The sequence below is a fragment of the Streptomyces sp. NPDC102441 genome (assembly GCF_044765585.1).
Classification (GTDB): Bacteria; Actinomycetota; Actinomycetes; order Streptomycetales; family Streptomycetaceae; genus Streptomyces.
In genome coordinates this window covers 225,048-281,791 of the sequence record NZ_JBIWKH010000003.1, presented here as the reverse complement: position 1 = coordinate 281,791, position 56,744 = coordinate 225,048, and the positions used below count along the sequence as shown (strand labels likewise).

48 protein-coding genes and 2 pseudogenes (1 of these 50 only partly in view) are annotated in these 56,744 nt (G+C 70.7%); 33 read left to right on the top strand and 17 right to left on the bottom strand.

What is annotated here, in order from left to right; genetic code table 11:
* Positions 1-517 precede the first annotated feature (517 nt).
* Positions 518-812: pseudogene (locus ACIREO_RS07520) on the top strand (FAD-binding oxidoreductase); the annotation flags it as partial.
* 105 nt (positions 813-917) lie between these two features.
* On the top strand, positions 918-2,735 hold the full coding sequence (locus tag ACIREO_RS07515) for a thiamine pyrophosphate-requiring protein (RefSeq protein WP_404106765.1): 1,818 nt from the start codon (positions 918-920) through the stop codon (positions 2,733-2,735).
* 123 nt (positions 2,736-2,858) lie between these two features.
* Here ACIREO_RS07515 and ACIREO_RS07510 read toward each other — a convergent pair whose 3' ends face one another.
* Entirely contained in the window at positions 2,859-4,052 is a 1,194-nt protein-coding gene (locus ACIREO_RS07510; RefSeq protein ID WP_404106343.1) for an aromatic acid exporter family protein, read from the bottom strand.
* Between the two features lie 770 nt (positions 4,053-4,822).
* On the opposite strand from ACIREO_RS07510, the pseudogene ACIREO_RS07505 reads away from it, so the two are divergent.
* Positions 4,823-5,023: pseudogene (locus tag ACIREO_RS07505) on the top strand (transposase family protein); the annotation flags it as partial.
* Between the two features lie 31 nt (positions 5,024-5,054).
* Here ACIREO_RS07505 and gndA read toward each other — a convergent pair.
* From gndA to ACIREO_RS07490, 3 genes are all read right to left on the bottom strand, one after another.
* A complete protein-coding gene (gndA, locus tag ACIREO_RS07500) occupies positions 5,055-6,512 on the bottom strand; it encodes an NADP-dependent phosphogluconate dehydrogenase (protein ID WP_404106341.1) in 1,458 nt (485 codons plus the stop codon).
* 209 nt (positions 6,513-6,721) lie between these two features.
* Complete coding sequence (locus tag ACIREO_RS07495) at positions 6,722-6,985, bottom strand: hypothetical protein (protein WP_404106340.1); 264 nt, start codon at positions 6,983-6,985, stop codon at positions 6,722-6,724.
* 15 nt (positions 6,986-7,000) lie between these two features.
* Positions 7,001-8,836, bottom strand: coding sequence for an ABC transporter ATP-binding protein (locus ACIREO_RS07490; RefSeq protein ID WP_404106338.1), 1,836 nt, complete (start codon positions 8,834-8,836; stop codon positions 7,001-7,003).
* A gap of 241 nt (positions 8,837-9,077) precedes the next feature.
* Between ACIREO_RS07490 and ACIREO_RS07485 the strand changes: the two genes are divergently transcribed.
* The 3 genes from ACIREO_RS07485 (at position 9,078) to ACIREO_RS07475 (ending at position 11,582) form a co-directional block, all read left to right on the top strand.
* Entirely contained in the window at positions 9,078-9,524 is a 447-nt protein-coding gene (locus tag ACIREO_RS07485; RefSeq protein ID WP_404106336.1) for a MarR family winged helix-turn-helix transcriptional regulator, read from the top strand.
* Complete coding sequence (locus ACIREO_RS07480) at positions 9,517-10,935, top strand: MFS transporter (protein ID WP_404106335.1); 1,419 nt, start codon at positions 9,517-9,519, stop codon at positions 10,933-10,935. The genes ACIREO_RS07485 and ACIREO_RS07480 overlap by 8 nt, the downstream gene beginning before the upstream one ends.
* 89 nt (positions 10,936-11,024) lie before the next feature.
* Positions 11,025-11,582 carry a cysteine hydrolase family protein gene (locus ACIREO_RS07475; protein ID WP_404106333.1) on the top strand — a complete coding sequence of 186 codons (558 nt, stop codon included), beginning with the start codon at positions 11,025-11,027 and terminating at the stop codon, positions 11,580-11,582.
* Between the two features lie 52 nt (positions 11,583-11,634).
* On the opposite strand, the gene ACIREO_RS07470 is transcribed toward ACIREO_RS07475, so the two are convergent.
* A complete protein-coding gene (locus ACIREO_RS07470) occupies positions 11,635-12,111 on the bottom strand; it encodes a DUF5709 domain-containing protein (RefSeq protein WP_404106331.1) in 477 nt (158 codons plus the stop codon).
* Positions 12,112-12,324: 213 nt separating this feature from the next.
* On the opposite strand from ACIREO_RS07470, the gene ACIREO_RS07465 reads away from it, so the two are divergent.
* From ACIREO_RS07465 to ACIREO_RS07415, 11 genes are all read left to right on the top strand, one after another.
* Positions 12,325-13,581, top strand: a complete 1,257-nt coding sequence (locus ACIREO_RS07465) for an ATP-grasp domain-containing protein (protein WP_404106330.1) — start codon at positions 12,325-12,327, stop codon at positions 13,579-13,581.
* Entirely contained in the window at positions 13,578-14,417 is an 840-nt protein-coding gene (locus ACIREO_RS07460) for a hypothetical protein (protein WP_404106329.1), read from the top strand. The genes ACIREO_RS07465 and ACIREO_RS07460 overlap by 4 nt, the downstream gene beginning before the upstream one ends.
* Positions 14,414-15,499, top strand: coding sequence for a PLP-dependent cysteine synthase family protein (locus ACIREO_RS07455; RefSeq protein WP_404106328.1), 1,086 nt, complete (start codon positions 14,414-14,416; stop codon positions 15,497-15,499). Before ACIREO_RS07460 ends, ACIREO_RS07455 begins: the two co-directional genes overlap by 4 nt.
* Complete coding sequence (locus tag ACIREO_RS07450; RefSeq protein ID WP_404106326.1) at positions 15,496-16,563, top strand: enolase C-terminal domain-like protein; 1,068 nt, start codon at positions 15,496-15,498, stop codon at positions 16,561-16,563. Before ACIREO_RS07455 ends, ACIREO_RS07450 begins: the two co-directional genes overlap by 4 nt.
* Positions 16,560-17,834, top strand: coding sequence for an MFS transporter (locus tag ACIREO_RS07445; RefSeq protein ID WP_404106325.1), 1,275 nt, complete (start codon positions 16,560-16,562; stop codon positions 17,832-17,834). Before ACIREO_RS07450 ends, ACIREO_RS07445 begins: the two co-directional genes overlap by 4 nt.
* Complete coding sequence (locus tag ACIREO_RS07440) at positions 17,831-18,670, top strand: class I SAM-dependent DNA methyltransferase (protein WP_404106323.1); 840 nt, start codon at positions 17,831-17,833, stop codon at positions 18,668-18,670. The genes ACIREO_RS07445 and ACIREO_RS07440 overlap by 4 nt, the downstream gene beginning before the upstream one ends.
* The gene (locus ACIREO_RS07435; protein WP_404106321.1) at positions 18,667-20,262 is read left to right on the top strand and encodes an ABC transporter substrate-binding protein; all 1,596 of its coding nucleotides are present in this window, start codon (positions 18,667-18,669) and stop codon (positions 20,260-20,262) included. Before ACIREO_RS07440 ends, ACIREO_RS07435 begins: the two co-directional genes overlap by 4 nt.
* A complete protein-coding gene (locus ACIREO_RS07430) occupies positions 20,259-21,212 on the top strand; it encodes an ABC transporter permease (protein ID WP_404106319.1) in 954 nt (317 codons plus the stop codon). The genes ACIREO_RS07435 and ACIREO_RS07430 overlap by 4 nt, the downstream gene beginning before the upstream one ends.
* Entirely contained in the window at positions 21,209-22,018 is an 810-nt protein-coding gene (locus ACIREO_RS07425; RefSeq protein WP_404106317.1) for an ABC transporter permease, read from the top strand. The genes ACIREO_RS07430 and ACIREO_RS07425 overlap by 4 nt, the downstream gene beginning before the upstream one ends.
* Positions 22,015-23,574, top strand: a complete 1,560-nt coding sequence (locus ACIREO_RS07420; protein WP_404106315.1) for an ABC transporter ATP-binding protein — start codon at positions 22,015-22,017, stop codon at positions 23,572-23,574. The genes ACIREO_RS07425 and ACIREO_RS07420 overlap by 4 nt, the downstream gene beginning before the upstream one ends.
* A 312-nt stretch (positions 23,575-23,886) precedes the next feature.
* Complete coding sequence (locus ACIREO_RS07415; RefSeq protein ID WP_404106314.1) at positions 23,887-25,389, top strand: UDP-N-acetylmuramoyl-L-alanyl-D-glutamate--2,6-diaminopimelate ligase; 1,503 nt, start codon at positions 23,887-23,889, stop codon at positions 25,387-25,389.
* Positions 25,390-25,443: 54 nt separating this feature from the next.
* Here the strand turns inward: ACIREO_RS07415 and ACIREO_RS07410 are convergent, their stop codons facing one another.
* Positions 25,444-26,091, bottom strand: coding sequence for an HD domain-containing protein (locus tag ACIREO_RS07410; protein ID WP_404106764.1), 648 nt, complete (start codon positions 26,089-26,091; stop codon positions 25,444-25,446).
* 265 nt (positions 26,092-26,356) lie between these two features.
* Here ACIREO_RS07410 and ACIREO_RS07405 point away from each other — a divergent pair, with 265 nt between their 5' ends.
* The 4 genes from ACIREO_RS07405 to ACIREO_RS07390 all read left to right on the top strand — a co-directional run bounded on the left by ACIREO_RS07405 (position 26,357) and on the right by ACIREO_RS07390 (position 31,598).
* Complete coding sequence (locus tag ACIREO_RS07405) at positions 26,357-27,490, top strand: S1 family peptidase (RefSeq protein ID WP_404106762.1); 1,134 nt, start codon at positions 26,357-26,359, stop codon at positions 27,488-27,490.
* A 211-nt stretch (positions 27,491-27,701) separates the two neighbouring features.
* On the top strand, positions 27,702-28,163 hold the full coding sequence (locus ACIREO_RS07400; RefSeq protein WP_404106312.1) for a hypothetical protein: 462 nt from the start codon (positions 27,702-27,704) through the stop codon (positions 28,161-28,163).
* 447 nt (positions 28,164-28,610) lie between these two features.
* Positions 28,611-29,747 (top strand): DUF1996 domain-containing protein, encoded by a 1,137-nt coding sequence (locus tag ACIREO_RS07395; RefSeq protein ID WP_404106311.1) that lies wholly within the window; start codon positions 28,611-28,613, stop codon positions 29,745-29,747.
* Positions 29,748-29,831: 84 nt separating this feature from the next.
* A complete protein-coding gene (locus tag ACIREO_RS07390) occupies positions 29,832-31,598 on the top strand; it encodes a discoidin domain-containing protein (protein WP_404106309.1) in 1,767 nt (588 codons plus the stop codon).
* 114 nt (positions 31,599-31,712) lie between these two features.
* On the opposite strand, the gene ACIREO_RS07385 is transcribed toward ACIREO_RS07390, so the two are convergent.
* Together ACIREO_RS07385 and ACIREO_RS07380 are read right to left on the bottom strand one after the other, a co-directional pair.
* On the bottom strand, positions 31,713-32,096 hold the full coding sequence (locus ACIREO_RS07385; RefSeq protein ID WP_404106308.1) for a hypothetical protein: 384 nt from the start codon (positions 32,094-32,096) through the stop codon (positions 31,713-31,715).
* A gap of 207 nt (positions 32,097-32,303) precedes the next feature.
* Positions 32,304-33,374, bottom strand: a complete 1,071-nt coding sequence (locus ACIREO_RS07380; RefSeq protein ID WP_404106307.1) for a LacI family DNA-binding transcriptional regulator — start codon at positions 33,372-33,374, stop codon at positions 32,304-32,306.
* A gap of 210 nt (positions 33,375-33,584) precedes the next feature.
* Here ACIREO_RS07380 and ACIREO_RS07375 point away from each other — a divergent pair, with 210 nt between their 5' ends.
* Entirely contained in the window at positions 33,585-34,865 is a 1,281-nt protein-coding gene (locus ACIREO_RS07375) for a transglycosylase family protein (protein WP_404106306.1), read from the top strand.
* On the opposite strand, the gene ACIREO_RS07370 is transcribed toward ACIREO_RS07375, so the two are convergent.
* From ACIREO_RS07370 to ACIREO_RS07345, 6 genes are all read right to left on the bottom strand, one after another.
* Positions 34,835-35,962 (bottom strand): DMT family transporter, encoded by a 1,128-nt coding sequence (locus ACIREO_RS07370; RefSeq protein WP_404106304.1) that lies wholly within the window; start codon positions 35,960-35,962, stop codon positions 34,835-34,837. The genes ACIREO_RS07375 and ACIREO_RS07370 overlap by 31 nt on opposite strands.
* A 200-nt stretch (positions 35,963-36,162) precedes the next feature.
* Positions 36,163-36,618, bottom strand: a complete 456-nt coding sequence (locus ACIREO_RS07365; RefSeq protein WP_404106303.1) for an ATP-binding protein — start codon at positions 36,616-36,618, stop codon at positions 36,163-36,165.
* Positions 36,619-36,717: 99 nt separating this feature from the next.
* On the bottom strand, positions 36,718-37,161 hold the full coding sequence (locus ACIREO_RS07360; RefSeq protein ID WP_404106301.1) for a response regulator: 444 nt from the start codon (positions 37,159-37,161) through the stop codon (positions 36,718-36,720).
* Complete coding sequence (locus tag ACIREO_RS07355) at positions 37,158-38,783, bottom strand: ATP-binding protein (RefSeq protein ID WP_404106299.1); 1,626 nt, start codon at positions 38,781-38,783, stop codon at positions 37,158-37,160. Before ACIREO_RS07355 ends, ACIREO_RS07360 begins: the two co-directional genes overlap by 4 nt.
* A complete protein-coding gene (locus ACIREO_RS07350; RefSeq protein ID WP_404106298.1) occupies positions 38,780-40,039 on the bottom strand; it encodes a PP2C family protein-serine/threonine phosphatase in 1,260 nt (419 codons plus the stop codon). The genes ACIREO_RS07355 and ACIREO_RS07350 overlap by 4 nt, the downstream gene beginning before the upstream one ends.
* A 117-nt stretch (positions 40,040-40,156) precedes the next feature.
* Positions 40,157-41,059, bottom strand: coding sequence for an RNA polymerase sigma factor SigF (locus ACIREO_RS07345; RefSeq protein WP_404106297.1), 903 nt, complete (start codon positions 41,057-41,059; stop codon positions 40,157-40,159).
* Between the two features lie 229 nt (positions 41,060-41,288).
* On the opposite strand from ACIREO_RS07345, the gene ACIREO_RS07340 reads away from it, so the two are divergent.
* From ACIREO_RS07340 to ACIREO_RS07330, 3 genes are all read left to right on the top strand, one after another.
* Entirely contained in the window at positions 41,289-42,764 is a 1,476-nt protein-coding gene (locus ACIREO_RS07340) for an MFS transporter (protein ID WP_404106295.1), read from the top strand.
* A 132-nt stretch (positions 42,765-42,896) separates the two neighbouring features.
* Positions 42,897-44,390, top strand: a complete 1,494-nt coding sequence (locus tag ACIREO_RS07335; protein ID WP_404106294.1) for an SDR family NAD(P)-dependent oxidoreductase — start codon at positions 42,897-42,899, stop codon at positions 44,388-44,390.
* 370 nt (positions 44,391-44,760) lie between these two features.
* Entirely contained in the window at positions 44,761-44,934 is a 174-nt protein-coding gene (locus ACIREO_RS07330; protein ID WP_404106787.1) for a hypothetical protein, read from the top strand.
* 81 nt (positions 44,935-45,015) lie between these two features.
* On the opposite strand, the gene ACIREO_RS07325 is transcribed toward ACIREO_RS07330, so the two are convergent.
* Genes ACIREO_RS07325 through ACIREO_RS07315 form a run of 3 tightly spaced genes read right to left on the bottom strand, consistent with a single transcriptional unit; the run spans position 45,016 to position 47,845 of the window.
* Positions 45,016-46,473 (bottom strand): lipase maturation factor family protein, encoded by a 1,458-nt coding sequence (locus ACIREO_RS07325; protein WP_404106293.1) that lies wholly within the window; start codon positions 46,471-46,473, stop codon positions 45,016-45,018.
* Between the two features lie 29 nt (positions 46,474-46,502).
* Complete coding sequence (locus ACIREO_RS07320) at positions 46,503-47,012, bottom strand: DUF1990 family protein (protein WP_404106291.1); 510 nt, start codon at positions 47,010-47,012, stop codon at positions 46,503-46,505.
* A complete protein-coding gene (locus ACIREO_RS07315) occupies positions 47,009-47,845 on the bottom strand; it encodes a YndJ family protein (RefSeq protein ID WP_404106290.1) in 837 nt (278 codons plus the stop codon). Before ACIREO_RS07315 ends, ACIREO_RS07320 begins: the two co-directional genes overlap by 4 nt.
* Positions 47,846-47,989: 144 nt before the next feature.
* On the opposite strand from ACIREO_RS07315, the gene ACIREO_RS07310 reads away from it, so the two are divergent.
* The 8 genes from ACIREO_RS07310 to ACIREO_RS07275 form a co-directional block, all read left to right on the top strand.
* The gene (locus ACIREO_RS07310) at positions 47,990-50,056 is read left to right on the top strand and encodes a SpoIIE family protein phosphatase (RefSeq protein ID WP_404106288.1); all 2,067 of its coding nucleotides are present in this window, start codon (positions 47,990-47,992) and stop codon (positions 50,054-50,056) included.
* Positions 50,057-50,176: 120 nt separating this feature from the next.
* Positions 50,177-51,535, top strand: coding sequence for a wax ester/triacylglycerol synthase family O-acyltransferase (locus tag ACIREO_RS07305; protein ID WP_404106286.1), 1,359 nt, complete (start codon positions 50,177-50,179; stop codon positions 51,533-51,535).
* A gap of 94 nt (positions 51,536-51,629) precedes the next feature.
* Positions 51,630-52,598 carry an aldo/keto reductase gene (locus tag ACIREO_RS07300; protein WP_404106284.1) on the top strand — a complete coding sequence of 323 codons (969 nt, stop codon included), beginning with the start codon at positions 51,630-51,632 and terminating at the stop codon, positions 52,596-52,598.
* Position 52,599: 1 nt separating this feature from the next.
* Entirely contained in the window at positions 52,600-53,466 is an 867-nt protein-coding gene (locus ACIREO_RS07295; RefSeq protein WP_404106282.1) for an amidohydrolase family protein, read from the top strand.
* Between the two features lie 53 nt (positions 53,467-53,519).
* A complete protein-coding gene (locus ACIREO_RS07290; protein ID WP_404106280.1) occupies positions 53,520-54,380 on the top strand; it encodes an Fpg/Nei family DNA glycosylase in 861 nt (286 codons plus the stop codon).
* Between the two features lie 38 nt (positions 54,381-54,418).
* A complete protein-coding gene (locus ACIREO_RS07285) occupies positions 54,419-55,171 on the top strand; it encodes a LytR/AlgR family response regulator transcription factor (protein ID WP_404106279.1) in 753 nt (250 codons plus the stop codon).
* Between the two features lie 62 nt (positions 55,172-55,233).
* Entirely contained in the window at positions 55,234-55,596 is a 363-nt protein-coding gene (locus tag ACIREO_RS07280) for a hypothetical protein (protein ID WP_099175792.1), read from the top strand.
* On the top strand, positions 55,593-56,744 hold the 5' portion of the coding sequence (locus tag ACIREO_RS07275) for a cation acetate symporter (RefSeq protein WP_404106278.1). Its footprint extends 339 nt past the window's final position; only the first 1,152 of its 1,491 coding nucleotides appear in the window; it begins with the start codon at positions 55,593-55,595; the stop codon falls past the right edge of the window. The genes ACIREO_RS07280 and ACIREO_RS07275 overlap by 4 nt, the downstream gene beginning before the upstream one ends.

The window sequence follows — 56,744 nt, the reverse complement described above, 5'->3', positions numbered from 1 at the left end:
GCCCGCCGAACGGCGCGATCCGGGTTTCACTCCTTCACCACGCGGCTATCTCTCTTCCACGCAGGGGAAACCCGTACGTGAAACTGGGAATGTGCTGTGGGGGACCGGACTCACGAGTGGCTGCGTTGCCCGGCGCAGATGGTCGCCGGTCCCTGGTGCACGGTGCGTTCCGGCGCGGGCGACTTTGGCGCCTTATTGCCTGCTGCTTGCGTTTCCCCACGGGCTCGGTGGACAGGCGGAGCCCACGTGCCTGTCGAAGAACGATGAGTTTGGGCGGATCAGGCAGCCGGCAGGGTCCTGCCAAGGGCCACGCCGGAGCAGTCCGGCCGTATGTCTTCGCGGCTCCGCAGGCCAGGCCTGGCCAGGCCAGGCAAGTGCTCGGCGCGAGGAGAGGAGGAATCCATGAGCTCGGGACCAGTACCGTACGCCCCCCGCGAGCATGTTGAGACCGCACCTGCGGCGTTCGCGGAAGCTGCCGCTCTTGAGACGGCGCTGCGTGCCCGGGTGCGCGGAGAAGTGGCGTCCGCCCCGGCTCGCCCGGACGGCGACTGTGCAGACCCATTGCCATCAGCACGCGGTGATGAAGTACGACGCCGACCAGGAACTGATGCGCCGCGCGGGCATCGAGGCCGATGTCCTCGACGAGGGCTGCTGCGGACTCGCCGGCAACTTCGGTCTCGAAAGCGGCACTACGACGTGTCCATGACTTCGGCGAGAAGGGTGCCCTGCCCGCCGTACGGGACACGGCACCCAGTGCCATGGTCCTCGCCGACGGATTCAGCTGCCGCACGCAGATCGAGCAGGGAGGCACCGTGACGCATGGCTGGCGGCCACCGCTGCCGTGAGCGGTCACGGTGAAATCGCGGCAGCACGGCAACGCATCACTCACGGTTGAGATGAGAGGAAATCACGTGTCGATGAAGGTGTCCGACTACATCCTGCAGCGCCTGCGCGAGTGGGAGGTCGACCATGTTTTCTCCTACGCGGGCGACGGCATCAACGGGCTGCTCGCGGCGTGGGGGCGCGCGGACAACAAGCCGAAGTTCGTCCAGGCACGGCACGAGGAGATGGCGGCGTTCGAAGCCGTGGGCTACGCCAAGTTCTCCGGCAAGGTCGGGGTCTGCGCCGCGACCTCAGGCCCCGGGGCGATTCACCTGCTCAACGGCCTGTACGACGCGAAGCTGGACCACGTCCCCGTAGTGGCGATCGTGGGGCAGACCAACCGCAGCGCGATGGGCGGCTCCTACCAGCAGGAGGTCGACCTGCTGAGCCTGTACAAGGACGTCGCCTCCGACTTCTGCGAGATGGTCACCGTCCCCGAACAGCTGCCCAACGCCATCGACCGGGCCATTCGCACGGCTTACGGCAGGCGGACGGTGACGGCCGTCATCATCCCCGCCGACGTCCAAGAACTCGACTACTCGCCGCCCACCCATGCCTTCAAGATGGTCCCCTCCAGCCTCGGCATGGCCACCTCCGCCCCCGTACCGGCCGACGCGGACCTCATCAGGGCGGCGGAAGTCCTCAACGCCGGCGAGAAGGTCGCCGTCCTCGTCGGCCAGGGCGCGCGCGGCGCCCGAGCCGAGGTCCAGGAACTCGCCGACCTCCTCGGGGCAGGAGTCGCCAAGGCCCTCCTCGGCAAGGACGCCCTGCCCGACGACCTGCCGTACGTCACCGGAGCGATCGGCCTGCTGGGCACCCGGCCTTCCTACGAGCTGATGATGGACTGCGACACGTTCCTCATGGTGGGCTCCAGCTTCCCCTACACCCAGTTCCTGCCGAAGTTCGACCAGGCGCGCGCCGTTCAGATCGACATCGATCCGCACAACATCGGGATGCGCTACCCGTTCGAGGTCAACCTCGTCGGAGATGCGAAGGCGACCCTCGAGGCACTGCTGCCGCGGCTGAAGCGGAAGAAGCACGGCGCCTGGCGAAAGAAGATCGAGAAGGACACCGCCCGCTGGTGGGACGTCATGGAACGCCGTGCCGCCGTCGAGGCCGACCCGGTCAATCCCGAGTACGTCGTACACAGCCTTGACGCGCTGTTGCCCGACGATGTGATCCTGGCCGCCGACTCCGGCTCGGCCGCCAACTGGTACGCCCGTCACCTGCGCATGCGCGGGACGATGCGCGGCTCCCTGTCCGGCACGCTCGCCACGATGGGACCCGGAGTGCCGTATGTCATCGGCGCCAAGTTCGCCCACCCCGGGCGTCCGGCCATCGCGATCGTCGGGGACGGCGCCATGCAGATGAACGGCATGGCCGAACTCATCACCGCCGCCAAGTACTGGGAGGAGTGGCAGGACCCCCGGCTGATCGTCGCCGTACTGAACAACCAGGACCTCAATCAGGTCACCTGGGAGATGCGCGCCATGTCCGGCGCCCCGCAGTTCCTGCCCTCCCAGGCCATCCCGGACGTCCCCTACGCCGACTTCGCCCGGTCCATCGGTCTCGCCGGCGTCCGGGTGGAGAAGCCCGACCAGGTGGAAGCGGCCTGGCGGCAGGCCCTCGGCTCCGACCGGCCCTTCGTGATCGACTTCCGCACCGACCCGGCCGTCCCGCCCATCCCGCCGCACGCCACCCGGGAACAGGCCGAAGCCGTCGTCTCGGCCGTCATCAAGGGGGACAGCGACAGCGGCGGCATGATCCGGCAGGGCATCAAGGCGAAGGTGCAGGAGTTCCTCCCCGGCCATCACCACGGCGACGACGCCCGGGGCAGGCGGGGGGAGAAGTGACTCCACCCGCCGCCCCGGGGGCGCACCCCGTGGTCGACGGGGTCGAAGCCACCGCCACCGTATCCACGGACGCGACCGGGGGCGACGGGGTTGATCGGGGGAGCGTCGCCTGAGGTGCGCCTCTCAGTCTGCGTCCTTCGCGGCTTGGAGGAGGACGTTGCTGGTGTACCGGAACTCCTCCATGAGCCGCGTCGCCTCGATGACGAGGACGCCGTACGGGGCGGAGGGATCGGTGAGGGATACGGACAGCCGGTGGGTTTCCTCGACCACCTCGTCGCGGCGTGCTTCGGCCTCGTCGGCAAGGCGCTGCAACCGTTTCGCCTGCGGAAGCAGGGTGGTCTCGTCCAGTGTCGTCAGCACCTCGGCGACTGCTCCGACGGACTTCAGGAACGCCGCGTAACGCTGGAGGAACGGCTGGCGGGCCTCGTCCTCCTCGCGGGTCCGGTCGAGACCGCGGGTGAGAGAGGCCATCTGGTAGAGCGTGCGTTCCAGGGCGCCGAGCACGGCCTCATAGCCCTGGAAACCCGGGTGTTCACGGTAGGGGCGCAGCAGGCGGCGCGGGTTGAGGAGGGCGCTCTCCTTGGCTGTCCGGAGCCGCGACCGGGCCCGTCCGATTACGTCTTCGGTACGTTCCGCGCGGGTTCGCCATTCTCCGGTGGTGTCCAAATCGGGCACCTCTTCGGCGAGGACGGGGTGCATGTCGGCGAGGAGGTCGTGGAGGGTGTGGGCGAGGTTGCGGATGCCGTACTCGGCACTGCGGTAGCGCAGCGGCGGGGCCACCAGAACGTTGACGACGGTGCCGATCGCGCAGCCGATGAGAACGAGGAGGACGATTTCTCCCAGCCGGTAGAGGCGCTGGGCGTCTCCGGACGAAGAGGTGTAGGTCGAGAAGGCGAAGAAGGCGGCGGTGGCGACCTGCGGTCCCTGAACGCCCAGGACGTGCCAGCGACCGATGGTGAGCGCGATGAGGGCGACGATCACGAATGTCAGCAGGTCTGGGCCGGCGAGGAAGCCGAGGGCTGCCTGCACGAGGACACCCACGACCACCGCGCCCACGTAGCGCAGTGACTGCAGAACCGAGCGGTAGACGGTCACCTGCATGATCAGCACCGCAGAGAACGGGGCGAACGCCGGCGAGTGGGAGTCGAGGACGTCGTACGCAATTACCCAGGCAAGGGTGGCGGCAAGAGCACTCTTGCCGATCACCAGTAGCGTGTCGCGTTCGTCTCCGGAGTAGGCGAGAGCGCGCCGCCACCACTGGGCCAGCTCAGCGATCCTGCCCGTATCGGTCCGCGAGGTTGTCGTGCCAGGAGTCATGAACCCTCGTGTCCTTCGGCTTTCATAGTTCCGCAGCCCGCTTTCAGCCTGATTCACGTGACGGGTTCGGGTCTTTTCCACGGCGCCGGCCAGGTGGGCGAGCATGCGGCGGTGACGCAGCTGAACCAAGCGCCCACTGCCGTGTTGTGCAGGCCCCACCCAGGTCCACGCAGTGAATGTCCGCTGATGATCACGTAATGCTGGAACCGATGTGTATTCCTTCGCGACCCCTTGGACGAGAGTCGGATGCCCCGACCACCCAGTCGCGGGTGCCCAGCCTTCCGGGCCTTACTCGTCCCTGTCGTCGGCAGGTTACGAACGCAAGTCCCGCTGCTCTCCGTCCTGGCGTCAGGCACCGCCGGCCCCAGCCCCCGGCCTCTCGTTTGGATCATGCTGGGCTCGCGTGCCCTGGCGCCGCACCTCGCGGCGTTGTCGTCAATCTTCCCCGAGCTCTCGGCTTCTCCCCCACTCTCGGCTTCGCTCGAGCGGGGGGACCCCCATGAGCAGGGGAGACCCCAATCGCTCCGCGTTGCCTCAATCCTCCGCCTCGCGATGCTCCCCCACAGCCTGAACGGCGTGGGAGGTGCCCCCATCACCAGACCCCGCTCCCTGATCCAGCCTGATCCAAACGAAAGACCCTAGCCGCCGGCCTACGCCCTGCCCTTCGGTAGTCGCGATGTGCTCGGCCTCACCCGTCCGGACACGTTCCAACTGCTTGGCGACGCCGACCAGGTCGCGGTCGGACCTGCCCACCCGCGCGACGCCAGGTCCGCAAGGGTGCGGACGCGGTCCGCAAGGGCCGGCCGTGGAGCCTTCCGCTGGCGGACCGGGTGCTGCTGGTCGCGGTGTACTGGCGGACCAACCTGACGGCGCGCCAGCTCGCCCCGCTGTTCGGGGTGTCCAAGTCGGCGGCAGACCGCGTCATCGACCACCTCGGGCCTATGCTCGCGCTCCAGCCCCGCAAGCGGTTCCGCTCCGGCGGCGGCCTGCGCGGGTGACCGGTCAGCTTTCCACTTCGGTCTTGTCGCCGCCCCAGAGGGTGTGGAAGGTGCCCTCGCGGTCGGTGCGGTGGTAGGTGTGTGCGCCGAAGTAGTCGCGCTGGCCTTGTGTGAGGGCGGCCGGGAGGCGTTCGGCGCGCAGGGAGTCGTAGTAGGCGAGGGTGGCGGCGAAGGCGGGGGTGGGGACGCCCTGGGTGACGGCGGTGGTGATCACGGTGCGCCAGTCGTTCTGCGCGGCGGCGATCTCCTCGGCGAAGCTCTTGTCGGAGAGGAGGCTCGGCATCTGGGGCTGGGCTTCGTAGGCGCTGGTGATCCTGTCGAGGAACGCGGCCCGGATGATGCATCCGCCGCGCCAGATGGAGGCGACCTTGCCGAGGTCGATGTTCCAGTCGTACTGCTCGCTGCCGGCCGCGATCTCGTGGAAGCCCTGGGTGTAGGCGACGATCTTGGAGGCATACAGCGCCTGCTCGACCTGGTCGGCGAATGCCGCCGCTTCCTTCTTGCCGAGCGTGCGGGCGGTCGGTCCGGCGAGGTGGTGTGAGGCGTCACGGAGGGCTGCGTGGCCGGAGACGGAGCGGGCGAAGACGGCCTCGGCGATGCCGGAGACGGGAACACCCAGATCAAGGGCGATCTGGACGGTCCAGCGGCCGGTGCCCTTCTGCTCCGCCTGGTCGAGCACGACGTCCACGAAGGGCTTTCCGGTCGCCGCGTCGACGTGCGAGAGCACTTCCGCGGTGATCTCGATGAGGTAGGAGTCCAGGCGCCCGGTGTTCCAGGTGCGGAAGATGTCCGCGATCTCCGCGGGGGAGTATCCGGCCACGTCACGGAGGAGCTGGTACGCCTCGCCGATGAGCTGCATGTCCGCGTACTCGATGCCGTTGTGCGTCATCTTGACGAAGTGTCCGGCGCCGTCAGGACCGATATGTGTGACGCACGGGGCGCCGTCCTTGGCTTTCGCGGAGATCTTTTCCAGCATCGGGCCGAGTGAGTCGTAGGACTCCTTGCTGCCGCCCGGCATGATGCTCGGTCCGTCGAGCGCGCCCTCTTCGCCGCCGGAGATGCCGGTGCCGACGAAGTGGATGCCCTGGTCGCGCAGTTCGTGCTCCCGACGGCGGGTGTCGGCGAAGTGCGCGTTGCCTCCGTCGATGATCACGTCACCGGGCTCCAGGAGGGGTGTGAACTCGGCGATCACCGCGTCCGTGGCCTCTCCGGCCTTTACCATGACGACCAGACGCCGTGGCCTCTCCAGGGCTGCCACGAAGTCCTCGGCGCTCTCGGTCGCGACGAAATCACCCTCGTCGCCGAACTGGTCGACGAGTTCGTGGGTGCGAGCCGCCGTGCGGTTGTGCAGAGCGACGGTGTATCCGTTGCGTGCGAAGTTCCGGGCCAGGTTGCGTCCCATGACGGCGAGTCCGGTGACGCCGATCTGTGCGGTGGCTCCGGACGAGGGGGTGGTGGTCATGCGGTGGTCCACTCCTGTTGCGATCGACGAGTTCTTGCGCCGGGTGGGCCCGTGCCGTGGACGGACGGGCGCCGCCCGGGCCGGGTATCCGTACGCAGCCCGGTCATGTTCGCATGCCCGGCCCGGGCGCGGCCGATGCGCGTGGGAGCGGGCCGGGGCGTGTCACGCCGCCTCGGCCGGGCGGAGTGGCACGCCCCGGGCAGCCGTGGTCAGTGGCCGGCCGCCCCGCGGCGACGCTTGGACGCGTCGGTCAGGGACGGGGGCTGGTAGCCCTCGTCGGCCGCACTGATCGTGACCCCGGGCGTCACGATCGCGTCGATCCTGTCCAGCACGTCCCGTGACAGGCGTACGTCCGCTGCGCCGAGCTGGCTCGCCAGGTGCTCCTGGGTGCGCGGCCCGGTGATCACGGCGCCCTCGACGCGGGCGCCGCCGCCCGCCGCGGGCGGCGTGAGGTCCCCCGATGCGGCACGCAACGGGGGACCTGACCGTCACCGTGCCTGTTCGGCCGTGGCGGCGGGTGCGTCGGCGGCGGTGTCCTCGACGAGGAAGCCGCCGGACTGGTGGTGCCAGAGCTTGGCGTATGCGCCGCCGGTGAGCAGGAGTTCGTGATGCGTGCCCTGCTCGACGATGCGGCCGTGGTCGAGCACGATGAGGTGGTCCATCGCCGCGACCGTACTCAGGCGGTGTGCGACGACCAGCGCGGTCCTGCCCTCCATCAGCTGCCACAGCGCCTGCTGGACCAGCGTCTCGCTCTCGGAGTCCAGCGCGCTGGTCGCCTCGTCCAGCAGCAGGATCGGCGCGTCGCGCAGGATCGCCCGGGCGAGGGCGACCCGTTGGCGCTGCCCGCCGGAGAGCTTGACGCCCCGTTCTCCGACCATCGTGTCGAAGCCCGCCGGGAGCTGGTCGGCGAACTCGGTGACATGTGCCGCGTCGGCCGCGGCGCGGATCTCGGCGTCGGTGGCGTCAGGACGGGCGAACTGGATGTTCTCGCGCAGGGTGCGGTGGAACATGGCCGGTTCCTGCGGGACGTACGCGATCAGGCTCCGCAGGTCGGACTGGCGCAGTCGGCTGATGTCCTGACCTCCGATCAGGATGCGGCCGGACCGTACGTCGGCCATCCTCAGCAGCAGCCGGGTGAGCGTGGTCTTGCCGCCGCCCGACCGTCCGACGAGGCCGATTCTCGCCCCGCTCGGTACGTTCAGTTCGAGTCCGTCGAAGATCGGATCGCCCCCGTCGTGGGCGAAGGCCACGTCTTCGAAGCGGACGTCCGCGCCCCGCGGACGCAGCGGCTCGGGTGTCTCGGGATCGAGCACCGTGGGTGGGACGAGAAGCAGTTCGGTGAACTGGGCGGCCTCGGTCATCGAGCTCTCGAGACGGCGGTAGATCTGGTTGAACTCGAACATGATGCGGGTCGAACCGGTGTAGTACGTGAAGGCCACGACGATCGCCTCCACTCTGCCGCCACCGGCGCCGATCCCGACGGCGAGGAGCAGACCCAGACTGTTGGTGAGCACGGACAGGGGTGCGACGAGGGTGTCGATACGGAGATTGCCGTAGTCCCAGGAGCGCAGCGTCAGCCGCCGGGACTCCGCCACCCGTGACCGGTGCTCGGCGGCCTCGCGCTCCTCGGCCGCGAACGCGCGCACGGTGTCCATGTTCATCAGCGCGTCGGACACATGGCCCGAGACCCGGGCGATGGCCTCCTCACGCCGGTTGACCAGCTTCTGACGGCGTCGGATGAGCGGCGCGGCGCACACGGCGGTCAGCGTGATCATCGTCAGCAGGCCGGCCACCAGCAGGGGGTCGTAGTTCCACAGGATCACGGTGCCGAACAGCAGCGGGGCCAGGCTTCCGACGACGTTGAACGTGAGGGTGTCGACGAACTCCTCGAAGCGCACGGCGAAGCTCAGTACCCTCTTGGTCAGTGATCCCGCGAAGTTGTCCTGGTAGAACGAGGCGTCCTTGGCGAACAGTTCGTCCATGCCGGTGACGTACAGGTGCTCGATGCCGCGCGCGGCGACGCGGTTGAGGCAGTGGAGTCCCGCCCGCCACATGGCTTCCGCCAGGAGCAGTACCCCGGCGAACACACCGACGTACGGGAGCGCCTCGCGGATGCCTATGGCGCCGTCCTCGGCGATCCGGCCGACGAGTTTGGCGACCACCAGGGGCGCGACGTAGGTGATGCCGATGTTGCCGAGTGCCGGGAGGGCGAGCGCGGGAACGGAGAGTCCGCGCTGGCGGGTGAGCTCTCGAAGGTAGTGGCGGAGTGCGAGCCGGACCGGGCCCCTGGCCGGTCCGGTGCCGTGAGACTGCTGCGATCCCATGCCGACCTCATGTCGTTTCGCGGGCAGTTGCTCCGGGCTCGCCACGCGTCCATGACCAGAGGCCCGGGGGACAGGAGTCTCCCGTGGCCGGGCGGCCGGCGTCCAAGCGTTTTCGGTGGCACAGGCAGCGCGGCGGTGTGTTTCGGCCGCTCCAGGGGTGCTCGGAGGGCAGGGAATAGCACAGGTTTAGTTGTACAGGTGAAACTGTACAACTAAACCTGTGGAGATTAACGTGGAGAGCATGACTGAGAACCTGAGCCTGCCGCCTTCGGCGATCCAGGCGTCGCGCGAGGTCCGTGCGGTCATCAGCCGCCTGCGGCGCCGCATCCTGAAGGCTTCCGAGGTCGAGGACATCACCCTGGGCCAGGCGTCCGTCATGGCCCGCCTGGCCGGCAAGGAGGGCGTCACGGCGAGTGAGCTGGCCTCCGACGAGGGCGTGCGGCACCAGTCGATGACGGCGACCGTCGCGTCGCTCGCCGCGATGGGGATGGTGGAGCGGAGCCCCGACCCGGACGACGGGCGGCGCCTGCTGATCGTGCTGACCGTGGAGGGGCGCCGACGCGTGGAGGAGGGCCGGCAGGCCCGTACGGAATGGCTCGCCGGCCGGCTGCGGGACACGTGCACGGAGGAAGAGCGGCAGACGGTGCTCGCCGCCATGGCCGTACTGGAGCGGCTGACCTATGACTGATCCGAGGACCGAGGCCGTGAGGCAGGCGGACAAGCCGGGTTTCGACCGGAGGCTGCTGCCGCCGATGATGCTGGGCTCGGTCCTGAACCCAATCAACTCGACGATCATCGCCGTCGCGCTCGTACCCATCGGAAGGGCCCTGGGCGCGCCGGCCTCGCAGACGGCGTGGCTGGTCTCCGCCCTCTACCTGGCCACCGCGATCGGGCAGCCGGTCGTGGGGCGGCTCATCGACATCTTCGGGCCGCGCAGGCTCTTCCTCCTCAGCACCGGTCTCGTCGGTGTCGCCGGTGTCGTGGGCACCCTGGCACCGAACCTGGCGGTGCTGATCGTCGCGCGCATCCTGCTCGGGTTCGGTACCTGCGCCGGCTACCCCGCCGCGATGGCCCTGGTGCGCAGCGAGGCGGAGCGCACCGGACGGGACAGCCCCGGTGGGGTGCTGACCGCCCTGGCGGTCGCCAACCAGACCATCGCCGTCGTCGGCCCGTTGCTGGGCGGCCTGTTGATCGGGCTCGGCGGCTGGCGCGCCACCTTCGCGCTGAACGTGCCGCTGGCCGTCGCGGCCGTGCTGCTGGGCATGCTGAGACTGCCCAGGTCGGCCCGGACGGGCGGGCCCCCGCAGCATGGGCACCCAAGTGCCCAGCTCGATCTGCCCGGCATGGGGCTGTTCGCCGCGATGCTCATATCGCTGTTGCTGTTCTTGATGAACCTGCACCTGCGTGACTGGTATCTGCTGACGATCGCAGCCGCCATGGGAGCCGCCTTCGCGGCGCGGGAGCTGCGAGCCGCCACCCCGTTCATCGATCTGCGGGTACTGGGCGGCAACACACCACTGCTGGTCACCTACGGGCGCGCGCTGGTCGCCTACGTCGTCACGTACTCCTTCCTCTACGGGTTCACCCAGTGGACGGAGGAGGGTTTCGGGCTCTCGCCCTTCCATGCCGGGCTGGTGCAGATCCCCATGTTCCTGGTGGCCATCGGCGTCTCGGTCGTCTCCGGAAGGCGTAAGGGTATGCGCGGCAAGCTGATCGTCGGTGCGCTGGGGCAGGTCGCAGCCTGTCTGGTGATGCTGACGCTCACCGGGGGCAGCCCCGTGTGGATGCTGGTCCTCGTAGCCCTGATCTTCGGAGTCCCGCAGGGGCTGAACAACCTGGCCCTGCAGAACTCCGTCTACTTCCAGGCCGATCCAGAGCGCACCGCCTCCTCGGCCGGCCTGCTGCGCACCTTCGCCTACATCGGCTCGATGGTCGCCTCGTCCACGGCCGCGGCCTCCTTCGGGCAGCGCGCGGACACTGGCGGCATGCACCAGCTCGCCTGGGTCATGCTCGGCGCCGGTGTGCTCTACCTCCTGCTGACGGTCTTCGACCGCACGGTCGGCCGCGGGGCCGCCACGGCCGCCCGAGCGGCGAAGTAGCCCCCCTGGGCAGCCCGGCCGGGCCTCTCATCGCTCGCCGACAGCCGCGAGATCTCCCGAACAGCGCTTCACGCACGAAAGGCACGACCATGTCCCGTACCGCCCTGCTGCTCATGGACCTCCAGAACAACCATCTCGCCCACGCCCCCGACGACTACCTGCCCAACGCCGTACGCGCTCTCGAAACGGCCCGTACCGCAGGCATTCCGGTCATCCACATCGCCATACAGCTGCGTCACGGTCACATCGACGCCCACCCCCGCAACAGGATCTTCGGCGCTCTTCCGGTTCACCTCTTCACGGCCGAGGACCCAGGCGCCGCCATCCACCCCGCGGTCGCCCCCGCCGACGGTGAGATCGTCGTGCACAAGAACCGGGTCAGCGCCTTCGCCGGCAACAACCTCCAGCAGATCCTGGCCGCTCAGGACATCGACCACCTCGTCCTGGCCGGCATCTCCACCGCCGGCGTAGTCCTGTCCACCGCCCTGCAGGCCGCGGACCTGGACCACAGGGTCACCGTCCTGTCCGATGCCTGCGTCGACCCCGACCCAGCCCTTCACGACACCCTCATCAACGAAGTCCTCGCCCGGCGCGTCGACGTCACCACCGTCGACGCCTGGGCGCACAGCATCGACGCCGCAGCCTGAGCCCTGCCCCCGGGCCGGCCTCTGGCCGACGGGAGGGGAGGAGCCGGCGCCCTCAGGGCGCCGGCTCCTCCCCGAAGAAGTCCCTCTCCTCTGGGATCAGGTGCATCGCCGCTTCCTCGGCGGACGCCGCCGCGCCGTCGATGCCGACGTCCTGCGCGGTGAGGGTGGACGGCACATGCCCGTCTCCCTCCTGCGTGAGCCTGCCCGCGCTCGCCGTGCCCACCTCGGTGTCGTAGAGCTCCCCGTCGCCGTCCGCCAGATCGCCCGGACCGTCCTGGGCAGGGGCGGTGTTCTCGGGAACCTCCCTGGTCAGGCGTCTGGCGAGGGATTCGCCCGTGTGCTGTTCCGAGGCGGTGGTGCCCTCGTCGTCGACCGCCCAGGGCCGGTCCGGCGGGGAGTAGCCCTCATCCAGGACGTCGGAGAGCCCGGACGTGTCCAGGGTGTCCTCGATGTCCAGCAGGTCATCGGGGTCGGAGGCCTCCGGCTCCTGCGGCTGGTAGACGTCGTCCCCCCGGTCGCTGCCGGTCATGGCGTACCCCTTCCTCCGGGCCCCCTGTACGCAATTCCACTCCGGTCCAGCGGCTGACGCAACGGAAACCGTTCCCCGGCAGCAGTGACGCTGTTTTAGATGACAATGAAAACGATTGTCGATAACGTGTGTGCGGTCGGGCCGGAAGCCTCCGCACGGGGGGTGACCTCTGCCTGCCCGTCATCCCAACGGCATTGTGAGAAGGGGGAGCTCGTGGCTCATCTGTTGGTGGTCGAGAGCTGGGTCGGGTCGATGAGCAGACTGCTGCCGAGGGCCATGGGGGAGGGGGGCCACCACTTCACCTTCCTCACCCGCGATCTGCACCACTACCTCCGATCGGCACCGGAGGGGACGGGGCACCCGCTGCTCACCGCCCGTAATGTCATCACGGCGCCCACCAACGACCTCGGCACGCTGCTTCCGCAGGTCGAGGAAGTGCACGGCGCGCTGCGCTTCGACGGGGTGGTCACCTCCTGTGACTACTACCTGCCGACCGCCGCCCGGATCGCCGCCCTGCTGGGCCTGCCGGGTCCCTCCGCCGAAGCCATGGAGAACGCCTGTCGCAAGGACGCGACCCGCCGCGTCCTTGCCGCCGCCGGGGTCCCCGGCCCCCGCTTCGCGGTGTGCGCGGACGGGGCGGCGGCCGTCGAGGCCGCCCGCGACATCGGCTATCCGCTGGTGGTCAAGCCGGTGGACCTCTGTGCGGGCATGTTCGTACGCAGGGTCGACGACGCGGAACAGCTGGCCGCGGCCTGCCGGGCACTGGCGGGCTTCCCGCACAACGCGAGGGGCCAGCGGCGCGCCCCTCACATCCTGCTCGAGGAGTTCCTCCAGGGCCCCGAGGTGAGCGTCGAGACCGTGACCTTCCACGGCGTCGCGCACGTCGTCGGTGTGACGGACAAGAGCGTCGGAGGTGCCCCCGCCTTCGTCGAGACCGGCCACATGTTCCCGGCCGCCCTGACCCCGGACGACCTCGCCGCCGCGACCGGCACCGCGGTGAGCGCAGGGGCGGCGCTGGGGCTCGACGACGTCGTCGCGCACACCGAGATCAAGCTGACCGCCGACGGCCCCCGGGTCGTCGAGGTCAACCCCCGTCCGGCGGGCAACCGGATCACCGAACTGGTCCGCCATGTCACCGGGATCGACCTCGCCGCCGCCTGCATCGATGTGGCGCTGGGCCGGGAACCCGGCCTCCGCCGCCGCGACACCGGACTGCGCAGCGCGGCCATCGGATTCCTCGTCCCCGGCAGCGCGGGCACCCTCGCGTCCGTGGAAGGCGCCGACGGAGTGCGGGACGCCGACGGCGTGCTGGAGGTCCAGGTCGCCGAGGCCGGCCGCACGGTCGAGGCGGCGGACAGCAACAACGCGTATCTCGGTCACATCATGGCCGGCGACGCCGGCGGGCTCGGCGCACGGGCCCGCGTCGAGGAGCTGCTGGCGGACGTGCGTCCCCTGCTGGTGCGCTCGTGACGACGCCCTCGCCCGCCCCCGCCCCGTGCTTCGGAACCCTCCTCGACCAGGCACTCCACGGTGAACTCGGCCCGGACCCGGGGACCCGCCGCATCTCCGTGGCCTTCACGACGTCCCAGGCCGCACGGCACGACGGCCGGAGCGGTGGCTACCGCAACGAGGTCCTCAGCCTCCGAACCGGCCGCGCCGTCGGCTCGTGCGCCGTCGAACCCGGAGCGCTACCCGCGGGAACCGTCGAGGACTGCGCCGGTGCGGACGTGTCCGCACTCCTCGCCCACCCGCTGCTGCCCGTACGCGTCGCCGCGCTGGACGCCTACCTCATGGACGTCATGCCGCACACCCCGGCCCACGGCGCGCGGCCGGTGACCGTCCCCGCCGGAAACTCGCTGGAACGTTCGCGGGCGCGCGCCACCGCCGTGGCCGATCTGCTGGACATGGAGCCAGGTGGCACCGTCCTCGTCGTCGGAGTCGTCAACTCCCTGCTCGCCGCGCTGGGTTCACGCGGACTCACCGCAATCCCCTGCGACCTGAAGGGCGGCACCACCGAGTGGGGAGAGCCCATCTCCACGGACGCCCTCGGGGAGACCGGCCGCTGCGACGCGGTGCTGGCCTCCGGCATGACGCTCGGCAACGGCACCTTCGACCCGCTGCGCCGGAGCGCCCAGGAGCACGGGAAGCCGCTGGTCATGTTCGCCCAGACCGGAAGCGCGGTCCTGCCCCGCTTCCTGGGCGCCGGAGTGGCCGCCGTGTGCGCGGAACCATATCCCTTCTTCTGGCTCGACGGCGGGCCCGGCACCATCCATCGCTACCGCGCGGACGACGGAGGAACCTCATGACCACGGCATCCCTGCCCGCCCTCGCCCCCAACCGCGAGCTCCTGGCCCTGCTCGGCCACACCCCACTGGCCAGGATCACCACCGCACTGCCCCTGCCTCATCCCGGATTCTGGGCCAAACTCGAAGGACACGCCGTCGGCGGAATGAAGGCACGGGCCGCCGTCTCCATGCTGCTGGGCGCCGAGGAACGCGGCCGGCTGCTCCCCGGCGCACCCGTCGTGGAATCGACCTCCGGCACCCTCGGCATAGGACTCGCCTTCGCCGGGCAGGCCCTCGGGCACCCCGTCGTACTTGTCGGGGACAGCGAACTCGAACCCTCCATGCGGCAGTTGCTCCGCTCCCACGGAGCCCGTCTCGAAATCGTGGACCGCCCCGCCGCACACGGCGGCTGGCAGGGCGCCCGCCTGGAGAGACTGCACGACCTGCTCGCCCGGCTGCCCGGCGCCTACTGGCCCGACCAGTACAACAACCCCGACAACACGGCGGGTTACGCCTCACTCGCGGCCGAACTGGCCACCCAGCTGGACCACCTCGACATTCTCGTCTGCAGCGTCGGCACCGGGGGACACAGCGCGGGCATCGCCGGACCGCTGCGCCGGCACTGGCCCGGCCTTCGCGTAATCGCCGTCGACTCCACCGGGTCCACCATCTTCGGGCAGGCCGCCGCGCCCCGGCTGATGCGCGGTCTCGGCAGCAGCATCCACCCGGGAAACGTCGCCTACGACGCCTTCGACGAGGTCCACTGGATCGGCCCGGCCGAGGCCGCCGACGCCTGCCGGCGCCTCGCCCGGGGCAACTTCGTCAGCGGCGGCTGGAGCACCGGAGCCGTCGCACGCGTCGCCGCCTGGGCAGCCCGCACCCACCCCGGGGCCACCGTCGCCACCGTCTTCCCCGACGGGCCCCACCGCTATCTCGGCTCCGTCTACGACGACGACTTCATGGCCGCCCACCGGCTCGACCTCGACCTCGCGGCGGGATCCCCCGTCGACGTCCCGCACCCGCGCGCCCCACAGACCGGGGGCTGGGCAAGGTGCACCACCGTCACCGATCCGCTGGCGGAACGCCTGGAGCGGCAGCCGTGAAACTCACCCAGCACACCGTGCGGCTCGTCCTCGCCGAGCCGCTGCGCATCTCCCGATCGACCATGACCGCCCGCGACGCGGTATGCCTCACCATCGAACACGAAGGGCTCAGCGGCCACGGAGAGGCCGTCACCAGCGTCTTCTACGGACTCGACGCACCTGCCCTGCAACGCCTCGCCGCCCGGACCGGCGAGCGGCTCGCCCGCTTCGCCGGACCGGAGACCGCGCTGCACGCCCTTCGCACCGGCGAACTGACCCCGCCCGGCACCCCGGCCGCCGTGACCGCCGCCACCGAGGCGGCGCTCCTCGACCTGGTCGGCAAACGCACCGCCACCGCCGTCCACCGCTTCCTCGGGTCTCCCGTCGCGCCGAGGACCGCCACCGCCCGGACGATCTCCCTCGTCTCCCCGGGGCGGGCAGCCGCCCAGGCCCGCGGGCTCGCCGAAGCGGGATTCTCCGTCATCAAGATCAAGGCGGGCGACCCGGACGAGGAGACCGACCTGGACCGGGTGAGGGCCGTCCGCGCCGCCGCTCCGGCCGCCAGGCTCCTCCTCGACCCCAACGGGGCCTGGTCGGCGGGACAGGCGCGCACGCTCCTGCCCCGGTTCGCCGCCCTCGGTATCGAAGCGGTGGAACAGCCCCTCGCCCCCGGTGACCCGGAAGCCCTCGCGCGGCTCGCCGCCCGCTCGCCCGTGCCCGTCATCGCGGACGAGGACGCGGTCACCTACGAGGACGCGCGGCGGCTCGCCGGACGCGTCCACGGCATCAACGTCAAACTCGCCAAATGCGGCGGTGTCCACGCCGCTCTGCGGATCGCCGCCCTGATCGAGGGCAGTGGCACAGACCTGATGCTGGGCTGCCTGACCGCCAGCACCCTCGGCATAGCCCCCGCCGTCCACATCGCCGACCGCGCCCGCTGGACCGACCTCGACGGGCACCTCCTGCTCGCACACGACCCCTGGACCGGCATCGGTGGCGAGGACGGATCCGTCGCGGCCAACGGGCTGCCGGGGCTGGGCGTAAGCCCCCGCACCGAGACCGGGATCCGGAGCGCCGCCTCATGAGGACCTGGCACGAGATCCGCGGATTCCCCCTCGCCGTACGCCTGCTGCTGGTCAACCAGCTCGGCGTCAACACAGGCTTCTATCTCCTCATCCCCTATCTCGCCACCCACCTCGGCGACAACCTGGGCATGTCGGCGGCCGTCGTCGGCATCGTCCTCGGCGTACGCAACCTGAGCCAGCAAGGCCTCTTCCTCGTCGGGGGCTCCGCCGCCGACCGGCTCGGCGCGCGAGGCGTCATCATCGCCGGCTGCGCCGTACGCACCGTCGGCTTCGCCCTCTTCGCGCTCGGTGACGGACTGCCCGTACTGCTCGCCGCCTCCGTACTCAGCGGACTGGCCGGCGCCCTGTTCAATCCCGCCGTGCGCACGTATCTCGCCCAGGAGGCGGGGGAGCGCAAAGCCGAGGCGTTCGCCCTCTTCAACGTCTTCGCGACGACCGGCGCCCTGATCGGCCCGCTCCTCGGCAGCGCCCTGCTGCTCGTCGACTTCCGGGTGTCCGCGCTCACCGCCGCCGGCATCTTCGCCCTGCTCACCGTCGCCCAGGCCATGGTGCTGCCCGCCCGCGACGTGCCACCGGCGAAGGGCAGCGTCACCTCCGACTGGCGCGAGGCCGTCGGCAACCGCGCCTTCCTCGCCTTCGCACTCGTCATGGTCGGAATGTTCACCCTGGAGAACCAGCTCTATCTGCTGCTGCCCGCCGGCGCCCGGCAGGCCACCGGCTGGGACGGAGCCGCCGGACTCGTCTTCCTCGTGGGGACCGCCGCCGGCATCGCCTTCCAACTGCGGATCACCCGCGCACTCAAGGGGCGGGGGACCCGAGGACGCTGGATCGCCACCGGAATGGTGCTGATGGGCCTCGCCTTCGTACCGCCCATGCTCGTCGCGGGCACGGACACACCCCCGCACGGCGCCCTGGAGGCCACCCTGCGCTCCCTGCCGGTGCTGGGCGGAGCCCTCCTGCTCCATCTGGGCGTCATGACCGCGCAGCCCTTCGTCATGGAGCTGATCCCGGGCTTCGGGAGGCAGGCGCTGACCGGAACGTACTTCGGGATCTTCTACGCGGTCTCCGGCATAGCGGCGGCCGTCGGCAACGCGGCTGTCGGCTGGGCCATGGACGCAGCCCAGCGAGGCGACGACAACAGCGCGACCGCGCTTCTCCCCTGGGCCTGCTGCCTGGCGGCCGGGCTCGCCTCCGCGGCCGGCGTGGCCTGGCTGCACCGCAACGGCACCCTGCCCCGGGCACAGCCCGCCCCCGTGGCGGTGGCCGCATGAGAGCACGGACGGGCAACCTGCTCACCGACCGGCCGGAGCTCTACGAGGCCAGATTCCCCGACCCCGAACGCCTCGCCGGACGCTGGGCGGAGGACCTCCTGCGACGGCACGGCGCCGGGCCCGCCGTCCTGGACCTGGGCTGCGGGACAGGACGTGACGCAGCCTGCCTCCAGGGCGCCGGACGAACGGTCACAGCCGCCGACCTCTCCGCCACGATGCTCGCCCACGCCCGCGCCCACCACCCGGGCCCGGTGTACGCAGAGGCCGATCTCAGCCGGTTCGATTTCGGTCAGGACGTCTTCGACGCCGTGGTGTGCCTGGACAGTTCACTGCTGTACTGCCACACGAACGAGCAGCTCGACGGATTCCTGGCCTCGTGCCGCCGCACCCTGGCACCAGGCGGCCTGCTGGTCGCGGAGATGCGCAACGGCGCGTACTTCCTCGGCCGGAACGCACCTCCCACCACGCCCGCCGTCTCCCGCTTCACCTGGCGGGGCACCACGTACCGCTCGACCACCGCACTGCGCATCGACCGAGGCGCCCAGCTCCTGCGGCGCACCCGCGGCTGGACCGCCGACGACGGCAGCCCGCCCGTCGAGGAGCACTCCGCGTGGCGGCTGCTCCTGCCCCAGGAACTGCGCCACTTCCTCACCTTGCACGGTTTCGACGTCCTCGCCCTGTACGACGGCCCCGGACCACGCACCGAACCGGCCTGGCAGCCGGGAGCGGAACCCGGCACCGCGGCCGACGGCGACCGGCTCCATCTCGTCGCGAGGAAACCGGCCGGCCCACCCACCGGCAGTCCAGCACATCCAGCAACAGGAGAGCAGCCATGACCGCATCAGCCGACAGACACGAACGCTTCCCCGGCCTGCGCAGGCGCGGCTTCCTCGCCGCCGCCGGGGGAGTGGCCGGCCTGGGAGCGCTCACGCTCGCCGGATGCTCCGGACCCGGCGCCACCGGGGCCACCTCCGGCAAGGGGGGCGGCACCCCCCGGCGCGGCGGACGGCTGCGCGCGGCCTTCGCCGGCGGCGGCGCGAGTGAAACCCTCGACCCGCACCTGGGGAACCTCTTCGCCGACGCCGCCCGCGGCAAGGCGCTCTTCGACAAGCTCGCCGACTACGGCGCCGACCTGTCCGCCGTGCCACGACTGGCCGAGAAATGGGAACCGAACGCCGGCCTCGACCGCTGGACCATCACGCTGAGGCAGGCGGAGTTCCACGACGGGAAGCCGGTGACGGCCGCCGACGTCCTGTACAGCTACCGCCGCATAGCCGACCCCGACAAGGCGTACCGCGCCCGCGCGTCCCTGGAGCCCATCGATCTGAAGGCGAGCCGTGCCACCGGGGAGCGGAGCGTCGAATTCGTACTCAAGCGGCCGACGGCCGAATTCCCCAACGTGATGGCCGCGTTCGGCACCTACATCGTCCAGGACGGAGCCACCGGATTCGACCGAGAGCCGATCGGCACAGGCCCCTTCCGGTTCGTCTCCTTCACCCCCGGGCGCTCCACCGTCCTGCGGCGCAACGACACCTACTGGGAGGGCGCCCCGCACCTGGACGAACTCGAATTCGTCGTCGCCAACGAGGAGTCCGCCCGGATCAACGCCCTCCTCGGGGGCCAGATCGAATACGCGCACGAGCTCAACCCCGCCACCGGGCGCGCCCACGAGAAGGCGGGCAGCATCGAGATCGTCCGGCTGCGGAACAGCGCGATGCAGGCCTTCGCGATGAAGACCGACCGCCCGCCCTTCGACGACCCCCGGGTCCGCGAGGCCTTCTTCCTCATCGCCGACCGCGAGGAACTGGTGAAGGGCGCCCTGTCCGGCGCGGGCGAGAAGGGCAACGACCTCTTCGGTAAGGGATACGAGTACTACGCCGACGAACTCCCGCAGCGCGAACAGGACATCGCCCGCGCCCGCAGCCTCCTCAAGCAGGCAGGAGCGCACGACCTGAAGGTCACGCTCGACACCTCCGAAGTCGCCGCCGGCTTCACCGAGGCCGCCGGGATCTTCCGGGACCAGGCAGCCCGCGCCGGGGTCACCGTCGACGTACGGATGGGCAGCAAGGACTCCTACTGGAAGGACATCCTCGACTCCGGAACCCTGTGCTGCTACCGGTCAGGGGCCATGCCCATCGAGTCCCACATCTCCCAGCGGCTGCTCACCGACTCCACCACCAACGCCACCGGATGGCAGGACAAGAACTTCGACGCGCTCTACCGGCAGGCCCAGTCCACCAGGGACAGGACCGCCCGGGCCGCCCTCTACGGACGGATGCAGCGACAGCTGCACGCCGAAGGAGGCTTCCTCGTCTGGGGTTTCGGCGACTGGATCCTCGGCGTCGCACGCTCCCTGCGCGGTGTCGCACGCGAAGCACCCGCCAACACCCTGGACTGGGCGCGCTTCGACAAGGTCTGGCTGGCGTGAACGGACTGCGCTCCTGGATCGCCGGGCGGCTGCTCCTCGGCGTCGTGCAGACCGCGGCCGTCGTGCTGCTGGTCTTCGCGCTCACCGAGGCACTGCCGGGCGACGCCGCGGTGGCCTTCGCCGGAGACCAGCCCGACCCGCAGCGCATCGCGGCCGTCCGTGAGGCCATGGGGCTCGACCGGCCCGCCCACGAGCGTCTCGCCGACTGGGTGCTGGGCCTGCTCCAGGGAGACTTCGGCACCTCGCTCACCTCCGGACGGCCCGTGTCCGGATTCCTCACGGACGGCTTCGGCCCCACCCTGCTCCTCGCCACGGTCTCCGTCCTGCTCCTGGTCCCCATCGGGGTGGGCCTCGGCGTACTCGCCGCCCGCCACGAAGGGCGGTTCACCGACCGGCTGATCAGCTCCGCGACCCTCGGTGTCTACGCGGTACCCGAATTCGCCCTCGGAGTACTGCTCGTGAGCGTCTTCGCCCTGCGGCTCGGCTGGCTCCCGCCGACCGCCGTCGGCTACGGAACCGATCTGCTCGCGCAACCCGCCGTGCTCGTCCTGCCGGTCCTGGTCCTGCTCGCCCGGCCCGTCTGCTCGCTGGCCCGGCTGGTCAGGGCCGGCATGATCGAGGCGCTCCGCGCCCCGTACACCGCCCACGCCGAGCGGTACGGAATCTCCGGCGCCCGCATCCGCTACGCGCACGCCCTGCCCAACGCCCTCGCACCCGCCACCCAGCAGCTCGCCCGCACCATCGACTGGCTGCTGTGCGGCGTCATCGTCGTGGAGGCCCTCTACGTGATCCCCGGACTCGGCACCGTCCTCATGAACGCGGTGGCCGACCGCGACATCCCCGTCGTGCAAGGGCTCGCGGTGGTCTTCGGTCTCGCCACCGTCGTGCTCAACCTCGGCGCCGACCTCGTCACCCACCGGCTCGCACCGCGCTCGGGGGTGGCGGCGTGACGCGGCTCCGCAGATACGGACCCGGGGCGGCCGTCGCCGCGGTCCCGCTCGGCCTCGCCCTGGCCGGGCCGTTCCTCGTGGGAGAGACGCCGGCCCGGGCCGCCTCTTTCACCCTCGGGGCAGGCCACCCGCTCGGCACGGACTTCGTCGGGCGGGACGTCGTGAACCAGGTGCTGCTCGGCGGACGGCCCGTGGTCCTCGTAGCGCTGGCGGCCACGCTCCTCGCGTATCTCGTCGCCCTGCCGCTCGGGCTGATCAGCGCGCTCACCCACCGCAGGTGGCTGGAGGAGGTGCTGATGCGACCGCTGGACGTGCTGCTCGCCGTTCCCTCACTGCTCATGATCCTGCTGGTGGCCGCCGCCTTCCCGCCCGGGGCGGCGGGACTCGCGCTGCTGGTGGCCTTCGTCTCCATCCCGGACGCCACCCGCATCGTGCGGGCGGCCGCCGCGGAGGCGGCGTCCCGGCCCGCCGTGGAGGCGCTGCGCATGCAGGGGGAGAGCTGGTGGCGCCTGGCCGTCGGATACGTCGGACGGTCCATCCTGCGCACCCTGGCCGCCGACGCCGGGATCCGCCTGACCGGGGTGCTCTACCTGGTCGCGACCGCGGCCTTCCTGGGTATCGGGGTCGCCCCGGACGCCGCCGACTGGGCCGTGATGGTGGACCGCAACCGCACCGGACTGTTCATCCAGCCCTGGGCGGTCGTCGTGCCCGCCCTGCTCATCGTCGCGCTCACCATGGGCAGCAATCTGCTCGTCGACGCCGCCATGGAGAACCGCACCCCGCCCCGGAAGGGCCGTCGCCCATGAATGAGAACCCCGTGATCGCCTCCCTCACCGGGCTGACCGTCGAGGTCGACGGGCGGGCACTCGTCGACCGCGTCTCGCTCCGGATCAGGCCCGGCACCGTCACCGCCCTGGTCGGAGCATCCGGCAGCGGCAAGACCACCACCGGCCTCGCCCTGCTCGGCGAATTCCCCACGGGCGCTCGGGTGACGGGCGAGGTGACCGTGCACGGCGCCCGCATCGGCTACGTCCCCCAGCACCCGGCGGCGGTACTCAACCCGGCCCGCCGCGCCGGCTCCCTCCTGCGGGACATGGCGCGTCGGCAGGTCCGGGACCTGCCCCGGCCGCAGCGCCGGGACGCGGCACGGCAGCTCGTCCGCCAGGCTCTCGCCGATGCCCAGCTCGACGGCTCCGACGAGGTGCTGAGCCGCTACCCGCACCAGCTGTCCGGCGGCCAGCAGCAGCGCGTCGTCCTGGCGCAGGCACTGCTCCTCGGCGCCCGAGTCGTCGTCGCGGACGAGCCCACCACCGGGCAGGACGCGCTGACCAAGCGCCGCATCGTCGACCAGCTCGCGGCGGTGGCCGCCCGCGGCATCGCCGTACTGCTGCTCAGCCACGACCTCGACGTCGTACGCGAACTGGCCGACGAGGTGCTGGTGATGCGCGGCGGCCGAGTCGTGGAACAGGGCACCGCCCACCGGATCCTGGACGCCCCCACGCACCCGTGGACGAAGGAGCTCCTCGCCGAACCGAGGACCCTGCCCTACGCGGACCCCGAGCGCACCGGAGCGGAGCTGCTGACGGTCAGCGGACTCATCGCCCGCCACCGCACCGGCGGCGCCCGCGTCCCGGTGCTGAGCGTGGACAGGCTCTCGCTGCGCAGTGGCGAATGCCTCGCCGTCGTCGGACGCTCGGGCAGCGGCAAGACCACGCTCGCCCGCTGTCTCGCCGGCCTCCACCGCGACCACACCGGGCAGATCCTGCTCGACGGAGCCCCGCTGCCACGCAGCCTGAGGGACCGGAGCCGCGAGCAGCTCGCCGCCGTGCAGTACGTCTTCCAGGACGCGCGGGCCGCCTTCGACGAGCACCGGCCGGTCCTGGACCAGGTGGCCCGCACAGCGGTACGCCTCCACGGCACCGGACACCGGGAAGCGACTGCAGAGGCCCGGCAGGTGCTGACGGACCTCGGCCTGGGTGAGGCACTCGTCCGCAGACTGCCGGGGCGGCTGTCCGGCGGCGAACTCCAGCGCGCGGCCCTCGCCAGAGCGCTCCTCGCACGGCCCCGGGTGCTGGTCTGCGACGAGATCACCTCCGGCCTGGACCCGGTGACCCGCCGCTCCCTGCTGGACCTGCTCGCCACCCTGATCCGCCGCGAGGACGGCCCGGGCGTCGTACTGATCACGCACGACCTCGACACGGCGGCGCCGGCGACCCGCGTGGCCGTGCTGGACGGCGGAGAGGTGGTCGAGGAGGGGCCCCGGGAACAGGTCCTGACCGCTCCCCTGCACCCGTTCACGATTTCGCTGCTCGGCGCCTCTCAGCGGTGGGGGGCGGCCGTACGTCCCTCAAGCGGAACGTGAACCACCTGTCCGGCCGTACACTCGCCTCATGGGTCACATCGGCGTCACAGGGAAGTGCCTGCACCAGGCCGCCCCCGGTGTGCCCGCGAGCTGCCGCCTCGCCCTGCACGGACACGGCTAGCGACCTTCAGCGGTCGTCTCCGCCCGGCGGGGCGACCCGCCTGTCCCACCTCTCCGCCGTGTCCGCGCCTCACGCGCCCCGCTTCCACCTCGTACGCGCTCCACTTCACCACCGCTGCTTCGGCGCACCGCCGTCGCGGCGTTCCGGCGACGACCGAACCCCGGGTCGTGCCAACCCTCGAAGGGACCACCTTGAAGCTGAGCGAGCTGCTGGCCGGACAGAACCACCACATCCTCCAGGGCGACCCGGAAAAGACGCGCATCACCGCCGGAACGGCTTTCGACGTGGACCGGGTGGCGCCGGGATCGCTCTTCGTCGCGGTGCCGGGGCACCTTGAGGGCGGCCCCGGCGCGGTGGCCCCCGCCCTCGCCCGGGGCGCGGCGGCGGTTCTCGTGGAGGACGGCTGCGTACTGCCCGCGACGGTGGGGGACGCCTGCGTCGTACAGGTGCCGGACGCCCGGACCGCGGCAGCCGTCACCGCCTCCCGCTACCACGGCGAGCCGGGGCGACGGATGGACATGGTGGCGATCACCGGCACCAACGGGAAGACCTCCGTCTCGTACATGGTCGAGTCGGTGCTGCGGATCTCCGAGGGGGCCAGGGCCGGGGTCATCGGCACGGCGGGAAGCCGCATCGGCGACGAGCTGATCCCGATGCCCCGGTCGGTCCTCACCACTCCGGAATCACCCGATCTGCAGTACCTGCTGGGGTGCATGCGTGACCGTGGGGTCGGCACCGTGGTGCTGGAGGCCACGTCGATGGGCCTGCTGACGCACCGCGTCGACCGCACGTTCGTGGATGTGGGCGTGTTCACCAATCTGAGCCAGGACCACCTGGACGACCACGGCACGATGGACAACTACAGGGATGCCAAACTCCGGCTCTTCCAGGGGCTGTGCGAGCACGCGGTCGTCAACGCGGACGACCCGGTGGGGGCAGGTATCGCGACGATGATGCCGGGCGCGGTGACCACCTACGCACTCGACACCGAGGCCGACTACCGGGCCACCGATCTGGTCGTCGACGCGTCGGGGACCCGCTTCACGCTGCATCACGACGGCCGCAAGTACCCGGCCGCGATCCCCGCACCCGGCAGGTTCTCCGTCTCCAACGCGCTCGCCACGGTGGCGGCCTGCCACACCCTGGGGCACGACCTCGCCGGGCTCGTGTCCGCCCTCGAACGGATGCCGCAGATCCCGGGCCGGTTCGAATGCGTCACGACCGCCGAGGGCACCTCGGTGATCGTGGACTACGCCCACTCCCCGGACTCGCTGAACAAGGTGCTCGGCACGATCCGCGGCTTCGCGCCGGCCAGGGTCATCACCGTCTTCGGCTGCGGCGGGGACAGGGACACCACCAAGCGCGCCGAGATGGGCACGATCGCCGGAACGTACTCCGACCTGTGCGTCCTCACCTCGGACAACCCGCGCAACGAGGACCCCGAGATCATCCTGGACCAGGTCGTCCCCGGCATCGAGTCAACCGGCACCCCCTACGAACGCCTCGCGGACCGCCGCCGGGCCATCGGCCTCGCCCTCTCGGAGGCCGGACCCGAGGACATCGTCCTCATCGCAGGCAAGGGCAGCGAGCCCTACCAGATCGTCGGTGACGCGCTACTGCCCTTCAGCGACATGGCCACCGTGAGGGAACTCGCCGACATCCCGGCCGTACGGACCCAGCCCGCTCTGCGGTAACCGGGGCGGAGCCGTGCTTCAGGCCGTCCGGTGCCCCGCCTCCCACGGCGGGGGTCACTCCGGCCACGGCGACTCAAGAACGGTGCGAACGAAGTCCCCGCGCTCGAAGCCGGGGACGTAGTGCTGAAGGACGTCGGCCTTGACGTTGCCGAAGGTCGTCTCCGGCTTCGGGCTGATCCCTTCGGTGAACGCTCCCAGGATCCGCCGCTTGAAGTCCGGCCGTGGATGGAGCGCGACGATCGCGGCGCGGTCGGTGTCGGAGATGTCCTCGTAACCGATGCCGAGGACGTCGTACTCCACACCGGCTGTCACCAGTGCAACCTCGGGCTCCATGAAGGCCGGGATGCCCGGAGTGGTGTGCAGGGCGATGGCGGTCCACACCCGTCGCACGCTGTCCTCGGGAACCTCGTGCGACTGAAGGAAGCGGCGGGCCTCGTCGGCGCTGTCCACCTCGAAGCGCCGGCCGCTGGAGTGGAAGCGCTCACCCAGCCCCAGGTCGTGGAACATCGCGCCGATGTAGAGCAGTTCGGGATCGAAGGAGAGATCGCTTCGGCGCCCCTGCAACGCACCGAAGAGGAAGACCCGGTGCGAGTGGTGGTAGACGAGTTCGCCGGTCGTGTCGCGCACGAGCTCGGTCGCCTCGGCCGCGAGCTTCGTATCCGGCACGTGTACGCCGGCTGCCGGGGACGGGCCGGTTGCCATGGGTGTCACCGGGCTTCCTGTGCGACGAGGCTGGAGGGGCGCCTCCAGGATCGGCTCTCCGGGGCACGGCACGGGGCCGACAGGCCGTTGATCGCCCGACTGACCCACATCGAGGCGTTGTCATTGGCATGGACCTGCCTCTCGAACTGGACTACAGTCCGTAGCGGCACTTCTGAGAGCGCTCTCAGACGGCTCTCGGATGCTTCCTGTTCCACCCCCACGTAGCTGGAACAACAGAAGGGGCACTCCCTTGAGACATACGACGATGGTGCGGACCGGTCTCTCCGCACTGCTCATCATCGGCACCTGGGCGACCGCCGGTCTGACCCAGGCCTCCGCGGCGGACTCCGGCTCCTCCGCCGAACCCCAGGCGTCGGCCGGAATCATCACGGCCATGCAGCGCGATCTCGGGCTGACGAAAAGTCAGGCAGAGGCACGGCTCACCTCGGAGAAGGCCGCAACGGCTCTGCAGGGAACGGCGCGGAAGGCGGCCGGGACGTCGTTCGGCGGCTCGTGGTACGACGCGAGCAGCGGTCGGCTGACGGTCGCCGTCACCGACAGTGGTAAGGCCGCCGCCGTACGGGCTGCCGGCGCCGAGGTCAGGGTGGTCGAACACACGGCGCGCGAACTCGACGCGGCCAAGAGCCGGCTGGACGCACTGTCCGCACCCAGCGGCGTCAGCAGCTGGCACGTCGACCCCCGGGCGAACAGCGTCGTGGTCGACGTCGTCGCCTCCGAGCAGGGTGACAACGATGTCCGGGCGTTCGTCGCCAAGGCCCGCGAGGCAGGGCCTGTCACGGTCGAGCAGACCGCCGAGGCCCCGCAGACGTTCGCTGCGGGAACGGTGGGCGGCGACCCGTACTACACCGGCAACGTCCGCTGTTCCATAGGCTTCTCGGTGCAGGGCGGCTTCGTCACGGCGGGCCACTGCGGCCAGGCGGGCGGAGCGGTCAGGGGCTGGGACGGCTCGGCCATCGGCTCGTTCCAGGGCTCGTCCTTCCCCGACAACGACTACGCCTGGGTGAACGTGGGCAGCGGCTGGTGGACCGTTCCCGTGGTCCTGGGCTGGGGCACCGTGTCCGACCAGCTGGTCCGTGGCTCCAACGAGGCCCCGATCGGAGCCTCGGTCTGCCGCTCCGGCTCCACCACCCACTGGCACTGCGGCAATGTCCTGGCCAAGAACGAGACCGTGAACTACAGCCAGGGCGCCGTCCACCAGATGACCAAGACCAGCGTGTGCGCCGAGGGAGGCGACTCGGGCGGTTCGTTCATCAGCGGCGACCAGGCGCAGGGCGTCACGTCGGGCGGCTGGGGCAACTGCAGCAGCGGCGGTGAGACCTGGTACCAGCCCATCAACGAGATCCTCAACCGCTACGGGCTGACCCTCCACACGGCCTGACGGCGGCCCCGCCGGGACCCGGCGGGAACGCGACCGGTCTGCTGCGGCAACTGGGTAGCCCCTACCGCGGCAGACCTCCGCCCTTCCCCTCTCCGGCCGTCCGTATGCGCCTGACGGCCCCATGCGGGTGAACCGCGGCGCAGGAACGCCACCTGCCTGACCTGTGGGTGTTGCCTGGCAGCGGAAGCGTTTCCCGATCCTGGAGAGTCACGTGAAGCTGCGCCCCACCCTGGCCGCCCTCGCGGCCGCGGCCGTCGTCCTCGTCACCGCTCCTGCAGGGCAGGTGGCCGCCCATGAACCCGCCTCGTCACCAGGCGTCGGCGCGGTCCTCCGGGAGACCCGTGCGGAGGCTCAGGTCGACACCTTCTTCCTGGCCTACCGTCAGGCCGTCCTCGGACAGGGGGACCGGACGCCCCACGAGGTGCGCGCCCGCTACCTCGCTCCCGAGCTGGACTCGCGGCTGGACGCCTGGGCGGCTCAGCACGGCGCGGATCCCGTCTTCCGCGCACAGAACGTGCCGGCGGACTGGTCGTTGCGCTACGAGGGCAGTGGCGCGGGCCACGCCACCGTGGTGGTGACCGAGAAGTGGGGAAGCGGCGCGACCCAGGACGTCTGGTTCGCCGTCCGGCTGGCCGACCTCGTCATCGGCGACCTCAAGGATCCGCCGGCCTGATCACCGGAAGCGCGACCCGGGGCTTCACGGGCGGCACGGTCGAGGAGGTCCTCGGGACCGGCCCGGTGCGTGCCGCCTCCCCGTGCGGCGAACTCGCCTTTCCCCTACATGAGTTGGGGGAGCCGGTGCAGCCACGCACCGCATACGGCGGGAGTGCGCCGTCCTCCGCGCCGGATCCGGCAGGAATGCCGGGGCGCTGCCCCGCCCCGGCACAGCCCCCGAAGGTTCGGCCCCGACGGCTCGGCCTCTGTGCGCCGCGCCTGCTTTCAACTGCCGCCGCACCGCGCACCGTTCACGAACTCTTGACATGTTCTCAGCCACGGCGTAACACTGGCACCGCCCCGGGAGAGCGCTCTCCCGAAGGTTCCGCACGACGCACCATCCAGCTCCACTCTCCCCACACCGCGCACCCGATGTGCGCGGACGCAGAGCGGCATGGAGGTCCGCATGGCTGAAAGAATCAGCAGAACCACCCTGGTGTCCGCCCTTGTCGTCGCCACCGCACTGGCCCTGGTCGTCATGGGGCTCACCTCGATCACCCGCGCCGGTGTCCCGGCGGCGGGGGCGGTCCCGAAGACGGGCGGTGACCCGGCCTCGGCGTCACAGGTGATGCAGGGGACGGCACAGCACGCGCAGGGTCACGTCATGGCGGCCGCCGATCCCGTCCCTTCGGGTGATGATCCCGACGGCGACGGATACATCCCGGCCGACCCGCCGGTCACCGGGGTGGAGCCGTCCACCGAGATTCCGCCTCACCGGTACTTCCACGAGTTCCAGGCGAACTGCTCGGTCAACCACACCGGATCGGTGGACCCGATCGTCTACCCCGGCCAGACCGGCAAGTCCCACAACCACACGTTCATGGGCAACGACACCACGGACGAGAACAGCACCACGGCTTCGTTGGGTGTGGGCGGCACGGCCTGCAAGGCGCCCGGTGATCTGTCCGCGTACTGGATGCCGACCCTCTACAACGGGGACCAGGAGGTGCGCCCGGTCGGTCCGCAGACCATCTACTACAAGGCTGGTGTCACCGACTACCGGACCGTCCGGCCGTTCCCCAAGGGGCTGCGCTTCGTCGTCGGCAGCCCGATGCAGACCGCCGAGCAGTTCCGTGACCACCCGGGCATGGTCGAGGGGTACGAGTGCGGCGAGAGCTACCACAACTACGAGTTCCCGGCCACCTGCCCCACCAGCCGTGACACTCAGCTCAATCTCCGCATGCAGGCGCCCAGTTGCTGGGACGGCAAGAACCTGGACACCCCGGACCACCAGGCCCACATGGCCTATCCGGTCGTGACGGGTGCCAACCAGGACGTCTGCCCGGCCAGTCACCCGGTCGCCCTGCCGATGATCGAGTTCAAGATGGCCTGGCCGGTCAACGGCGACATGTCGCAGGTGAGACTGGCCAGCGGCACGGGCCACTCCTTCCACTACGACTTCTTCAACGCCTGGGACGACGCCACGCTGGACGCCCTGGTCGACCACTGCATCGTGGGCGCGCTCCAGTGCGACGCCCGGGGTTACGACGAGACCAACCCCGGTGAGGGTGCCGCCCTGGACGAGAACTACGAACTGCCCTGACCACCCCGTCTCTCCCTCATGGGCGCACCGCGCCCATGAGGGAGAGCGCTCTCCCACCAGTCCCCCCACGAGGAGCTAACCCCCATGCAACTGTCACGTCCCACCCCCTCGGCCCGCGGCCGCAGACGGATGACGGCACGTCTCGCCGTCGCCGCGCTCGTCGCCGCGGGCGCGGCCACCCTGCCCGTACCCGCCGCCCAGGCGGCCGGCAGCGTGGTGAAGGTCGAGGGATCGCAGGGCGCCTGGAAGCTGACCGTCGACGGGTCGCCGTACACCGTGAAGGGCCTGACCTGGGGCCCGGCCGTCGCCGACGCCGGGCAGTACATGCCGGACGTCAAGTCGATGGGCGTCAACACCATCCGGACCTGGGGCACCGACGCCACGACGAAACCTCTGCTGGACAGCGCGGCCGACAACGGCATCAAGGTCGTCGCCGGCTTCTGGCTCCAGCCCGGTGGTGGTCCCGGCAGCGGCGGGTGCGTCGACTACCTGACGGACACCGACTACAAGAACAACATGCTGGCCGAGTTCCCCAAGTGGGTGGAGGCCTACAAGGACCACCCGGGTGTCCTCATGTGGAACGTGGGCAACGAGTCCGTGCTCGGTCTGCAGAACTGCTACAGCGGTGACGCCCTCGAGCAGCAGCGCGACGCGTACACGACGTTCGTCAACGACATCACCAAGAAGATCCACGCCGTCGACGCCAACCACCCGGTCACCTCGACCGACGCGTGGACCGGGGCATGGCCGTACTACAAGAAGAACGCGCCGGACCTCGACCTGTACGCGGTGAACTCCTACGGCGCCGTCTGCGACATACGCAAGACCTGGGAGGAGGGGGGCTTCGACAAGCCGTACATCGTGACGGAGGGCGGCCCCGCGGGCGAGTGGGAGGTTCCCGACGACGCCAACGGTGTACCGGACGAGCCGACCGATGTCGCGAAGGCGGAGGGGTACACCAAGGCCTGGCAGTGCATCACGGACCACACGGGAGTGGCGCTCGGCGCGACGCTGTTCCACTACGGCACCGAGTACGACTTCGGCGGCGTCTGGTTCAACCTGCTCCCGGCGGGCCAGAAGCGTCTCTCGTACTACGCGGTGAAGGAGGCGTACGGGGCCGACACCTCGGGTGACAACACGCCGCCCGTGATCACCGACATGACGGTGGACAACTCCTCGGCCGTCCAGGCCGGCAAGCCGTTCACGGTCAAGGCCTCGATCTCCGACCCCGACGGCGACACGCTCACTCACCAGGTGCTGTTCGGCAGCAAGTACGTGGACGACAACGGCTCGCTCAGCGACGCGCAGTTCACGGACAAGGGCAACGGCACCTTCGAGGTCGCCGCTCCCGACCGCCTCGGCGTGTGGAAGGTCTACATCAAGAGCTCCGACGGCAAGGGCAACGTCGGTATCGAGACGAAGTCCTTCAAGGTCGTCCCGCCGGAGGTCGGCGGGACGAACGTGGCGGCGGGCAGGCCGGCGACGGCGTCCACCTTCCAGCCGGACAGCACCGGCTGCCCCTGCCCCGCGGGCAACGCCGTCGACGGGTCCTTCGACACCCGCTGGGCCAGCGACTGGGCCGACCAGCAGTGGATCCAGGTGGACCTCGGGGAGAAGACCGCGTTCGACCATGTGCAGCTCGCCTGGGAGGCCGCGTACGCCAAGGGCTACACCGTGCAGACCTCGGACAACGGGCAGGACTGGACCACCGTCCACACCGTCACGGACGGCAACGGCGGTATCGACGACGTCGACGTCGCGGGCGAAGCGCGCTACGTACGGGTGAACACCACCGTGCGCGGCACCCCCTGGGGCTACTCGCTCTACGAACTCGGCGTCTACCGGAGCTGACCGCCCGCTGAACTCGTCGCACCGTCCAACTCCCCGCCGTCGGTGCGGCCGGGAAGTCCGCGGCGGACCACGGAACCCCGTGGTCCGCCGCGGACTTGCTTCGTGTGTGAGGGGCTACGCCGGTGATGGACCCTCCGGACCCTCCTCGCCCGAACTCAGCTCCTCGGCCCGCAGGGCCAGATCCTGCAGCACATCGGCGGAGGTCACGTCCTCCTGGCCCGTGTCGTGGATCTGGGCGAGCGCGATGAAGGCCAGTGTGAACGCTCCGACGAGCTGCTCGACGGCACCACCGACCTCGCGCCCCACCAGAGCGGCCATCTCCTCGACGGTGGCGTCGGAGGGGATGGCGATGTGCGGCATGGTCTCGTTGAGGAGGGTCGTCACCATGTTCTCGCCCGCGTCCGGGTCGCCGCCGGCGTCCTCCTCGGCATGGCGCTGCATCTCGCCCGCTTCCGTGAGGATGCCGATCACTCGCTTGAGGACTTCGCTCTGCTCCATACGGCGAGCATAAGCGCCGGACCTCCCCCGTCGGATCGCACTCCGGTGGTGTGCCGAACGGCGGATACTCCGGGACACCGGCAGGTGGGGCTGCCGGGCCGGGGGTCCAGGGCCTCCCGTCCGGATCCGGCGGGATCCGTACGGAAGGCCCCCCGGCCGTCGCGCCGAAGCGCTTGTCGATCAGGGCGTACGCGGGGGCGGCACGTGCTAAGCGGAATCCCTGACGACCAGCACCGGCTCGAAGATCACCGACGTCGCCGGGCTGTCCGGCGCGGCCAGCCGGTCCAGCAGCAGACCGGCCATCTCCGCCGCCATGTCCTCCACCGGCTGCCGCACCGTCGTGAGCGGCGGACGGCAGGCCGAGGCGGCGCTGCTGTCGTCGAAGCCGATCACGGCGACATCCTGGGGCACCCGCCTGCCGTGCTCCCGCAGCACATGGCACGCACCCGTCGCCATCAGGTCGTTACCCGCGAACACCCCGTCCAGAGCGGGGTGTTCGGCCAGCAGCCGCTCCATCGCGGCCTCGCCGCTCTCCTGGGTGAACTGGCCCTCGGCGACCGGGACATCGACGTGCCCCTGCCGCGCCATCGCGTCCTGGAAGCCCGCGAGTCTCTCCTGCCCCGCGGATACGTTCAGAGGCCCGCTGATGGTGGCGATCCGGCGGCAGCCGCGCGCCAGCAGATGTTCCGCTGCCAGTCCGGCCCCGTCCCGGTGGGCGAGGTCGACGTAACTGATCCGTACCGGCCGGGCGGGGCGCGCGTACAGCACGGCGGGCAGCCCGGCATCCGTGAGCAGGGCGGGCAGCGGGTCCTGCGCGTGGGTCGACACGATCAGCGCGCCGTCGGCGCTGCCCTGCCGCAGATACCCCACCACCTCGTCCCGGGCCCGCGACGTCTCGGCGAACATCAGCACGGGGTGCATCCCGCGTGGCCGCAGATAGTTGACAACCCCTGTGACCACGCGGCCGAAGAACGGGTCGGCGAAGACCTGCGCGGTGAAGGACCCCTCCCCGGCGGGGCCTTCGCCGTCCGGATCGGCCCCCGCACCCGAAACCACCAGCGCGATGGCGTCCGTGCGCCGGGTGACCAGGGAGCGGGCCGCGCGGTTGGGTGTGTAGCCAGTGGCGGAGACGGCCTGCCGCACAGCCTCCTGGATCGCCGGGTCGACGTTGCGCACGCCGTTGATGACCCTCGAGACCGTCGCACGCGAGACACCGGCCGCCCGTGCCACGTCCTCCAGGGTGGGCGGCGCGCCGGTTGGTCGCAGGGCATCCGTCATGAGGGCCTTTATAGCACCAGGAAGCGGGCGGGATAGAGCGCTCTCCCATGTAGCCGGGCGGGTGGAACGACAGGCGTCGGCCCCTGCCCGCCGGGGTGGTGCGCCGGGGCGCATGGGTGGCGAGCACTGACTGTTCACTTGTCACCACCCTTTGTATTCCAATAAGTTGGCCGCTTGCGACGTGTCCTACTGCAGTGGGGGAGCCTGATCATGGCCGCGAACGGACGGCACCGCAGATACCAGCCCAGCCGGATCAATCGTGCCTCGCTCACGGTGACGGCGGGAGGCGCGGGTATCGCGCTCCCGCTCCTCACGGCTGCCTCGGCAGGAGCTGCCTCGGCCGATGTGTGGGAGAAGGTCGCCGCCTGCGAGTCGACCGGCAACTGGCACATCAACACGGGCAACGGCTACTACGGGGGCCTGCAGTTCACCCGGTCGACCTGGGCCGCCTACGGGGGCACCGCGTATGCCGCGCGTGCCGACCTGGCGACCAAGGACCAGCAGATGGCCGTCGCCGAGAAGGTGCTCGGCGGACAGGGACCGGGAGCCTGGCCCACGTGTTCCGTACGGGCCGGCCTGGAGCGGGGCGGCGACGCACCCGGCATCGTCCCGCAGTCGAAGCGCCAGGTGGCCGTCGAGGCCACCGGGCAGGACAAGGCACAGGAGTCCGGCTCCTCGAAGACGGCAGTCCGTGACGCCGGGTCGGCGAAGGCCTCTCCCACCGCCGTGCCCGGTCAGCGCGAGTCGTACACCGTCGCGCGCGGTGACTCCCTCTCCGGCATCGCGTCCGGCGAACGGGTCCAGGGCGGCTGGCAGCGGCTGTACGCGGCCAACCGCACCGTGGTGGGCGCGGACCCCGACCTCATCCTCCCGGGGCAGCGGCTGACCCTCGACGTCGCCGGGGCACCTGCGACCACCCCGAAGGAGAAGACGGCCCCGAAGGAGAGGACGACTCCGCAGAGGACGACGCCGAAGGAGAAGACGGCTCCGAAGCAGGACACGGCTCCCAAGGCCACGGAGAAGGCCAGGCCCACCACTCCGAAACCGGCGGCGAAACCCGCCGCCGAGAAGAAGGCGTCCAAACCGCGGTCCGGCCTCACCGCCCCCGTGTCCGCCCGCACCGGAACGCCGTACCACCAGGCCGGGTCATGGTCCAGCGGCTACCACACAGGGGTCGACTTCCCGGTATCCACCGGCACCTCCGTCAAGGCCGTGGCGTCGGGGAAGGTCGTCTCGGCAGGCTGGGCGGGCGCGTACGGCTACGAGATCGTCATCCGGCACGGCGACGGCAAGTACAGCCAGTACGCCCACCTCTCATCGCTCCATGTGCGCGCGGGCCAGCAGGTCGGCAGCGGCCAGCGGATCGCGCGCTCGGGGACCACCGGCAACAGCACAGGCCCGCACCTGCACTTCGAGATCCGCACCGGCCCCGGCTACGGATCCGACATCGACCCGCTGGCCTACCTCAGGGCGGGCGGCGTCAGCGTCTGAACCCGGCTCTCTAAGTCACCCCGGCGAGCAGGCCGCCGGCCACCGAACTGCACGCGCCCGCCGCCGTGGTCCAACGGAAGCGTCAGCGGCAGGGAAAGCGCCGTGGGCGCCGGAAAGGGGTCCGGCAGCACCGCCGCCCCCTGCGGGGTCACGGGCTTCGCAGGCTCGGGCAGCACCACTGTATGAGGCATGCCAGGGTCCTCGGCCGGGCCGTCGACGGGCCCTTCGGGCGTACGCTCTCCGGATTCCGCCCGGTCCGCCGTGCGCCGCTCCGCTCCCACCCGCTCCGTGGTCAGCAGCACCAGACCGGCCGCCGCCAGCGCACCGCAGCCCAGGGCGAGGAGGGTGCCCGCCATGCCGTAACGGAACTGTTCCCCGAACAGGGTGAGGCCCACCGCCGCCGCCACGACCGGGTTGACCACCGTGACCGTCGCGAGCGGCGCCGTCAGCCCGGCTCCCCGGTAGGCGGCCTGGGAGAGCAGCAGCCCCGTGGCCGCCAGCGCCGCGATCCCCAGAAGGGTCGGCAGCCCGGAGGTCACCGAGCCGGAGGTCCACTCCACCGCCACGGTCTTGGTGAACACCGACGCCATGCCGAAGGCGACACCGGCACCGGTGGCCAGCGCCACGCTGTGCAGCATCGGCCGGTGCAGCCCCTTGGCGAGGACCAGGAGGGCCACCACGGCACCGAAGGTCCCGGTCGCGAGCATCAGCTGCTCCGGCCCGGCCAGCGTGTGGGATCCGGCGCTCCCCGTGAGAGCCAGCAGCCCGGCCAGGCCGACCGTGGCCATCAGTGCGCCGCGCCAGGCCGTCCGCCCCGCCCTGCGGCGGACGAAGACCGCCGCCATCGGCAGCGCGAAGACGATCGTCAGGGCCCCGAGGGGCTGTACGAGGCTGAGCGGCCCGTACGCCAGCGCCACCACGTGCAGCACCGCGCCCACACCGTTCAGCGCCACCGCCACCCACCAGGTGCCGTTGCGCAGCGGTGCGTACGGGCGGCTGTCACCGGCCGCTGCCACGCGCTCCTGCACGATCGCGCCGGACGCGTAGGCGACCGCGGAGACCAGTGACAGCAGCACAGAAAGCGCGAGGGAACTCATGTACACCACGATGTCCCGTCGGAGCCGCCGCGTCGTCGTCCCTGAGGCGGCGATTCGGCGTACTGCTCCAGTAGTACGTCCATCCCTCCAGGGTCCTCCTCCCGACGGTAGTCCTCCTTGCCCGAGGGCTCAGAAGTTCGCCGGGGAGGTGACGCCACGCCGCTGTCCCAGCGCGCAGGGTGGCCGGGAAGCGGGTCGGTTCAGGTGCTGAGCATGAACTCGGCGCGGATGCGTTTGCCGACCGGCACGCGCTCCGCGGTGAGCCGGTCGCAGAGCGCGACCACGATCTCCATGCCGTGACCGCCGAGGCGGGCCGGGTCGGGGGAGTAGAGCACCGGGAGCGCCGTGCTGCTGTCGTAGACCGTGACGCTGATGCGCCGCGCGTCGCCCTCCAGCTCCAGCAGGTACGGGCCGTGGCTGTAGCGGTCCGCGTTGGTGATGAGTTCGCTGACCGCCAGCATCAGATCGCTGCGCGTGTGCTCACCGAGGACCGCGAGCCACTCCGCCGCGAGCCGCGCCAGAAAACGGTCGGCCAGCGCGCGGGCCTGCGCGATGCATCCGGGCTCGCCGTCGAACACCTCGGCGGTGAGCAGAACCTCAGTGGACGTCGTCCCCTGGAAGGGGTCGTCCGGCCGTGAGGTGACCTGTTCGTTCATGTGCTCCAGCCAGGGGCGCCGCAGGGGAGGTCGTCGACCTCTTCTCGCCGTTCGTCTACCCGCGTCGAGAGATCCCACTCCAGGAGATCCCTGCAGATCTTACGCACGCGGAGGCAGCCGGACCACGCTCACGAAGAAGTCGTCGATCTGCCGTACCGCCCCGATGAACTGCTCCAGGTCGACCGGCTTGGTGACGTAGGCGTTGGCGTGGAGTTTGTAGCTGCGCAGGATGTCCTCCTCGGCCGAGGACGTGGTGAGGACCACCACCGGGATCAGTGCCAGTTCGGGGTCGGTCTTGATCCGCTCGAGCACCTGCCGGCCGTCGTACTTCGGCAGATTCAGGTCCAGGAGGATCAGGTCCGGGCGCGTCGCGTCGGTGTGCTCACCCTGGCGGTAGAGGAAGTCCAGCGCCTCCTGTCCGTCGCGGACCACATGGAGGGTGTTGCGGATCTTGTTGTCCTCGAACGCCTCACGGGTCATCAGCTCGTCGCCGGGATCGTCCTCGACGAGCAGGACCTCGATCGGCGTGACGGCGTCGTTCACAGGAGGTCTCCCGACCGGGGGGTGAGCGGGGCGGGGGCGAGGAGCTCCGCCGTGGTGTGCGTGGGTGCCTCAGGCAGGACGGGCAGGGTGAAGTGGATCAGTGTGCCCTGTGCGGGCTCCGGGTCCAGCCAGATCCGGCCACCGTGGAACTCGATGATCTTGCGGCAGAGGGAGAGCCCGATTCCGGTGCCCTCGTACTCGTCGCGGGCGTGCAGGCGCTGGAAGATGACGAACACCTTGTCCGCGAACTCCGGCGCGATCCCGATGCCGTTGTCGGCGACCGTCATGTGCCAGTCGTCGCCCTCCCGGACACACCCGACGGTGATCCGGCACGGCACGTCGTGCCGCCGGAACTTGACCGCGTTCCCGACAAGGTTCTGCCACACCATGGTGAGCGACGTCGAGTCGCCGAGCAGCTCCGGCAGCGGGTCCTCGCGCACGACGACGGCACCGGACTCCTCGACGGCCAGGGTGAGATTGGACAGGGCCCGGTCCAGGGACGTGTCGAGGTCCACGGGTTTCCAGCTCTGCTGCACCCGTCCCACCCGGGAGAAGGTCAGCAGGTCGTTGATGAGCACCTGCATCCGCTTGGCGCCGTCGACCGCGAAGTCGATGTACTGCCGGCCGCGTTCGTCCAGCTCCGAGTTGTACCGCTTGTCCAGCAGCTGGCAGAAGGAGGCTACCTTCCGCAGCGGCTCCTGGAGGTCGTGCGAGGCCACGTAGGCGAACTGTTCCAGTTCGGAGTTGGACCGGCGCAGCTCGGTGGTCTGCTCGGCCAGCAGCGTCTCCCGCTCCTGGGACTCGGCCAGCTCGACGGCCAGACGCCGGCGCATGTCCTCGGCCGCCGCGGCGACCGCCCTGACGTCCGAGGGGCCGCGGACCTCGATCCTGCTGGCGAAGGCGCCCGCCCGTACCTTGTACGACGCCGCGGTCAGCTCGGCCAGCGGCCGGCCCACCATGCGGTGCAGCAGCAGACTCAGCGACACGACGGCCAGCACGAAACCGATCACCAGGGCGATGAGCACACGGTCGCGGGTCGTGCGCGCGTCGTCCAGCTCGGCGCGGGCCGTGTCACGGGCGTCGTCCAGGTGTTTCTGCTGGGCTGCGTAGAGACCGCGCAAGTCGTCGAACTGCGCCTTGCTCCGCAGGATCGGTGCCGAGGACTCACCGGCGGGCCCGCCCCTCCGTACCGTCGCGATCAGCGGCTCCGCCCGCAGGGTCCGCCACTGCTGGGAGGCCCTCTCGAGCCGGTTCAGGTCCTCGGCGTACGGCTGCCCGTCCCCCATGAGGGAGCGCACCCGGGCCAGCCGCTCCCGCTCGGCCCGCATGCCCTTCTCGTAGGGGTCGAGGAACGAGGTGTCACCGGTGAGCGCGAATCCGCGCACGCCGGTCTCCTGGTCGAGGAGCGAGTTCTGCAGCTGGAACGAAACGGATCGGGCGGGCTGGACGCGGTCCACGAGCTCGGTGGTCCGGTCGGAGATCCGGGAGAGGACGACCCCGCCCACGACCAGGCATCCGCAGACCACCAGCACGAAGCAGGCCAGGATCAGGTGGACCCAGTTCTGTACCGACAGCCGCGCTATCGGGCCGGTCGTTCCGGCCGCTGGTTCCTCCGGGCTCATGCGTCCGCCTTCCAGCCCAGGTGCAGGACGGCGACGTCGTCGGCCAGCCCGCCGTACGGAGAGGCGCTCTCGGTGGCCTCGGCGACCAGCGCGTCGACGAATGCGCGGGGTTCGAGCGAGCCGTACCTTCCGGCCATGGCCAGCAGCCCGTCCTCGCCCAGCCGGGACTTGGGCCCCGTACGACCCTCGAAGAGACCGTCGGTGAACAGGACGAGCTCGCTGTCGGGGGAGAGCTCCAGCTCCGTGATGGCCCAGCGGCCGGCACCGGGCAGCAGCCCGAGGGCCATGCCCGGGTCGGGCTCCATCCAGGAGACCTCCGTGCCGCGCCGCATCAGCAGCCCGGGATGTCCGGCCCGCGCGACGAGAACCCTGTCCCGGCCCGGCGGGAAGACGAGTGTGGTCACGGTGGCGAAAACATGGGGATCCGACCGCTCGGCGACGAGTATGCCTTCCAGCAGACCGATCTTCTCGAGCTGCGTGACGCCGGTCAGTACGGCGGTGCGCCACGCGACCCGCAGACAGACACCCAGGGCGGCCTCCGCGGCGCCATGCCCCGACACATCGCCGATCACCGCGTGCACCGCGCCGTCGGCGGTCTGGACCACGTCGTAGAAGTCGCCGCTCAGCAGCCCGTGGGCGCGCCCGGCCTCGTAGCTCGCGGCCACCTGGAAGCTGTCGTCCAGCAGCAGCGGGATCGGCAGCAGCGCGCGCTCCAGACGGGCGTTCTCCTGGGCGATCAGACGGTTGGTGCGCATCGCGGAAGCCGACCGCTCGGCGTGCTTGCGCTGGAGGGCGTAGCGGATCGCACGGCCCAGCATCTCGGGTTCGATCCGGCCCTTGACGAGGTAGTCCTGGGCGCCCTGCGCGACCGCGGACAGTCCGGTCTCCGACTCGTCAAGACCCGTCAGCACGATGACGGCCGCGTCAGGTGCGGACCCGACGAGCTGGCGGACGGCGTCGAGGCCGTTCACGTCGGGCAGGTGCAGATCCAGCAGGACGCAGACGGATGTGCCGCAGTCCAGCAGGAACCGCCGCGCCTCGGCCAGCGTCTTGCACCATGTGAGCGGGGCGTCCAGCTCGCTGTCGGTGAGCATCTCCTCGACCAGGAGAGCGTCTCCGGAGTCGTCCTCGACCAGGAGCAGGACCGCGTCGACGTCCCAGACCGACGTGTCGGTGGCGATCGGCCCCTTCTGCTGTTCCGGAATTCCGCTGAGCCGCTGCACACGCGCAGAGGTGTCCAACGGTGACTCGGTCACGCTCCACCCCCTCAGACGGACGGCACGGGGGAACCCACGGCCGTATCGGCGTGAAGCATATGTGACGGAGGCCCGGCACTCGGCCGGGCCTCCGTCATTTTGTGCGTACGCCGTGGATCAGGCCTCGACGCTCATGCCCGTGCGCAGGCGCTGGACGATCCTGCTGAGCAGACGCGACACATGCATCTGGGAGACGCCCAGCTCCGTGCCGATCTGCGCCTGTGTCATCTCCTGTCCGAAGCGCATGCGGACGATCTTCCGCTCGCGGTCGTCCAGCTGCCGCAGCAGCGGGGCCAGGGTGTGCAGATTCTCGACGCTCTCCATCCCCGGGTCGTCGTCACCCAGCAGATCGGCGTAGGCGCGCTGGTCGCTGCCCGACTCGCTGTCGGCGTTCGGGGTGTCCAGCGAACCCGCCGAGTAGCCGTTGGCGGCGACGAGACCCTCGATGATCTCCTCCTCGGGGAGATCGAGATGTGCGGCGAGCTCCGCGACCGTCGGGTCGCGGTCGAGCTGCGCCGACAGCTGCTCCTTGGCCTTGGCCAGCTCGACCCGCAGCTCCTGCAGTCGTCGCGGCACATGCACGGACCAGGTCGTGTCGCGGAAGAACCGCTTGATCTCACCGACGATGTACGGCACCGCGAAGGTGGCGAACTCGACCTCGCGGGACAGGTCGAACCGGTCGATCGCCTTGATCAGGCCGATCGTCCCCACCTGGATGATGTCCTCGGTGTCGTCACCGCCCCGGTTACGGAACCGCGAGGCGGCGAAGCGCACCAGCGAGAGATTCATCTCGATCAGGGTGTTGCGCGCGTACTGGTATTCGTGGGTCCCCTCATCGAGGACCTGGAGCCGGTCGAAGAAGAGCTTCGACATGGCCCGGGCATCCTGCGGGGCCACCTTGCCGGCGTCCTCGATCCACGGGAGCGGGGGTACGGCCGCGTCGGAAAGCGCACCCGTCTCGTCGCATCGCGTCGCCGCGGTGCCGATCGCTTCGGTGGTTCGCACTGACATGGCCGTCATGGTGTCGCCCTCCCTGGTGTCCGATGCAGTGACGGGCGCATGCCCCGCGATCCGGAAGTAATGCCACCGTGTACCGAAGATTTTCCCGGAAAGACGTGAACGAGCCGGATGGAGCCGCCAGATGTAACGATCCGTGATCAGGCGGGTGCTCTTCGGTCAGTCTTTCCGGCCGATGTGTGAGACAGGCCTCATTTCGGGCACCTGTGGTTCCGGAAGCTGAGGAGGCCTCATGAGCGACACCGGTACGGCGGGTGGACCCACCGTCACGACACGGATCCCGGCGCGGCTGGACCGGCTGCCCTGGTCGCGTTGGCACTGGATGATCGTGATCGGCCTGGGAACGGTCTGGATCCTCGACGGGCTCGAGGTGACGGTCGTCGGCAACATCGCCAGCCGGCTGTCCGAGGACGGCAGTGGACTGGCCATCACCGGCACCCAGGTCACGGGCATCGCCGCCGCGTTGTACGTGGCGGGCGCCTGCTCCGGTGCGCTGGTCTTCGGATGGCTCACCGACCGGTTCGGGCGCAAGAAACTCTTCCTGATCACCCTCGCCGTCTACCTGGCGGCCACCGCGCTCACGGCGATCTCCTTCTCGGCATGGTGGTTCTTCGTCTTCCGTTTTCTGACGGGCTTCGGGATCGGCGGGGAGTACGCGGCGATCAACTCGGCCATCGACGAGCTGATCCCCAGCAAGTACAGGGGCCGGGTCGACCTCATCATCAACGGCAGCTTCTGGCTCGGGGCCATGGCCGGCTCCCTGCTCTCCGTGCTCGCGCTGAACACCGACATCTTCCCCGCGGACGTCGGCTGGAGGCTCACCTTCGCGCTGGGCGTGGTCCTCGGGCTCGTCATCCTGCTGGTGCGCCGTCATGTCCCGGAGAGCCCGCGCTGGATGTTCATCCACGGGCGCGACGAGGAGGCGGAGCGGCTGGTCGAGGGGGTGGAGCAGGAAGTGGAGGAGGAGACCGGGAGGAGTCTGCCCCCGGCCGAACCCGCCATCACCGTGCGGCAGCGCAAGAGCATCGGATTCGGACTGATCGCCCGGACCGTCTTCCGCTCGTATCCCAAGCGCGCGGTCCTCGGCCTCGCGCTCTTCGTCGGCCAGGCGTTCCTCTACAACGCCATCACCTTCGGCTTCGGCTCGATCCTGGTGAAGTTCTTCGACATCTCCAGCGGCGCCACGGGGTACTACTTCGCCGTCATCGCCTTCTGCAACTTCCTGGGGCCCCTCTTCCTGGGCCGCCTCTTCGACACGGTGGGGCGCAAGCCGATGATCGCGGGGACGTACATCCTCTCGGGCCTGCTCCTGTTCGCGACCGCGTGGCTCTTCGGCGCCGGACTGCTGACGGCCGTCACCATGACCGGCTGCTGGTGTCTGGTCCTCTTCGTGGCCTCCGCCGGTGCCAGCTCCGCCTATCTGACGGTGAGCGAGATCTTCCCGATGGAGACCCGGGCGATGGCGATCGCGTTCTTCTACGCCGTGGGTACCGCGGCGGGAGGCATCACGGGACCGCTGGTCTTTGCGGACCTGACCGCGAGCGGTGTGGTCGGCGACACCGTCCTGGCCTTCTGCATCGGAGCCGCCCTCATGGTGGCCGCGGGCCTGGTCGCGTCCTTCTTCGCGGTGGCGGCCGAGCAGAAGTCCCTCGAGTCCATCGCCACCCCGCTCTCCGCCGAAGCCGGGCAGGGCGCGGGACCGAACTGAGCAACGCCCGACTCATGGCAGACTTGACCGGGGCATTCCGCCCGTGCGCGCCTGCCCTCGCCGGCTCCCGGCCGGATCACTCCCCACCGAAGCCCGACGACGGCATGAGTGACGAGTGACAGAGGAACGGCAATGACGGTGACAGCTGAGGACAGCCAGGAGTTCGCTCCCGGTATCGACGAGTTCGGTCCCGGAATCGACCCGGGGCGGCTGGCCGTCTGCCTGAGCGTGCTCGACGAGCTGGACACCATCGAGGTCGACCACCCTGACGCCGTCGCCGTGCGCCGGGCCACCGCGGGTATCTACCGCACCGTGAAGCAGCGCCGCCGCCAGGAGCGCCGCGCCGCCAAGACCGCGCACGACAAGGCCGTCACCGAAGCCACGGCGACCGGTTCCGCCGAGCGCATCGACGACGAGACGCAGGGTGTCCTCCCGTCCTCCTCGGCCACCGCCGAGATCGCGGGCATACTCCAGCGCCCCAGGTCCTGCTACATCTGCAAGACCCGGTACGTCGAGGTGGACGCCTTCTACCACCAGCTCTGCCAGCGGTGCGCCACGGAGAACCGCAGCCGGCGCGACGCGCGCACCGACCTCACCGGCCGCCGGGCCCTGCTCACCGGAGGCCGCGCCAAGATCGGCATGTACATCGCGCTGCGGCTGCTGCGCGACGGCGCGCACACCACCATCACCACCCGCTTCCCCAACGACGCCATCCGCCGCTTCAAGGCGATGCCGGACAGCGACGAGTGGATCCACCGTCTGAAGATCGTCGGCATCGACCTGCGCGACCCCGCCCAGGTCGTCGCGCTCGCCGACTCTGTGGCCGCCGAGGGGCCGCTGGACATCCTGATCAACAACGCCGCGCAGACCGTCCGCCGGTCCCCGCAGGCCTACGGAGAGCTCCTCGCCGCCGAGTCGGGCCCGCTGCCCGCGGGCGAACTCCCCGCCGCCCAGGTGATCGGCACGTTCGGCAGCGGCACCGTCGACCGGGTCGCCGCACTGCCCGCCGCCCGCCGTGAGGGCCAGGGCCTGAGCGCGCAGGACGTCACGGATCTCGCTCTGGTGACGGGGTCCGCGTCGCCGGCACGCATCGCCGCGGGCACCGCGATCGACGCCGGCGGTCTGGTCCCCGACCTGCACGACACGAACAGCTGGATCCAGACCGTCGAGGAGGTCGAGCCGATCGAGCTCCTCGAGGTCCAGCTCTGCAACTCCACGGCGCCCTTCATCCTGATCAGCCGGCTCCGCCCCGCGATGGCCAGGACCGAGGCGAAGCGCGCCTACGTGGTGAACGTCTCCGCGATGGAGGGCGTGTTCGGCCGCGGCTACAAGGGTGCGGGACACCCGCACACCAACATGGCCAAGGCCGCACTGAACATGCTGACGCGCACCAGCGCCCAGGAGATGTTCGAGAAGGACCACATCCTGATGACGGCCGTCGACACCGGCTGGATCACGGACGAGCGGCCGCACCCCGACAAGATCCGACTGGCGGAGGAGGGCTTCCACGCCCCTCTGGACCTCGTCGACGGAGCCGCCCGGGTCTACGACCCGATCGTGCGCGGCGAGGAGGGCGAGGAGCTGTACGGCTGCTTCCTGAAGGACTACGCCCCCGCGGGCTGGTGACCGCCTCCAGCCCGTCCGTACCTCCTGTCTCGCCCACACCTCCCGCCACCTGCGGTGACAGGTGACACAGCGGCCCCACGGACAGCGGGCCGCCGCCGTTCTGTTGGCTGAAAGTGACCCAGACCACACGTTCTGTCGAGCGGGACGGCGCTCATTTGGTTAGTCTGAGGTGAACGGACGCCACCGAGGGATCCACGAACCTTCCTCGGCCGTCCTGGGACAGGTCTGTAAGCAGCCCGCCGTCCCACCCCGTAACGGCGCCACCGCGACCGAACTGTTTCTGCCCCTGCCCCGCAGAGGGCGGTCGACACGGTTCTCACAGCCGCAGCGTCGCCACCGCCCGGGGTAACGCGACACAAAGGAGTCCGCGGTGACACCTGACATGACGAAGACCGAGACGCGCCCCGTCGAAGGGACCGGAGAGCGGGCCCGTCGGCCCGAGAAGCTCCGGAACATCGAGGTCTGGGCGAGGTCGGCACCGATCAGGCTGGCCGGCTACGAGGACGACCTGGCCGAGCCGCACATCCTGCCCGGCATCGACTGATCCGCGCCCGTACCTGTTCCAGCGGCGCCTCGGCTTCTGCCCCCGTCCACGGACGGGGGCAGAAGCGTGACCACCGGGCTCTCACCGGCGGCGGTCACCCCTTCCCGGGGCCGTGTCCGGCCGGAGCGGGACGGGCCTGGCGACCGGTCTCATGAAGTCACGTACATACGTCCGGTCCCACCAGCAGCCGGTGGCCCGCAGCTCCCGCAGGTCCGTGTACCGATAGTGGAAGACCCTGGCCCGGACGTGGGCCGGCGGGCCGTCCGGGAACGGGTTGTGGCCCAGCAGCCGCAGGGTGTCGCGGTCGCCCCGCAGCAGCCGCTCGACGAAGGGCCCGAACCAGGAACGGGCGTAGGCCGGGGAGAGCGCTGCGAACCACATCATCCAGTCCAGCCGCAGATGGTACGGAGCGAACTGGCGCGGCAGCCGGCGCGGATCGCCCGGCTTGCCCCGGAACCCGTACTCGAGCCAGTGGGTCCCCTCGTGGATCACTGCCTCGTCGGTCCCCTCGACCACCACCTCCAGCCGCATCCTGCTGATGCTCCCGAAGGCTCCGTAGGTGTTGACCAGATGGAGCGGATCGAAGGAGCGGTTCATCGCCTGCCGGCGGGAGAGCAGATTGCGCGCAGGACGGTAGCTGAGGACCAGGACGAGAGTGGTGACCGCGATGACCACCACCTCGTACCAGAGCGGGGAGGCCGGCTGTGCGGGCGGGCGACCGGCGATCAGTGACCAGTCGACCGCGGACAGGGCGAGGACGATCGTCAGCCAGTTCAGCCAGGCGAAGTTCCCCGACAGCACCAGCCACAGCTGGGTGACCACCATCAGCCCTGCCGCGACGCTCGCCACGGGCTGGGGGGTGAACAGCAGGAACGGCACCACGAGCTGGGTGACATGGTTGGCGGCGGTCTCCGCCCGGTGGACGGGCTTCGGGAGACGGTGGAAGAACCAGCTCAGCGGCCCGGGCATCGGCTGGGTCTCATGGTGGAAGTCCAGGCAGGTCAGCCGCCGCCAGCACTCGTCCCCACGGATCTTGATGAGGCCGGCGCCGAACTCCACCCGGAAGAGCAGCCAGCGAAGCAGCCAGAGCACCAGCACCGGAGCCGCCGTGGAGTCGTTGCCGAGGAACACGGCGAGGAATCCCGTCTCCAGCAGGAGCGACTCCCATCCGAAGCCGTACCAGACCTGGCCTACCTGGACGATCGACAGGTACAGCACCCACGGCACCGCCCACAGAGCCATCGCCGCTCCCAGCGGGACGTACGCGTCGAGGCCGGCCAGGAGCGCGAGCGACACCGCGGCCCCCGTCCAGGCGGCCAGCGCGAAGAAGCGGTCGGAGTAGTGCAGCCGGAACAGCCCCGGCGCGGCCCGCCACGAGGTGTGCCGCAGGAGGTCGGGCACGGGGAGCATGCCACGGGAGCCGATCAGCGCCCGGAACTGGAGCGCCGCGGCGACGAACGCGACCAGATAGACGACGGCGAGAGCCCGCTGGAAGATCAGCCTGCTCAGCCAGTAGCCATCTGCGGTGAACCACTCCATCGCCTCCAGTATCCGGCGTGCCCCGCCCGTCAGGCGGCCGACACGGCCCGGCGCAGTACGGCAGCGAGCCGTCGGGCGTACCACCGCTGGGCCACGGGGACGAGCGGGCCCGCCAGCCGGGTGTACCAGGAGGCGGGCCGCGAGAACGCCATGACGGTGAACCACACCGTTCCGTCGTCCGCCAGCTCCACCACGAAGCTCTCCTCCCCGCACTCGGGATGCCCCGGCAGGGTCCCGTACCCGAACCCGGTGCGGTCCTTCTCGCACGCCGTCCAGATGATCTCGCAGGGGGCGGCGAGGCGGAGCGGCCCGATGCCCGCCGACACCTCGACGGTGACTCCGGTGGCGGCCCGTGCGGCGGAGGCGTGCACCCTGGCTCCGGTGGCACGGTGCGCGCGCCACTCGATGACGGCGGCGCCCGCGGTCTCGAAGTCCGTACGGCCCCTGCCGACGGCTGCGCGATGGTGCAGATGGTTGTACCCGTCCGGGAGCGGTCCCAGCCGGGTCGCTCCCACCTCGGGATACGTGAGCGTGCTCATGCGGTCCTGCCTTCCGGGTGGGTGAGGTCCTGGAGCCGGCGCCGTGCGAGCAACGCGCAGAGCGCGAAGCCCAGCGCGTTGCCGAGGCCGTGCGTGGCCGCCATCCAGGTCAGGGTGGGGTGCGGCAGTCCGGTGGCCTCACCGAGTGCCCAGCTCAGTGCGAGCGCCATGGTGACCGCGAGTACGCCGGCCGAGACGGCGAGCAGGACGCGGGTGGTCCGGTCCCGTCCGGTGACGGGGACGGTGCGCCAGGTCAGGAGTGCGACCGTCCACATCCCGGCCGTGAGCACGACGGCCCCGGCCAGCTCGGTCCAGTCCCCGGCGAAGTAGCCGACGAGGACCAGCAGGGTGCCGAACGGCACGCTCAGGGCGGCGAACCGGCCGGCCGTCCCTTCCTCGGCCCGGCAGACGAGACCGGCGACGAGGGCGGCGGCGAATCCGGCGAAGTGGAAGTGGGGCACGGTCAGCGCCAGGATACCGAGGCCGAAGCCGAACAGTTCGTGGCCGGAGCGCTCGGCGACGAGGGCGAGCGCCGCGACCGACGGGGTGACCAGTGCGGTGAGCAGCGCGGCCTCCGCCGGGCGTGCACTGCGTGTACGGGCGAGACGGCGGGGCGCACGAGTGGCGAGGAGCAGCGTCCCCAGCGCGTAGCAGAGGGCGAGCGCGGTGGCGGCGGCGCCGCGCGGCAGCCACAGCGACACGGCGCCCGGCACCCCGAAGAGCGGCCACAGGCGCCGTATCCCGTCGAGCGCGGGGTCACCGACGAGCCCCAGGCCCAGCGGGACGATCACCAGCATGCCCAGCATCACGATCAGCCCGACCAGTACGGACATCCCGTCCACCCCCGTTCACGCGTACGGGCAACACCGAATTGAACATGTTCAATTCGTCTCGTGTTGAGCATAGAGGCCATCTTGAACGCGTTCAAGGTGCCGGTTCGGTCGAGGAATCGGACAAATAATGGCAGAGTGGCGCATATGGATGATCGGGTAGCGGGTGCCCTGTCACTCCCGGACGACTGGCCCGCCCACCCGGACCTCAGCCTCGCCCTGAACCGAATGGGCAGCTTCGACTGGGATCTGGACAGCGGCCTCATGCACATGGACGAGCCTGCCCTCGATGTGTTCGACCTGCGCCCCGACGAATACGACGGCCGCCCCGGCGGGCTCGCGCAGCGCGTCCCCGCCGACGAGGCGATCCGGCTCGACGCCATGGTCTCGCAGGCCCTCAAGAGCGGTCGCAGCAACTACGGCGCGTACTTCCGCAGGACGCAGCGCGACGGCTCCCTGTGCTGGACCCACACCCAGGGATTCATCCGCCGCGACGGCACCGGGCGGCCCCGCCGCATCATCGGGATCATCCGGGACGCCACCCAGGAACTGGCCGAATCCACCGCGCGCCGGACCGTCGACGAGGAACGGCGGCGTCGTACGAGTCTCGTCGAGGGCACCACCGCGGCCCTGGCCCACGCCCGGACGGTCAAGGACGTCACCGACGTGCTGAAGAGCTCCCGCGGCCTGGCCAACCTCGGTGCCACCAGCCTCGTCATGGGGCTGCTCGAGTCCGGGCGCATCCATCTGGTGGCGGACGGCCCTGAAGGGGCGTTCGTCCAGGGCACCCGCTACACCCGGACCGAAGAGCCCTATCCGATGAGTGAGGTCATCCGCACGCTCACGCCGCGTTTCATCGAGACGCCCGAGGACTTCGCGACCTCGTACCCCATCCTGTGGCCACACATCAGCCATCTCGGTATCACCGCCGCCGCCTACCTGCCTCTCATCGCCCAGGCCCGCCCGATCGGCGCGCTCGGGCTCCTCTACGGCGACAAGGCCGGTTTCACCAGTGACGAGCGGAACCTGCTGGTGGCTCTGGGCAGCTCGATCGCCCAGAGCCTCCAGCGGGCCATGCTCTACGAACAGGAGCACGACCTCGCCGAAGGGCTCCAGCAGGCGATGCTGCCGCGCCGGATCCCCGACGTGTCAGGCGCCCAGGTCGCCGTCCGCTACCGCTCCGCGCGGCTCGGCAGGGACATCGGTGGCGACTGGTACGACATCATCCCGCTGCCCGGCGGCCGGGTCGGGGCCGTCATCGGTGACGTACAGGGACACGACACACACGCGGCGGCCGTCATGGGACAGCTCCGGATCGTGCTGCGCGCCTACGCGGCCGAGGGGCACAGCCCGGCCACGGTCATGGCGCGGGCGTCCGTCTTCCTCCATGAACTCGACACCGACCGCTTCGCGACCTGCACCTACGCCGAGGCCGATCTCACCACAGGAGTGGTGCAGCTGGTGAGGGCAGGTCACGTCGACCCGGTCCTGCGGGATGTCGACGGGAGCTGCCGCAAACTGCCGGTCGACGGCGGGCTGCCGCTGGGTCTCTCCGCGGAGTTCGGGCAGCTCGAATATCCGGTCAGCACCGTCGACCTGGACCCGGGCCAGACGATGATCCTCTACACCGACGGAATGGTGGAGCTGCCCGGCACCGACCTCGACGAAGGCATGCGGCTGCTGGCCGCGACGGTCTGCGACGGCCCGCAGGACCTCCAGAGGCTGGCCGACCGGCTGTGCGAGGTCGTCGACGAGCGTGGCGGTGAGGACGACATGGCGGTACTGCTGCTGCGCCGCGACGCGGCCCACGCCCCCCATCCGGGCGGCCGGCTCCAGCAGCACGTCGCGCAGAACGACCCCGAGGCGCTGACGTCCGCCCGGCACATGATCCGGGCGGCGGTGCGCGCCTGGGGCGCGAAGGACCGGGCGGACGAGGTCGAGCTCGCCGCCGACGAGCTCATCACCAACGCGCTGATGCACACCGACGGCGGTGCGATCGTCACCATCCGGATACTCGCAGGGCCCGAACGCCGCCTGCGCGTCGACGTCGAGGACCGCTCCAGCGCACTGCCGCGCCGCAGGGACGCGGGGGAGTCGGGGGTCTCCGGCCGCGGACTCATGCTCGTCGACCGGATGGCCGACGTCTGGGGAGTGGAGTCCCGGGGCAACGGCAAGTGCGTGTGGTGCGAGTTTGTCATCCCGGAGCGCCGGTAGCGCCGCTGCCACGACAGCGCGAGACTGTAACAGTACGTAACATGTCCATACTTGACCGTAACCGACCCTGCGGGATTGACTGCGATCCCGCCGTTCCGCTGTCGAAGACGCGAGGCCCCGTTGAGTACCGAGCTCCTGGCACCTCTTGATCTGGCTTTCTGGCACCTCGAATCCGACACCCACCCGATGCACCTCGGCGCACTCGCCGTGTTCGACCCGGTTCCAGGGGTGGCTCCGCAGGACCTGCTCGGGCTTCTCGGAGCCCGAGCCGCCGGGATTCCCCGGCTGCGGATGCGCGTACGTGACGTCCTGCTGCCCGTCGGCGGTGCCGCCTGGTTCACCGACAAGGACTTCGACGTGCAGCGGCACGTCCAACGGGTCGTGCTCCCCGAGGGCGACTTCATGACGGGGGCGACACGGCTCGCCGGTGAACTCATGGAGCGGCCGCTCGGGCGGGGCCTGCCGCCCTGGCAGATGTACCTCCTCGACAGCCCGGGCGACGGCCCGTTCGCCGTACTCGTGAAGCTGCACCACGCGCTCGCCGACGGGATGCGGGCCGTCGCCATCGGCGCCGGCATCTTCGACCAGATCGCCTCCGCCGGTGCCGGCCGTGGCGCGGTGCGCCGCCGGACACCCGTACCGCCCCGCTCCTGGCTGCCCGGCCCGTACGAAGCCGCGGGCATGGCGATGGGCAGGCTCGGGGACATGGGGCGCGCACTGGGGGTCGGAGCCTCCGTCGTGCGCGCGAGCCGCCTCGACCTGCGCGCCGGCACGGCCCTGACCGCCAGATCCAGCGGCACCCGCCGACTGGCCACCGCCGACCTCGACGCAGAGACGGTGCGGCGTATCCGGCGCGCCGAGGGCGGTACGGCCAACGACGTCCTGCTCGCGGTGGTCGCCGGTGCGCTGCGGCGCTGGATGGCCGAACGGGGCGAGCCGCTCCCCGGTGCCGACCCGCGTGCCCTGGTCCCCGTCTCGCGGCGCAGGCCCGGAGGAGCATCCACCGGCAACAGGCTCTCCGCCTATCTCCTCGGGCTGCCCGTCGGTGAACCCGACGCCCGGGAACGTCTGCGCCTGGTACGTACGGGCATGGACCGCAACAAGTCGGCCGGCCCGCTGCGCGGCGCGGGCGCCGTCGCCGTACTGGCCGATCAGCTGCCCGCCCTGGCCCACCGGTTCGGAGCCCCACTCGCGGGGAACGCGGCCCGGATGCTCTTCGACATTTTGGTCACCAGCGTGCCCCTGCCCCGCTCGGCGCTCTCGCTCGGCGGCTGTCCGCTGCGCGCCCTCTATCCCCTGGCGCCGCTGGCCCGCGGGCAGTCACTGGCCGTCGCGCTGACCACATACGGCGGAGGTGTACAGGTCGGACTGGTCGCCGACGGGAAGGCACTTCCCGATCTCGACCAGCTGGCGTGTGCGGTCCGCGAAGAACTGCACGACCTGCACGCGCTCGTGCCCACGGTGCCCGCACCGGCGTAAGAGCCGATCCGCCGGAACCTGTTGACGTGGCCGATTGATCCGATGAATATTCGTCTACGGACCAATCAGGGATCACCGGCGGGGGCGGCAGAGTATGCGGCGCATCAGGCTCGGACGCAGCGCGGTCGAGATCACCGGACTCGCCTTCGGGGCGGCGGCCATCGGCAATCTCTTCACCGAGGTCGATCCAGCGGAGGCCGCAGCCGCCGTCGACGCGGCGTGGGACGAGGGCATCCGCTACTTCGACACCGCACCGCACTACGGCCTCGGACTCTCCGAACGCCGTCTCGGCGAGGCGCTGCGCGACCGGCCCAGGGACGCGTACGCGGTGTCCACCAAGGCGGGCCGCCTGCTCGATCCGCTGACGCCCGCCGAGGCGGCCGCCCGGCACGGGCTGTCCGACGGATACGCCGTACCGCACACCCACCGGCGTCGCTGGGACTTCAGCGCCGACGGCATCCGCCGCAGTATCGAGGAGAGCCTCGGACGCCTCGGCCTCGACAAGGTCGACATCGTCTATCTGCACGACCCCGACGACCACGGGGAGGAGGCCTTCCGCGAGGGGTACCCCGCGCTGGAGAAGCTGCGTGCCGAGGGCATGGTCGGTGCCATCGGAGCAGGGATGAACCAGACGGCGATGCTCACCCGCTTCCTCCGCGAGACCGACGTCGACGCCGTCCTCTGCGCCGGCCGCTTCACCCTCCTCGACCACAGCGCCCTCGACGACCTGCTGCCGGAGGCGGTCGCCCGGGGACGCAGCGTCGTCGTCGGCGGTGTCTTCAACTCCGGACTTCTCGCCGACCCGCGACCCGGTGCCACCTACGACTACACGGCGGCCCCCGAGCCCCTCCTGGACCGGGCCGTACGCATCCGGGCCGTCACCGAAGCGCACGGTGTCCCGCTGCGCGCCGCCGCCCTGCACTACCCGTTGGGTCATCCGGCCGTCGCGGGGGTCCTTGTCGGGACGCGCTCACCGGACGAGGTGCGCGACGCGGCGGCCCAGCTCCGCACACCGGTCCCGGACGCGCTCTGGGACGACCTGCGCGCGGAAGGACTGCTGTGACATGACGCCCTTCGCCGTCATCGACGCCCACCATCATGTGTGGGACCTCGCGGTGCGCGACCAGGACTGGATCACCGGCGAGGAACTCGCCCCCATCCGCCGCACCTTCACTCTCGCCGACCTGGAGACCGAGGCCCGCGCGGCCGGGGTGGTCGCCACGGTGCTCGTCCAGACGGTCACCGTCGTGGAGGAGACCCCCGAACTCCTCGCGCTCGCCGACGGCAGCACGCTCGTCGCGGGCGTCGTCGGCTGGACGGATCTCACCGCGCCGGACATCGCCGACACCCTCGCCGGGCTCCGCGCCCTGCCCGGCGGCGGCCGGCTCGTCGGAATCCGCCACCAGGTCCAGGGCGAGGCCGACCCGGAGTGGCTGCTGCGCCCCGACGTCCTGCGCGGGCTGCGTGCCGTCGCCGCCGCCGGGCTCGTCTACGACCTGATCGTCCGGCCCCACCAGCTGCCCGCCGCGGTCCGCGCGGCGGCCCTTCTGCCGGAGCTCACCTTCGTGCTCGATCACGCGGGCAAACCGCCTGTGGCGCGAGGGGAGACGCAACCCTGGGCCGGCCATGTGCGGGCGCTCGCCGCGCTGCCCAACACCGTCTGCAAGCTTTCCGGCCTGGTCACCGAGGCGGACCCACGGAGCTGGACGGTGGAGGATCTGCGCCCCTACGCGGACAGCGTCATCGAGGCCTTCGGGCCCGACCGGACGATGTTCGGCTCCGACTGGCCCGTGTGCCGGCTCGCCGCCGGGTACACCGAGGTCCTGGAGGCGGCACGCGAGCTGACGGGCCGGCTCGGGGAGGACGGGCGGCGGTCCGTCTTCGCGGGCACCGCGCGACGGGTCTACGGGCTGCGCACACCCTCCGTGTGAACATCCGCCGCATCCGGCGGGCATGCGCGGGGCCGTTGCGGCAGGCTGGAGTCATGCCCGAACTGCCGGAAGTCGAAGCCCTGCGGGACTTCCTCGACGACCACCTGGTCGGCCAGGAGATCGCGCGCGTCCTGCCGCTCGCGATCAGCGTCCTGAAGACGTACGACCCGCCGCTCACCGCCGTCGAAGGCGCCACCGTGAGCTCCGTGGCCCGGCGCGGAAAATTTCTCGACATCACGGCGGGGGAGCTCCATCTGCTCATCCACCTCGCGCGGGCCGGCTGGCTGCAGTGGAAGGACAGCTTCCACGCGACCCCGCCACGGCCGGGCAAGGGCCCGCTCGCCCTCCGTATGCTTCTCGCCGGCGGCGAAGGCTTCGACCTGACCGAGATGGGCACCACCAAGCGCCTGGCCGTCCACCTGGTGCGCGATCCGGCGGACGTACCCGGGGTGGCCCGCCTCGGGCCCGATCCGCTGGCCGGCTCCTTCGACCGGGACGCGTTCGCCACGGTGTTCGGCGGGGTACGCCGGCAGGTCAAGGGAGCCCTGCGCGACCAGTCGCTGATCGCGGGCATCGGCAACGCCTACAGCGACGAGATCCTGCACGTCGCGAAGATGTCACCGTTCAAGCTCACCACCGCCCTCGGCGACGACGACATCACCCATCTGTACAACGCGATGCGCACCACGCTCCAGGAGGCTGTCGAACGCTCCCGGGGCGTCGCGGCGGGCCGGCTCAAGGCCGAGAAGAAGAGCAGCATGCGCGTCCACGGCCGCGCCGGGAAGCCCTGCCCCGTCTGCGGCGACACCGTGCTGGAGGTGTCGTTCAGCGACTCGTCGCTGCAGTACTGCCCCACCTGCCAGACCGGCGGAAAGCCTCTCGCCGACCGGCGGCTGTCCCGCCTTCTCAAGTAGCGGCAGCCATCACGCCGGTCCGTCTAAACTCCGGCCTCATGCTGCGCGTACTCGCCGTCGACGACGAAGAACCCGCCCTGGAGGAACTCCTCTACCTCCTGCGCGCCGATCCCCGCATCCGGAGCGCCGAGGGCGCCACGGGCGCCACCGAGGCGCTGCGACGCATCGGGGGCGCCGTCGACGCCGGGCCCGATGACGCCTCGGCGATCGACGTCGTGTTCCTGGACATCCACATGGCGGGGCTCACCGGACTCGACGTCGCCCAGCTCCTGGCCGGGTTCGCCGCGCCGCCGCTCATCGTCTTCGTCACCGCCCACGAGGGCTTCGCCGTACACGCCTTCGATCTCAAGGCCGTCGACTACGTGCTCAAGCCCGTCCGCCGGGAGCGTCTGGCAGAGGCCGTCCGCCGTGTGGCCGAACAGGTCGGTGACCGCTCCGCTTCCGTCCACGACGCGGCCGCCGACCAGGTCGCGGTGGAACTGGGAGGGGTCATCCGGTTCGTGCCCGTCGACGACATCGCGTACGCCGAGGCACAGGGCGACTACGCCCGGCTGCACACCGCGACCGGCAGCCATCTCGTCCGGATTCCGCTCACCACCCTGGAGGAGCGCTGGCGCTCACGGGGGTTCGTACGCATCCACCGCCGCCACCTCGTGGCGCTCAACCGTATCGACGAACTCAGGCTCGACGCCGGCAGCATGAGCGTCCGCATCGGGGGCGCCGAGCTCGCGGTCAGCCGGCGCCACACCCGCGCCCTCCGCGACCTCCTTATGCGGCAGACCGGCCGCTGACCTGGCTCGACCCGGAGGCCGCCCTTCCCAGCCGGGCCCTGCGCCGCCTACACTCCGGCCCCATGTCCGCAGAGAGCACGCCCCGGCGCGAAGTGGTCACGGGCGAGCCCCGGCGAGTGCGCCCACTGCCCCGCTACCGTGCCCAGTCGGAGATCGACGAGCAGACCGCACTCGGCGGCGCCTACGTCCGTTCGCTGATGCGCAGCCAACTCCGCGCCGGACTCACCGCCTTCGCGGTGCTCGCACTCGTCGCCGGAACCCTGCCCCTGGTCTTCGAGGCGCTGCACAGCAACGCCCTCGTCTGGGCGGTGCTCGGCTTCGCCACCTACCCGCCGCTCACCCTGGCCGCCTGGTGGTACGTGCGCAGAGCCGAGCGCAACGAGCGAGACTTCGCCAGACTCGTGGAAGGCCTCCCCGCACCGTGAGCGCACCCGGCCACCCGGCGGCGGTGGTGGCGGTCGCCCTCGTCGTCCTGGCCACCGTCCTCGTCGGCGGTTTCGGGCTCCGGATCTCCCGTACCACCTCCGACTTCTACGTCGCGTCGCGCACCGTACGGCCGAGGCTCAACGCGGCGGCGATCAGCGGCGAGTACCTGTCCGCCGCGTCGTTCCTCGGCATCGCGGGGCTGGTGCTGGTGCACGGCCCCGACATGCTCTGGTACCCGGTCGGCTACACCGCCGGATACCTCGTGCTGCTGGTGTTCGTCGCCGCACCGCTGCGCCGCTCGGGGGCGTACACCCTCCCCGACTTCGCCGAGGGACGGCTCGAGTCGCGGCAGGTGCGCCGGCTGGTCAGCGTGTTCGTCGTCGGCGCCGGCTGGGTGTATCTGGTGCCGCAGCTCCAGGGCGCCGGGCTCACCCTGAAGATCCTCACCGGTGCGCCCGGCTGGCTGGGCGACGTGCTCGTCGCCTCCGTCGTGGTGGTCGCCGTCGCGGCGGGAGGCATGCGCTCGATCACCTTCGTGCAGGTCTTCCAGTACTGGCTGAAGCTCACCGCGCTGCTGGTGCCCGCCATCTTCCTGGTCCTCGCGTGGCAGGGTGACGGCCGCCCTCGCGTCAGCTTCGACGAGCAGATCTCCGTCTTCCGGGCGGCCCATCCCCTCTACGCGACGTACGGACTGATCGTGGCGACCTTCCTCGGCACCATGGGCCTGCCTCATGTGGTGGTCCGCTTCTACACCAGCCCCAACGGCCGCGACGCCCGCCGCACGACGGTCGCCGTGCTCGCCCTGGTCGGTCTGTTCTATCTGCTGCCCCCGGTGTACGGGGCCCTGGGCCGCCTGTACGCACCCGAGCTCATGTACGGCGGTGACGCGGACGCCGCCGTGCTGCTGCTGCCCGCCCGGGTGATCGGCGGCCTCGGTGGTGATCTGCTCGGCGCACTCCTCGCGGGCGGCGCGTTCGCGGCGTTCCTGTCCACGGCGTCCGGGCTCACCATGGCCGTCGCCGGAGTGATCACCCAGGACGTTCTCCCCTCGCGGGGCGTACGTCACTTCAGGTTGGCCACCGTCCTGGCCATCTCGGTGCCGCTGGCCGGCTCGCTGGTGGTCAGCCGGGTGCCCGTGGCCGATGCC

What these genes read in the sequence shown, in the direction of transcription:
- ACIREO_RS07470 (WP_404106331.1), bottom strand. Translation starts at nt 12,111, where the DNA reads ATGACCGGCAGCGACCGGGGGGACGACGTCTACCAGCCGCAGGAGCCG.
- ACIREO_RS07375 (WP_404106306.1), top strand. Translation starts at nt 33,585, where the DNA reads ATGGCCGCGAACGGACGGCACCGCAGATACCAGCCCAGCCGGATCAAT.
- ACIREO_RS07385 (WP_404106308.1), bottom strand. Translation starts at nt 32,096, where the DNA reads ATGGAGCAGAGCGAAGTCCTCAAGCGAGTGATCGGCATCCTCACGGAA.
- ACIREO_RS07310 (WP_404106288.1), top strand. Translation starts at nt 47,990, where the DNA reads ATGGATGATCGGGTAGCGGGTGCCCTGTCACTCCCGGACGACTGGCCC.
- ACIREO_RS07490 (WP_404106338.1), bottom strand. Translation starts at nt 8,836, where the DNA reads ATGGGATCGCAGCAGTCTCACGGCACCGGACCGGCCAGGGGCCCGGTC.
- ACIREO_RS07380 (WP_404106307.1), bottom strand. Translation starts at nt 33,374, where the DNA reads ATGACGGATGCCCTGCGACCAACCGGCGCGCCGCCCACCCTGGAGGAC.
- ACIREO_RS07510 (WP_404106343.1), bottom strand. Translation starts at nt 4,052, where the DNA reads ATGACTCCTGGCACGACAACCTCGCGGACCGATACGGGCAGGATCGCT.
- ACIREO_RS07405 (WP_404106762.1), top strand. Translation starts at nt 26,357, where the DNA reads ATGGTGCGGACCGGTCTCTCCGCACTGCTCATCATCGGCACCTGGGCG.
- ACIREO_RS07390 (WP_404106309.1), top strand. Translation starts at nt 29,832, where the DNA reads ATGCAACTGTCACGTCCCACCCCCTCGGCCCGCGGCCGCAGACGGATG.
- ACIREO_RS07485 (WP_404106336.1), top strand. Translation starts at nt 9,078, where the DNA reads ATGACTGAGAACCTGAGCCTGCCGCCTTCGGCGATCCAGGCGTCGCGC.
- ACIREO_RS07295 (WP_404106282.1), top strand. Translation starts at nt 52,600, where the DNA reads ATGACGCCCTTCGCCGTCATCGACGCCCACCATCATGTGTGGGACCTC.
- ACIREO_RS07280 (WP_099175792.1), top strand. Translation starts at nt 55,234, where the DNA reads ATGTCCGCAGAGAGCACGCCCCGGCGCGAAGTGGTCACGGGCGAGCCC.
- ACIREO_RS07340 (WP_404106295.1), top strand. Translation starts at nt 41,289, where the DNA reads ATGAGCGACACCGGTACGGCGGGTGGACCCACCGTCACGACACGGATC.
- gndA (WP_404106341.1), bottom strand. Translation starts at nt 6,512, where the DNA reads ATGACCACCACCCCCTCGTCCGGAGCCACCGCACAGATCGGCGTCACC.
- ACIREO_RS07355 (WP_404106299.1), bottom strand. Translation starts at nt 38,783, where the DNA reads ATGAGCCCGGAGGAACCAGCGGCCGGAACGACCGGCCCGATAGCGCGG.
- ACIREO_RS07420 (WP_404106315.1), top strand. Translation starts at nt 22,015, where the DNA reads ATGAATGAGAACCCCGTGATCGCCTCCCTCACCGGGCTGACCGTCGAG.
- ACIREO_RS07410 (WP_404106764.1), bottom strand. Translation starts at nt 26,091, where the DNA reads ATGGCAACCGGCCCGTCCCCGGCAGCCGGCGTACACGTGCCGGATACG.
- ACIREO_RS07285 (WP_404106279.1), top strand. Translation starts at nt 54,419, where the DNA reads ATGCTGCGCGTACTCGCCGTCGACGACGAAGAACCCGCCCTGGAGGAA.
- ACIREO_RS07445 (WP_404106325.1), top strand. Translation starts at nt 16,560, where the DNA reads ATGAGGACCTGGCACGAGATCCGCGGATTCCCCCTCGCCGTACGCCTG.
- ACIREO_RS07290 (WP_404106280.1), top strand. Translation starts at nt 53,520, where the DNA reads ATGCCCGAACTGCCGGAAGTCGAAGCCCTGCGGGACTTCCTCGACGAC.
- ACIREO_RS07315 (WP_404106290.1), bottom strand. Translation starts at nt 47,845, where the DNA reads ATGTCCGTACTGGTCGGGCTGATCGTGATGCTGGGCATGCTGGTGATC.
- ACIREO_RS07365 (WP_404106303.1), bottom strand. Translation starts at nt 36,618, where the DNA reads ATGAACGAACAGGTCACCTCACGGCCGGACGACCCCTTCCAGGGGACG.
- ACIREO_RS07300 (WP_404106284.1), top strand. Translation starts at nt 51,630, where the DNA reads ATGCGGCGCATCAGGCTCGGACGCAGCGCGGTCGAGATCACCGGACTC.
- ACIREO_RS07370 (WP_404106304.1), bottom strand. Translation starts at nt 35,962, where the DNA reads ATGAGTTCCCTCGCGCTTTCTGTGCTGCTGTCACTGGTCTCCGCGGTC.
- ACIREO_RS07335 (WP_404106294.1), top strand. Translation starts at nt 42,897, where the DNA reads ATGACGGTGACAGCTGAGGACAGCCAGGAGTTCGCTCCCGGTATCGAC.
- ACIREO_RS07345 (WP_404106297.1), bottom strand. Translation starts at nt 41,059, where the DNA reads ATGACGGCCATGTCAGTGCGAACCACCGAAGCGATCGGCACCGCGGCG.
- ACIREO_RS07395 (WP_404106311.1), top strand. Translation starts at nt 28,611, where the DNA reads ATGGCTGAAAGAATCAGCAGAACCACCCTGGTGTCCGCCCTTGTCGTC.
- ACIREO_RS07480 (WP_404106335.1), top strand. Translation starts at nt 9,517, where the DNA reads ATGACTGATCCGAGGACCGAGGCCGTGAGGCAGGCGGACAAGCCGGGT.
- ACIREO_RS07515 (WP_404106765.1), top strand. Translation starts at nt 918, where the DNA reads ATGAAGGTGTCCGACTACATCCTGCAGCGCCTGCGCGAGTGGGAGGTC.
- ACIREO_RS07455 (WP_404106328.1), top strand. Translation starts at nt 14,414, where the DNA reads ATGACCACGGCATCCCTGCCCGCCCTCGCCCCCAACCGCGAGCTCCTG.
- ACIREO_RS07320 (WP_404106291.1), bottom strand. Translation starts at nt 47,012, where the DNA reads ATGAGCACGCTCACGTATCCCGAGGTGGGAGCGACCCGGCTGGGACCG.
- ACIREO_RS07475 (WP_404106333.1), top strand. Translation starts at nt 11,025, where the DNA reads ATGTCCCGTACCGCCCTGCTGCTCATGGACCTCCAGAACAACCATCTC.
- ACIREO_RS07440 (WP_404106323.1), top strand. Translation starts at nt 17,831, where the DNA reads ATGAGAGCACGGACGGGCAACCTGCTCACCGACCGGCCGGAGCTCTAC.
- ACIREO_RS07435 (WP_404106321.1), top strand. Translation starts at nt 18,667, where the DNA reads ATGACCGCATCAGCCGACAGACACGAACGCTTCCCCGGCCTGCGCAGG.
- ACIREO_RS07325 (WP_404106293.1), bottom strand. Translation starts at nt 46,473, where the DNA reads ATGGAGTGGTTCACCGCAGATGGCTACTGGCTGAGCAGGCTGATCTTC.